This window comes from Archangium sp., from assembly GCF_057119385.1.
The window spans coordinates 1-57,671 of the sequence record NZ_DBNGVP010000187.1 but is presented as its reverse complement, the minus strand read 5'-3'; the positions used below and the strand labels follow the sequence as shown (position 1 = coordinate 57,671).

At 68.5% G+C, this 57,671-nt stretch carries 45 protein-coding genes (1 of these 45 running past the window's edge); 17 read left to right on the top strand and 28 right to left on the bottom strand.

The genetic code is table 11. The features are described 5' to 3' along the window. The 4 genes in view from AC16DP_RS43810 to AC16DP_RS43795 are tightly spaced (at most 44 nt apart) and all read right to left on the bottom strand, a layout consistent with a single transcriptional unit that may run on beyond the window. On the bottom strand, positions 1–288 hold the start of the coding sequence (locus AC16DP_RS43810; RefSeq protein WP_329729768.1) for a FecR family protein. It extends 1,635 nt beyond the left edge of the window; only the first 288 of its 1,923 coding nucleotides appear in the window; its start codon is at positions 286–288; its stop codon lies off the left edge, out of view. A 3-nt stretch (positions 289–291) separates the two neighbouring features. Further along, entirely contained in the window at positions 292–1,119 is an 828-nt protein-coding gene (locus AC16DP_RS43805; RefSeq protein WP_329729769.1) for a carboxypeptidase regulatory-like domain-containing protein, read from the bottom strand. Next, positions 1,116–2,504 (bottom strand): hypothetical protein, encoded by a 1,389-nt coding sequence (locus AC16DP_RS43800; protein WP_329729770.1) that lies wholly within the window; start codon positions 2,502–2,504, stop codon positions 1,116–1,118. The genes AC16DP_RS43805 and AC16DP_RS43800 overlap by 4 nt, the downstream gene beginning before the upstream one ends. A 44-nt stretch (positions 2,505–2,548) precedes the next feature. Next, positions 2,549–4,168 (bottom strand): hypothetical protein, encoded by a 1,620-nt coding sequence (locus AC16DP_RS43795; RefSeq protein WP_329729771.1) that lies wholly within the window; start codon positions 4,166–4,168, stop codon positions 2,549–2,551. A gap of 191 nt (positions 4,169–4,359) precedes the next feature. On the opposite strand from AC16DP_RS43795, the gene AC16DP_RS43790 reads away from it, so the two are divergent. Next, a complete protein-coding gene (locus tag AC16DP_RS43790) occupies positions 4,360–4,989 on the top strand; it encodes a hypothetical protein (protein WP_329729772.1) in 630 nt (209 codons plus the stop codon). Position 4,990: 1 nt separating this feature from the next. On the opposite strand, the gene AC16DP_RS43785 is transcribed toward AC16DP_RS43790, so the two are convergent. From AC16DP_RS43785 to AC16DP_RS43775, 3 genes are all read right to left on the bottom strand, one after another. Next, positions 4,991–6,193: a proline dehydrogenase family protein gene (locus AC16DP_RS43785; RefSeq protein WP_329729773.1), complete on the bottom strand. Its 1,203-nt coding sequence runs from the start codon at positions 6,191–6,193 to the stop codon at positions 4,991–4,993. 249 nt (positions 6,194–6,442) lie between these two features. Next, positions 6,443–7,138, bottom strand: a complete 696-nt coding sequence (locus tag AC16DP_RS43780) for a pirin family protein (protein WP_329729774.1) — start codon at positions 7,136–7,138, stop codon at positions 6,443–6,445. A 123-nt stretch (positions 7,139–7,261) separates the two neighbouring features. Then, the gene (locus AC16DP_RS43775; RefSeq protein WP_329729810.1) at positions 7,262–8,335 is read right to left on the bottom strand and encodes a DMT family transporter; all 1,074 of its coding nucleotides are present in this window, start codon (positions 8,333–8,335) and stop codon (positions 7,262–7,264) included. Between the two features lie 116 nt (positions 8,336–8,451). Here AC16DP_RS43775 and AC16DP_RS43770 point away from each other — a divergent pair, with 116 nt between their 5' ends. The 3 genes from AC16DP_RS43770 to AC16DP_RS43760 all read left to right on the top strand — a co-directional run bounded on the left by AC16DP_RS43770 (position 8,452) and on the right by AC16DP_RS43760 (position 11,469). Then, a complete protein-coding gene (locus AC16DP_RS43770; RefSeq protein ID WP_329729811.1) occupies positions 8,452–8,832 on the top strand; it encodes a VOC family protein in 381 nt (126 codons plus the stop codon). Between the two features lie 194 nt (positions 8,833–9,026). Further along, positions 9,027–9,848: a sigma-70 family RNA polymerase sigma factor gene (locus tag AC16DP_RS43765; protein ID WP_329729775.1), complete on the top strand. Its 822-nt coding sequence runs from the start codon at positions 9,027–9,029 to the stop codon at positions 9,846–9,848. A 151-nt stretch (positions 9,849–9,999) separates the two neighbouring features. After that, positions 10,000–11,469 carry an MDR family MFS transporter gene (locus tag AC16DP_RS43760; RefSeq protein ID WP_329729776.1) on the top strand — a complete coding sequence of 490 codons (1,470 nt, stop codon included), beginning with the start codon at positions 10,000–10,002 and terminating at the stop codon, positions 11,467–11,469. A gap of 18 nt (positions 11,470–11,487) precedes the next feature. Here the strand turns inward: AC16DP_RS43760 and AC16DP_RS43755 are convergent, their stop codons facing one another. From AC16DP_RS43755 to AC16DP_RS43735, 5 genes are all read right to left on the bottom strand, one after another. After that, positions 11,488–12,027: a hypothetical protein gene (locus AC16DP_RS43755; RefSeq protein ID WP_329729777.1), complete on the bottom strand. Its 540-nt coding sequence runs from the start codon at positions 12,025–12,027 to the stop codon at positions 11,488–11,490. 137 nt (positions 12,028–12,164) lie between these two features. Beyond that, positions 12,165–15,131, bottom strand: coding sequence for an HsdM family class I SAM-dependent methyltransferase (locus AC16DP_RS43750; RefSeq protein WP_329729778.1), 2,967 nt, complete (start codon positions 15,129–15,131; stop codon positions 12,165–12,167). Positions 15,132–15,530: 399 nt separating this feature from the next. Beyond that, positions 15,531–18,677 carry an efflux RND transporter permease subunit gene (locus tag AC16DP_RS43745; RefSeq protein WP_329729779.1) on the bottom strand — a complete coding sequence of 1,049 codons (3,147 nt, stop codon included), beginning with the start codon at positions 18,675–18,677 and terminating at the stop codon, positions 15,531–15,533. 2 nt (positions 18,678–18,679) lie between these two features. Then, the gene (locus tag AC16DP_RS43740; RefSeq protein ID WP_329729780.1) at positions 18,680–19,834 is read right to left on the bottom strand and encodes an efflux RND transporter periplasmic adaptor subunit; all 1,155 of its coding nucleotides are present in this window, start codon (positions 19,832–19,834) and stop codon (positions 18,680–18,682) included. Then, positions 19,831–21,219, bottom strand: coding sequence for a TolC family protein (locus AC16DP_RS43735; RefSeq protein WP_329729781.1), 1,389 nt, complete (start codon positions 21,217–21,219; stop codon positions 19,831–19,833). Before AC16DP_RS43735 ends, AC16DP_RS43740 begins: the two co-directional genes overlap by 4 nt. Positions 21,220–21,341: 122 nt before the next feature. Here AC16DP_RS43735 and AC16DP_RS43730 point away from each other — a divergent pair, with 122 nt between their 5' ends. Further along, on the top strand, positions 21,342–21,785 hold the full coding sequence (locus tag AC16DP_RS43730) for a MarR family winged helix-turn-helix transcriptional regulator (protein WP_329729782.1): 444 nt from the start codon (positions 21,342–21,344) through the stop codon (positions 21,783–21,785). Between the two features lie 19 nt (positions 21,786–21,804). On the opposite strand, the gene AC16DP_RS43725 is transcribed toward AC16DP_RS43730, so the two are convergent. Further along, entirely contained in the window at positions 21,805–23,118 is a 1,314-nt protein-coding gene (locus tag AC16DP_RS43725) for a hypothetical protein (protein ID WP_329729783.1), read from the bottom strand. Positions 23,119–23,334: 216 nt separating this feature from the next. Here AC16DP_RS43725 and AC16DP_RS43720 point away from each other — a divergent pair, with 216 nt between their 5' ends. Next, complete coding sequence (locus tag AC16DP_RS43720; RefSeq protein WP_329729784.1) at positions 23,335–24,858, top strand: nitroreductase family protein; 1,524 nt, start codon at positions 23,335–23,337, stop codon at positions 24,856–24,858. A gap of 30 nt (positions 24,859–24,888) precedes the next feature. Here the strand turns inward: AC16DP_RS43720 and AC16DP_RS43715 are convergent, their stop codons facing one another. The 5 genes from AC16DP_RS43715 to AC16DP_RS43695 all read right to left on the bottom strand — a co-directional run bounded on the left by AC16DP_RS43715 (position 24,889) and on the right by AC16DP_RS43695 (position 31,561). Further along, a complete protein-coding gene (locus AC16DP_RS43715) occupies positions 24,889–25,611 on the bottom strand; it encodes a YebC/PmpR family DNA-binding transcriptional regulator (RefSeq protein ID WP_329729785.1) in 723 nt (240 codons plus the stop codon). Positions 25,612–25,707: 96 nt separating this feature from the next. Next, positions 25,708–26,796, bottom strand: coding sequence for a metallophosphoesterase (locus AC16DP_RS43710; RefSeq protein ID WP_329729786.1), 1,089 nt, complete (start codon positions 26,794–26,796; stop codon positions 25,708–25,710). Between the two features lie 217 nt (positions 26,797–27,013). Then, positions 27,014–28,855 (bottom strand): translational GTPase TypA, encoded by a 1,842-nt coding sequence (gene typA, locus AC16DP_RS43705; protein ID WP_329729787.1) that lies wholly within the window; start codon positions 28,853–28,855, stop codon positions 27,014–27,016. 167 nt (positions 28,856–29,022) lie between these two features. After that, positions 29,023–29,973 (bottom strand): alpha/beta fold hydrolase, encoded by a 951-nt coding sequence (locus AC16DP_RS43700; RefSeq protein ID WP_329729788.1) that lies wholly within the window; start codon positions 29,971–29,973, stop codon positions 29,023–29,025. A gap of 4 nt (positions 29,974–29,977) precedes the next feature. After that, positions 29,978–31,561, bottom strand: coding sequence for a sigma 54-interacting transcriptional regulator (locus tag AC16DP_RS43695; protein WP_329729789.1), 1,584 nt, complete (start codon positions 31,559–31,561; stop codon positions 29,978–29,980). A gap of 109 nt (positions 31,562–31,670) precedes the next feature. On the opposite strand from AC16DP_RS43695, the gene AC16DP_RS43690 reads away from it, so the two are divergent. The 8 genes from AC16DP_RS43690 (at position 31,671) to AC16DP_RS43655 (ending at position 39,044) form a co-directional block, all read left to right on the top strand. Continuing rightward, positions 31,671–32,660, top strand: coding sequence for a cation diffusion facilitator family transporter (locus AC16DP_RS43690; protein ID WP_329729790.1), 990 nt, complete (start codon positions 31,671–31,673; stop codon positions 32,658–32,660). Between the two features lie 203 nt (positions 32,661–32,863). Beyond that, complete coding sequence (locus AC16DP_RS43685) at positions 32,864–34,216, top strand: carbohydrate porin (protein WP_329729791.1); 1,353 nt, start codon at positions 32,864–32,866, stop codon at positions 34,214–34,216. A 62-nt stretch (positions 34,217–34,278) separates the two neighbouring features. Then, positions 34,279–35,331, top strand: coding sequence for a hypothetical protein (locus tag AC16DP_RS43680; protein WP_329729792.1), 1,053 nt, complete (start codon positions 34,279–34,281; stop codon positions 35,329–35,331). Continuing rightward, on the top strand, positions 35,331–35,888 hold the full coding sequence (gene rsmD / locus AC16DP_RS43675; RefSeq protein ID WP_329729793.1) for a 16S rRNA (guanine(966)-N(2))-methyltransferase RsmD: 558 nt from the start codon (positions 35,331–35,333) through the stop codon (positions 35,886–35,888). The genes AC16DP_RS43680 and rsmD overlap by 1 nt, the downstream gene beginning before the upstream one ends. Before the next feature lie 33 nt (positions 35,889–35,921). Then, positions 35,922–36,404 (top strand): pantetheine-phosphate adenylyltransferase, encoded by a 483-nt coding sequence (gene coaD, locus AC16DP_RS43670; protein ID WP_329729794.1) that lies wholly within the window; start codon positions 35,922–35,924, stop codon positions 36,402–36,404. Positions 36,405–36,535: 131 nt separating this feature from the next. Then, complete coding sequence (locus AC16DP_RS43665; protein ID WP_329729795.1) at positions 36,536–37,726, top strand: pyridoxal phosphate-dependent aminotransferase; 1,191 nt, start codon at positions 36,536–36,538, stop codon at positions 37,724–37,726. A 41-nt stretch (positions 37,727–37,767) separates the two neighbouring features. After that, a complete protein-coding gene (locus AC16DP_RS43660) occupies positions 37,768–38,445 on the top strand; it encodes a hypothetical protein (RefSeq protein ID WP_329729796.1) in 678 nt (225 codons plus the stop codon). Next, positions 38,442–39,044, top strand: a complete 603-nt coding sequence (locus AC16DP_RS43655) for a head protein (protein WP_329729797.1) — start codon at positions 38,442–38,444, stop codon at positions 39,042–39,044. Before AC16DP_RS43660 ends, AC16DP_RS43655 begins: the two co-directional genes overlap by 4 nt. 60 nt (positions 39,045–39,104) lie before the next feature. Here the strand turns inward: AC16DP_RS43655 and AC16DP_RS43650 are convergent, their stop codons facing one another. From AC16DP_RS43650 to AC16DP_RS43640, 3 genes are all read right to left on the bottom strand, one after another. Beyond that, the gene (locus tag AC16DP_RS43650) at positions 39,105–39,623 is read right to left on the bottom strand and encodes a hypothetical protein (RefSeq protein WP_329729798.1); all 519 of its coding nucleotides are present in this window, start codon (positions 39,621–39,623) and stop codon (positions 39,105–39,107) included. Between the two features lie 36 nt (positions 39,624–39,659). After that, positions 39,660–39,971: a hypothetical protein gene (locus AC16DP_RS43645; RefSeq protein WP_329729799.1), complete on the bottom strand. Its 312-nt coding sequence runs from the start codon at positions 39,969–39,971 to the stop codon at positions 39,660–39,662. Positions 39,972–40,235: 264 nt separating this feature from the next. After that, positions 40,236–40,961 carry a hypothetical protein gene (locus AC16DP_RS43640; protein WP_329729800.1) on the bottom strand — a complete coding sequence of 242 codons (726 nt, stop codon included), beginning with the start codon at positions 40,959–40,961 and terminating at the stop codon, positions 40,236–40,238. Between the two features lie 156 nt (positions 40,962–41,117). On the opposite strand from AC16DP_RS43640, the gene carB reads away from it, so the two are divergent. Next, positions 41,118–44,345 carry a carbamoyl-phosphate synthase large subunit gene (gene carB, locus AC16DP_RS43635; RefSeq protein WP_329729801.1) on the top strand — a complete coding sequence of 1,076 codons (3,228 nt, stop codon included), beginning with the start codon at positions 41,118–41,120 and terminating at the stop codon, positions 44,343–44,345. Between the two features lie 45 nt (positions 44,346–44,390). On the opposite strand, the gene AC16DP_RS43630 is transcribed toward carB, so the two are convergent. Together AC16DP_RS43630 and AC16DP_RS43625 are read right to left on the bottom strand one after the other, a co-directional pair. Beyond that, positions 44,391–46,703, bottom strand: a complete 2,313-nt coding sequence (locus AC16DP_RS43630; RefSeq protein ID WP_329729802.1) for a peptidoglycan-binding domain-containing protein — start codon at positions 46,701–46,703, stop codon at positions 44,391–44,393. A 37-nt stretch (positions 46,704–46,740) separates the two neighbouring features. Further along, entirely contained in the window at positions 46,741–47,916 is a 1,176-nt protein-coding gene (locus AC16DP_RS43625; protein WP_329729803.1) for an SH3 domain-containing protein, read from the bottom strand. 191 nt (positions 47,917–48,107) lie between these two features. Here AC16DP_RS43625 and dacB point away from each other — a divergent pair, with 191 nt between their 5' ends. Beyond that, the gene (gene dacB / locus AC16DP_RS43620) at positions 48,108–49,613 is read left to right on the top strand and encodes a D-alanyl-D-alanine carboxypeptidase/D-alanyl-D-alanine endopeptidase (protein WP_329729804.1); all 1,506 of its coding nucleotides are present in this window, start codon (positions 48,108–48,110) and stop codon (positions 49,611–49,613) included. Between the two features lie 247 nt (positions 49,614–49,860). Continuing rightward, complete coding sequence (locus AC16DP_RS43615) at positions 49,861–52,347, top strand: HEAT repeat domain-containing protein (RefSeq protein ID WP_329729805.1); 2,487 nt, start codon at positions 49,861–49,863, stop codon at positions 52,345–52,347. A gap of 91 nt (positions 52,348–52,438) precedes the next feature. On the opposite strand, the gene AC16DP_RS43610 is transcribed toward AC16DP_RS43615, so the two are convergent. The 5 genes from AC16DP_RS43610 to AC16DP_RS43590 all read right to left on the bottom strand — a co-directional run. Then, entirely contained in the window at positions 52,439–54,001 is a 1,563-nt protein-coding gene (locus AC16DP_RS43610) for an ATP-binding protein (protein WP_329729806.1), read from the bottom strand. Positions 54,002–54,127: 126 nt separating this feature from the next. Next, entirely contained in the window at positions 54,128–54,886 is a 759-nt protein-coding gene (locus AC16DP_RS43605; protein ID WP_329729807.1) for a glutathione S-transferase family protein, read from the bottom strand. A 48-nt stretch (positions 54,887–54,934) separates the two neighbouring features. After that, positions 54,935–55,090 (bottom strand): hypothetical protein, encoded by a 156-nt coding sequence (locus AC16DP_RS43600; protein WP_329729808.1) that lies wholly within the window; start codon positions 55,088–55,090, stop codon positions 54,935–54,937. A 33-nt stretch (positions 55,091–55,123) separates the two neighbouring features. Further along, complete coding sequence (locus AC16DP_RS43595; RefSeq protein WP_329729812.1) at positions 55,124–56,026, bottom strand: DUF2381 family protein; 903 nt, start codon at positions 56,024–56,026, stop codon at positions 55,124–55,126. A 134-nt stretch (positions 56,027–56,160) separates the two neighbouring features. Beyond that, the coding region (locus tag AC16DP_RS43590) for a serine/threonine-protein kinase (protein ID WP_483957067.1) at positions 56,161–57,671 on the bottom strand (1,511 nt) is incomplete at its 5' end.

Sequence of the window (57,671 nt, the reverse complement as noted above, 5' to 3'; positions counted from 1 at the left end):
GTTCACCCGGAAGCGGCTGTTCTCGGCTACCTCCACCTCGGTGCCGTTGATGTAGCGCACGCGCGCGGTGCTCCCGGGACCGGTCACCACGGTCTCGCCCGGGTAGAGCGGCTCGTCCACGCGGCCGGGGCGGGAGGTTCCATCCCGCTGCACCGTGACCTGGCCCTGGAACTGGAGGAGCTTCGCCAACTCCGGCGCGCCGGATCCGGCGGGAGGCTTCTTGTCACACCCCCCGCATCCCCCCAGGAGGAGCAGGAGCAGCGAGAGTGTGAGGGAGAGGACGCGCACGGCTCAATTCTCCAGAGGTGACAGATCCACGTAGAACAGCGCCTGCTCTCCGGCGCCCACGTCCACCACCTTCGTCTGGGGCACGTAGCCGCGTGCCTCGAAGGTGACGTGATAGCGGCCCGCGGGCAGGCGGAACTCGAAGTCTCCCGTCGCGCGGGTGCGGGCGCGGAGCCCGGCCTCCTCGACACGCAGGGTGGCCAGGACGGCGCGCCCCCGGGTGGAGCGCACGCGCCCGCGTATCCAGGCCCGGACCTCCCCGGTCTTCTGCAGGAGGACCTCCACCGAGGCCTCGCCATGGGAGGGCACGACCACCACTTCCTCCTGCGGCCGGACTCCGGTGCCGGCGAGCTTCAAGGTGACGGGGCCCGGGCCCGCCTCGGGCACCACGAAGAAGCCGTCCGCATCGCTCCGGGCGACCACCTGACCGCCGAGCTGCACCTCGATACCGCCCACGGGCACCTTCGTGCCCTCACTGCCCTGTTCCCACAGGAGCCGGCCCTTCACGGTACCGGGACCCGGGATGCGCTCGAGCGGCAGGAACACACTGGCCTGGCCTCCCGGGGGCACGAGCACCTTGCGCTCCACGGGTTGATAGCCCTCGGCCGAGACGTGGATGGCCACCTGGCCCGAGGTGAGCCCCTCCACGCGAAACGCCCCCCCAGCGGCGCGGGCTTCCTTGCCACCGGCCTGGACGCGCGGGCTCTTGAGCGGCAGGGAAGGGTGGGGCCGCAGGGTGATCCACACCGTCCCGGAGGTCTCCGGCGTGGGCGCGGCGGCCAGGGCGCCGGTGCTCAGCAGCGCGAGCACGAGTGTCAGCGCGCACGGTCTCATGGGCGCGGCCCCCCTCCGAGCGGGAGCTGGTAGCCCACTCCCAGAGACACCCCACCCAGGTTGCCGCTCACCTGCTGGCTTCCCGGCGCGTAGCCCCACTGCACCTGTCCGGCCACGCGGCCCGGGCCCAGCCTCCAGGCGAACCCGGCTCCCACCGTCACGTCGAGGCCCGTCGAGCGGAGCTCCTGGGTGACGGTGCCTTTCTGGCTCTTCAGCTCCACGTCGCCCCACATGCGCAGGACGCCCGCGCTCGCGTCCGCGAAGATCAGGCCTCGTGACAGGACCGGGTGGCTCCAGCGGGCCCCGAGCCGGACGGCTCCTCCGCCGAGGGTGAACGTCTTGGTGACCGGGTCCGGTCCGTCCGCCGCGAGGAGGGTGCTCACCGTGTTGTTGCCGCGCCATTCGGCCTGCACCAGTGCCTCCACGGGCAGCGTGGCGAGCCGGAGCGCGCCCTCGAGCCGGAGTCCCGCGCCATGGGCCCGGGCGGCGTTGCTGTGCGCGAACAGGAAGGCGCCCAGCGTGGGCTGCCAGGACGACCCTGGGGAAGACGGGGGCTGCCCGGTGGATGCCACCCGCGAGGGGGAATCCGGCCCGCCGGGTGGCGCCGGACGAGGCTCGACCTGGAGTGTGGACGAGCGCTCGGTCTCGTCGAGCGGTGAAGCGGAGATGCGCACCGGAGCCGTGCTCCCGGTGGAGGCGGTGAAGGGGACCTCGAAGATGCCGCCCTCCTTCGCTTCGATGGGGCCGAGCGTGCCCTGCTCGGCGCTCACGGTGAGGGGCGGGAGCGCGACGGCGGGGTTGCCGCTGTCATCCACGACGAACCCCTGCAGCCGGACGGGCTGCCCCTGGATCGGCGTCTCCATCGCCACGAGGTGGACGCGGGGGAACCCGGGCTCGGGGAGCGGCACGGTCCGCGTGCTGCTCTTGCGCGAGCGCTCGGTGATGGTCACCTGCGCGCTGGTGACTCCGGGAGGAAGCAGGATCGGCACCACGGCCTCTCCGCTGGCGGCCGCGACCACGGGCCCGTAGGTGGCGGCACCTATCGAGACCTGCACCCGCGAGCGAGGTGGCGCCTCGACCCGGAGCGAGTAGGGGCCGTGGACGGGCAGGGCGAGCCACGCCCCGGACTTGTGGGTTCCCCGCTTCACCGTCGCATGGAACAGGGCCACCCCGGGGCCTTGCCGCGAGGGCGGCCGGTAGGTGGCGCGGAACGTGCCGTCCCGCGCGGGAGCGGGCTCGGTGACGGAGCCGGCGTTGACGCTCAGGGAGACCTGCGCGTCACTCAGCGGATGGCCCGCCTCATCGAGCACGCTGAGCTCGAGCTGCGCGCTGCCCTCGGAGGTGACGAAAGGCTTGTCGGAACGCAGCGCGACAGCCTGACCCATCAGGGTCAGAACCAGGAGAGTGAGAGTCGCTGCCGCCATGACGCCTAGGGGTCGTTCCTTTCGCCACGCCGCAGTCTACGCAATCCCCTCCCGGGGCGCGATGCCACCCCGAGCAGGGCCAGCCAGGTGACGAGCTGACCCGGGAGGCCGCCGGTCTGGCAACCGCACCCGACGTCCACACCCACGTCCTTTTGTTGGAAGTCCACGCTTTCCATCTGGGTGAGGAAGGTTCCCTCCGGGTTCACCACCCAGACCTTCGTGCTCACCGTCTGGTTGGGCTGGATGGTCGTCTGGGCGGTGACCTTGACCGTCAGCGGCGAGCCCTTGCGCAACTCCGGGAGCTCGAACCCGTCTCCCTTGGCCGGTAGGGCCTGGCCGTTGATGCTCGCCCCAAGCACCGTCAGGCCCTGGGGTTCCAGCCTCAGCACGCCGCCCGTCACGGCCAGATCACTCTCGGCCGACACCTGCACCTCGAGCTCGACCACCTCGCCGGGCTCGGCCACCAGGCTGTCCGCCGGGGTCAGCACCGAGAGCTTCGCGACGGTCGAGCACTGCGGCTGGACGAGCCGTTTGACCTGCTCGCCGCTCGGCTTCTTCAGCACCTCGTTGCCGATGAGCGGCCAGACGGCCAGGAGCTTCGATGCATCGGTGGGGCACTCGGGCAGGCTGACGGAGGTCTTCCACCGGCCAGGAGAGTCCTCGACGGGCGAGGTGACGGCCAGGGGCGGACTGGCCGCGAAGGAGAGGAGCTTGTCCGCGGGCAGCGCCGCCGGGTCTCCACACTGGTCACGCAGGGTGAGCTGGGCGGTGAGCCGTCCACTGCCGATGAGCAGCAGAGGGGGCTCCCGGGTGCTCTCGCTGAACGAGAAGCTCGAGGTTTGAGGGCTGGGAATCCCCGCCTTGAAGTGGAGGGTGAGCGGTTCCTTGGCGTCGACGCCGGAGACGGTGAACTCGACGTCCTCTGGCTTCGTGTCCTTCCAGATCACCTGCGCGGTGCCCGTGAGGATGCCCGTGGCACAGGGGGGGGAGTACTCCGGCCGCTCGAGAGTGCTTCTGACGAAGGTGACCGAGCTGCCCGAGGCCGCGCAGAGCATCACCGGGGTGGAGGGTGCCTCCGTCACGGGATTGTCCCAGGCGTCCTCGGCCGTGAGCACGAGCGTCGTCTCCGAGCAGGCCGGCGCCGGGTCCGGGGCGGTGGTGGACAGCCTCACGTGAGCGAACGGGCCGGGGCTGACCATGGTGGAGGCGCTCCCCGTGAGGTTCTGGCCCGTCACATCCGTGACGGTGAGGGTCTTGAGGTCCGGAGCGGCGCTCGAGAAGGTGACGGGGAACTGCGGCAGCGGTGTCTCCGTGGGAACGAAGTGGACGTCCGTGTCCGGTGGGAGCAGCGCCCGGAGAACGGTCGTCTCGAAGTGCACCCGGCCGGTGTAGCGGGTGGGGTTGCCGGCCTCGTCCACCGGGAGCACCTGGAGGGTGTAGGAGGTTCCGGCGACCGTCGCCCGGTCGAGAGCGACGATGAAGCGCACGGGCGGACCGGGCACCACGAGGAGGCCCGGGACGTGGGATGGGATGGCGGGATGGGCGGGCAGGGGCGTGCCGGCCACCAGCCATGCAAGCAGCAGCAGACAGTTCGTGCGGAGACGACGGCTCTGTGCCTGGTTCATCGTTCGGTCCGGGGAGCGCCAGGCAGCGCGAGTCTGCTCAGCGGGGGCGAGCACCCATCGTAGAGACGGGTGCATGGATGTTGCAATGAGCCCCTCGGCAGCTCTGTCTCACTCCCCGAGTATTTCGCTTTATTCCAGTTTCATTCCATGTACAATCGGGTTGTATTTATCCAACACCGAGGTTGCAACCCATGTCCAGTGCCCCGCTCCGCCCCTTCGTCCATGTCCTGCTGCCGCTCCTGCTGGTGGTGGGCTGTGGCACCTCCGAGACCCTCCCGCCGGACGCCGAGGAATCCCTGGGCACCCAGGAGGCGGCGGTCTGTTCGGGGCTGACCGTCACCACGCTCACCCTCTCGGGAGCGAGCACCTACCTGGGTGAGATGGCCGCCAGTGGCTCCTGGGCGGTGTCCGCCGGCGCCAACGCGGTGCGGCTGGAGTACTACATCGACAACGTCCTCTACTCCGTCGAGGAGCGCACCGGGACCTCGGGCACCTGGTACTTCAGCAACACCGGGGTGGCCTGTGGCGCGCGCACCCTGCTGGTGAAGGCCTGGCCGATGGTCATCGACAGCGGCGGCAACCGCACCACCTGCTACGGGGCCTTGAAGACGCTCTCGCAGACGGTGACCGAGGCGTGCCCGACCACCTGGAAGTTCATGTACACCGAGTACTGCTACGACCGCTGGACGGTGTCGTGCTACCAGGTCAACCCGCAGCCCGCCTGCCCGACCGACCCCGAGGGCAAGTCCTGCTCGACGAGCGGCGCCATGTGCTGGCGCATCCTGGACCACAGCGAGGCCGAGCGGTACCGCTGCCTGTGAGCTACCGCTCCGGAGGGCGGGCGCCGGGCAATGCCCGGGCCTGCTTGCGCCGTTGCAGCTCGCCGCGGATGAGCCGGACCTCGCGTCCGCCCTGGCCGGCGATGGCGCTGTTCTCCTGCGCGCGGCGGATGAGGTACGGCAGCACGGCGCGCACCGGGCCGTAGGGCAGGTACTTGGCCACGTTGTAGCCCGCCCTCGCCAGGTTGAACGAGATGTTGTCGCTCATCCCGTAGAGCTGGCTGAAGAAGACTCGCGGATCGTTCGGCGCGATGCCCCGCCGGGCGAGCTCCCGCACCAGCAGCAGGCAGCTCTCCTCGTTGTGCGTGCCCGCGCACAGCCCCATCCGCTCCAGGTGGTCCAGGCACACCCGCAGCGCGCTGTCGTAGGCGGCATCCGTGGCGGCCTTGTCCGGCTGGATCGGATCCGCGTAGCCGCGCTCCTTCGCGCGCAGCCGCTCCTTCTCCATGTACGCGCCGCGCACCAGCTTGGCCCCGAGGAAGTACCCCTGCGTCCTCGCCCGCTCCAGCGCCGCGCGCAGGTTGTCCAGGCTCGCCGTCCGGTACATCTGGTAGGTGTTGTAGACGAGCGCCCGCTCCCGGTTGAAGCGGACCATCATCTCCTCGCCCAGCCCGTCGATGACGTCCTGGATCCACGTCTCCTCGCCATCGAGGAAGATGCGCACCCCGAGTGCATGGGCTCGCTCGCAGATGCGCAGCACGCGCTCGCGCACCCGGCTCCACTCGGCCTGCTCGTCCGCGCTCAGGGCCTCACCCGCGCCCAGCTTCTCCAGCAGCCCGAAGCGCGCCAGGCCCGTCACCTTGAAGACGCTGAAGGGGATGTGCGGGTGGCTCGCCGCCCACTCGATGGTGGCGATCGTCTCGCGCGCGGTGGCGTCGAAGCTGGCCTCGGACTTCTCCCCCTCCACGCTGTAGTCGAGGATCGATTGGACTCCCACGCGTCCCAGCGTCTCGATGGCGGCCGCGCACTCCTGGATGCTCTCGCCGCCGCAGAACTGCTCGAAGACGGTGTGCTTCACGGTGAGCCGGACGCCGGGCAGGCCCACTCGCACCAGCCAGGCGGCCAGGGGAATGCCCGCTCGCACCAGCCAGGGGTAGGTCAATGAGGAGAAGAGCAGGTGCGCCTTGCGCATCTGCCAATCGCTCTTGGTGGCGAAGGCAATGGCCGTGTTGTCGAACGAGGTCACGGGAGCGGACTCCACCGGGTGACCGGGAGACGAAGAGGGGGAAGGGGCGGGGGCGAGTGCGGACATCAGGTGCCGGGCTACATGTTTCGGGTGCCGGCATCAAGTGGGGCACCCACCGGAGGTACCTCCGATGGTTTGAGTCCCACGTTTCGAACTCCCCGCCGCCGTGTCGGACCGGACTCCAGGGCTCCCTGGGTTTCTTGGGTTTTTCACCCCTCCCCACGTCTGGCGCTTCCAATCGGCCACGCCTCAGGCGAGGTCGAAGAGCAGGGCCTCGAGCGGCTCGGAGGCCGTGAGGACGAGCCGGGACTCCTCGGACACGGCCACGCCGTCACCGGCCTTCAGCTCCACGCCGTTGAGCGTGCCCTTGCCCCGGGCCAGCTGAACCCAGGCGTGGCGGCCTGGAGCCAGCGTGTACTCGGCCTGCTCGCCCTGGCCCAGCAGCGTGCCGTGCAGCACCACGTCCTGGTGCACCGTGAGGCTGCCGTCCCGGGCGTCGGGGCTGGCCACCACGCGCCAGCGGCCCTTGCGCTCGGCCTCGGAGAACGCCTTCTGCTCATAGCCGGGCTTCAGTCCTCGCCGGTCGGGGAGGATCCAGATCTGCAGGAAGTGCAGCTCCTCGTTGGCGCCGTTCATCTCGCTGTGCATGACGCCGGTGCCCGCCGTCATGCGCTGCACCTCGCCGGTCCGCAGCAGTCCCTCGCCGCCCGTGCTGTCGCGGTGCGCGATGGCGCCGCTGAGCGGGTAGGTGATGATCTCCATGTCCCGGTGCGGATGCGTGTCGAAGCCGTCGCCCGCCGTGACGCGGTCCTCGTTGATGACGCGCAGGGCGCGGAAGCCCATGAAGTCCGGGTCGTAGTAGCCGCCGAACGAGAAGGTGTGGTGGGAGTCCAGCCAGCCGTGGTTGGCATGGCCGCGCGCTTCAGAGGGTCGAACGATCATCATGGTGTGCTCCTTTTCTCTCGGTGAGTTCTCTCGTCGAGACACCACCAAGATGACCGCGAGACTGTTGCTGCACCAGAGGTGAATCCTGGAAGGACTGTTCCACCCATGGGACGAAACGCGGGCTCAGTGCGGCCCGTGCTTGTGCCGATGGTGCAGATCCGACACGTGCGGATGATCGTGGGTGAGGGGCACGTGCCGGTGCGGGTGGCTGTGGGGCTCGGAGATGTCCGTCAGGCCCGGGTGCTCGTGCTGGTGGTGTGCGTCGTGCACGTGCAGGTGCTCGTGCTCCATCGGCTCGTGCGTGTGCACGTGGCCGTGGCGCTCGCGCACGAGGAGGACGACGCCCAGCACCATGGCGGCGCCGCCCAGCAGTTGCGTGAGGGACAGCCGCTCGCCGAGCAGCGGGAGGGCGGCCAGGGCTCCGAGGAAGGGGGCCGTGGCGAAGTAGGCGGCCTCGCGTGCGGCCCCGAGCAGGCGCAGGGCGTACATGTCCAGGACGATGCTCAGGCCGTAGCTGGCCGCCCCGAGCGCGAGCGCCGCGGCGAGGACTCCAGGCCCTGGGAGCGGCTGTTGTCCTGTCACGACAGAGAGGGCGAGCATGCAGGCCCCGGCTCCCAGGGCCTTGATGCGCACCACGGCCACGGGGTCCTTCAGGGAGAGGCGTTGGGTGAGGTTGTTGTCCACCGCCCAGGACAGGCACGCGCCCGCCACGGCCAGGACTCCGGGCCCGTCCGCATGCACCTCGCCCGCCTGGAGCCCGAGCACCGCCGCGCCGCAGAAGATGAACCCGGCGGCGAGGGCTGCCCGGCGGCCCAGGTGCTCGCCGAACAGGAGCACGGCCAGGAGGATGGTGAAGGGCCCCTCCAGGTTGAGCAGCAGGGAGGTGCTCACCCCTGACAGCCGCTCGAGGCCCACCAGCATCAGCACGGGGCCGAGCATTCCCCCGCAGAGGATGACGCCCGCGAGCAGGGGCCCGTCCCTTCGCTCCAGGGGTGCCTCCCGGCGGGGGCTCGCGGTCCGGCGAAGCCGCGTCACGGCGCCCACGAGGGACAGCCCCAGTCCTCCGCCCAGGTAGAGCAGCGAGGCGAGCAGCAGGGGGCCGCTCGTGGGCAGGAGCAGCTTGGACAGCGGCGCGCTCAGGCCGAACAGGGCCGCGGCTCCGAGGCCCATCAGCGCCCCCTTCACCTCCGGCGACATGGACACCGTACGGACCCTCCTCGGGAGTGAGCGCGATGTGGCTCCAGGGACCCGTTTCCTACAGATAATTCCCGGTACCTTCACCTGCTTCCTGCGGGTGAAGTACACCTGTGGAGATGATCGACCACACTGGCATTGGCGTCGCCGACGTCGCCCGCTCCGCTGCCTTCTACGATGCCGCGCTCGGAGCCCTCGGCCTGCGCCGGGTCATGCAGCTTCCCGAAGGCGATGGGTCCGACGGCATCGGCTACGGCATCGACTACCCGATCTTCTGGATCGACCGGTTCCATCCGCACTCCGTCAAGCAGCACACCGCCTTCGCCGCCAGGAGCAGGGCCGAGGTCGACGCCTTCCACGCCGCCGCCGTGAAGGCAGGTGGCACGGACAACGGTCCGCCCGGGCCGCGCACGCCCCAGGGCTACCCGCCGGGCTACTACGCCGCCTTCGTGCTCGATCCCGATGGCAACAACATGGAGGCGGTGTTCCGCGGCGGCTGAGGCCCCCTTCCGCCTGCGGGTGGGCTTTGGCTCGTCTTCGTGCCCGCCATGTTCGCCGGCATGGACCTCGCCCAGCTGTTACAGACGCGGCGGAGCGTGAGCGCGGAATCGGTTGGAGCCGCGCCCTGACACGAGGCATCCTGGCTGCCTGGCGCTCCCCGGCCGCGGAAGGAGCGCGAGGAGGCGACCGGGAGATGGCGACGCGAACCGATGGGCAGCTGTTGGAGGCCGTGCGCTCGGGTGACGGCAAGGCCGTGGACGAGCTGCTCGCCCGTCACGAGAAGCAGGTGTACCGCTTCGGCCTGCGCATGTGCGGCTCGGAGGAGGACGCCAAGGAGGTGCTCCAGGAGACGCTGCTCGCGGCCTTCCGGGGCATCCACGCGTTCCGGGGCGACGCGCAGCTGTCCACGTGGCTGTTCCAGGTGGCCCGCACGCACTGCTTCCGCCTGCGCCGCCGCCGCGCCGGAGCCCCCGAGGAGCTCCAGCCCCTGGATTCTCCCGCGGCGGCCCAGGTGGCCGCGGCGGATGCGGCTCCGGACATGGTCTCCCACGCGCGGCAGATGGGAGAGGTGTTGCAGGCGGCCATCCTCGCGTTGCCCGAGGCACAGCGCGAGGTGCTCATCCTCCGGGACGTGGAGGGCCTCACGGCCGAGGAGGCGGCGCAGGTGGTGGGGATCGAGGTGCGGGCGCTCAAGAGCCGGCTGCACCGCGCGCGTCTCCAACTGCGCGAGCACCTCTCCACGCTGATGGGGGAGGGTGCCCAGGACGAGGCCCGGGGATGTCCGGAGCTGGCGCAGGAGCTCTCGGCGTTCGCCGCGCAGGAGGTGGACCAGGCCACGTGCGTGCGCCTCGAGGACCATCTGTCGCGGTGCCCGCGCTGTGCCGAGGCGTGCGACTCGCTCAAGCGGACGGTGTCCCTGTGCCGGCGCATCCCGGGGGACGAGGTGCCCGCGCCGGTGCGCGCGGCGGTGCGCCAGGCGTTGTCACGGGCGCTCGAGGCCGAAAACCCCCGGTGAGTGTCCGGCACGCGGAGTCCACGCGCGCTGACACCGGGCGAGCGGGCATCCGGACTCGCGGTGGGGACGGGAATACTTGACGATGGCGGCCCTGGGCTCCACCCGTTAAGCAGGGCGCCACCTCTCCGCCCGACAACCCCGCCCCGACAGCATGAGAACCACCCACCGTCCCCTGACCACCGTTGCCCTGGCCTTGAGTCTCTTCATGGCGGCGCTGGAGATGACCGTCGTCTCCACCGCCATGCCCACGGTGGTCAGTGAGCTGGGCGGGTTGCAGAGCTACGCCTGGGTCTTCACCGCGTACATGCTGGCCTCCACCGTGACGGTGCCCATCTTCGGCAAGCTGGCGGACCTCTATGGGCGCAAGCCCGTGCTGCTCTTCGGCATCGTCCTGTTCCTCGCGGGCTCCGTCCTCAGTGGGCTGTCCACGTCGATGAACATGCTGATCGCCTTCCGCACGCTGCAGGGGCTGGGGGCGGGAGCGATGCAGCCCGTCTCGCTCACCATCATCGGGGACATCTACACGCTGCAGCAGCGCGCGAGGGTGCAGGGCGTCTTCAGCGGGGTGTGGGGGATCGCGGGGCTGGTGGGCCCGCTCACCGGTGGCCTCATCGTGAAGTACCTCACCTGGCACTGGGTCTTCTTCATCAACGTGCCGGTGGGGTTGGGAGCGCTCGCGCTGCTGGTGTTCTTCTTCCACGAGCAGGTGCAGCACAAGCCGCAGAAGCTGGACTACGCGGGCGCGGTGTTGCTCTCGGCGGGCGTGGTGGCGTTGCTCTTCGGCGTGCAGGGAATCGGCCGCAACCTGCCGGAGCTGCTGTTGGGCGTCGTGCTGCTCGCCGCCTTCGTGTGGGTGGAGCGCAAGGTGGCCGAGCCCATCATCCCCATGAGCCTCTTCAAGAATCCCGCCATCGCCATCGCCTCGGTGGCGGCGGCGCTCTTCTCGGCGGCGATGTTCGGGGCCACCACCTACGTGCCGCTGTACGTGCAGGGCGTGCTGGGCGGCTCGGCCACGCTGGCGGGAGGGATGATCACCCCGATGATCGTCGGCTGGCCCGTGGCGAGCCTGGTCGCGGGGCGGCTGTTGCTCAAGACGGGCTTCCGTCCGCTCATCGTCGGAGGGCTGGGGCTCACGGTGATCGGCACGGGGGCGATGGCGCTGTTGCTCAAGCCGCAGTCCTCGCTGCTGATTCCGGAGCTGGCGATGGCGCTGTTCGGCATCGGCCTGGGCTTCACGGCCACCTCGCTGCTCATCGCGGTGCAGACCAGCGTGGGCTGGGAGCTACGCGGGGTGGCGACGGCGAGCCACATGTTCTTCCGCACCATCGGAGGGGCGCTCGGGGTGGGGTTGATGGGCGGCGTGGTGGTCTCCCAGCTCATGAAGGATCCGAGTGTCCCCCTGGCCGCCGCCAACGAGCTGCTCGGCCCCGAGCATGGCCGTGGCCTGTCTCCGGCCTTGTTCCAGTCGTTGAGCGGAGCGCTCGGCACGGGGCTGACGATCAACTTCTGGATCATCTGCGCCGCCACCGTGGCCGCCTTCGCCGCGGGGCTCTTCTTCCCCAAGGTGCAGCGCGGCGAGGGCGTGGCGCTCTCCTCCACCGACGTGGCGGCGCCTCACTGACGCGCCCGCAGTGAAAAGTCAATCTGGGCGCGCGTCTAGCCAGAGATGGGTGAGCTCGATAGCAACACAGGGGGGCGTGAGCGTTGTTCGCTCATGGTAAGAAGTGAGAAGGTTCGTGTCCGTCTCATGCGGGAAAATAGACGCAGTTTTGAATGCATCTTTGAGCAGAGGGAGCAGCGTCGAGTGCGGCTTTCGTCCATCCCGGACGTACGCCACCATGAGTCCCGAAGACATCTTTGGTGCGTATCGTCCGTCCGCGAACTTCGCGACACCTTGTTCGCAGTACCACACATCGACTGCATGATTCCGTTTGGGGCTTACCACCTTGCATTCAGCGAATAGGCCCCATGCACTCAGATCGGTGACATCACGCGGCTCTTTTTTCGGTTGGAACATAAGATCCGGTGACTGGCGGAAAGACTTGCCCGATGCCCGATGCTGGCCACTCCGCTCCACTCTTCCAAACAAGCGAAGCATGGACGCTCTTCGTTTGCCGCCGCGCTTCTCATTGAGAAGCGCTTCGATCTTGTTGGTGAGTTGTTCCTCATCAACTGTCATCAGTTCTATTTGCCGGTCGGACCGCAACTGGGCCCAAGCCCACCGGATGGATGCGATGACTGCATTACGTAGATCGCTTGAGATGGGTGGTTGTGCGTCAGACACGCGCACTGATGTTGAGAGGTGCGTGCGAGAACTCACGAGCTTTTCCCCTCAAGGATGGACAGCGCCAGCATCCGCGCACGTGTAGGTGTCCAGTATCGGTAGTGATGAAGGATGGCAGCGAGCGTTGTTACCGCATCAATGCTCACCGTCACAAGCGTCGCTCCCGATGCATCTGCTTCCTGAAGAACCTTGGCCCATGGGATGGCGATGTCGCCAGGAGTCCTGGTCTTGTGCGTAAGTCGATCGACCTGTAGCACGCTCCATGGCCCTGTGTTCACTTCGGTTCGGAGTCGTACGCAAGCACGCTCATTCGACGTTGCTAGTACGTGGGAAAGCTCTTCTTGGAGCACTTCCGTGAATCGCTTGATTTCATGAGGCTTCGGAGGAGTCAACGCGCGGCGCCGATTCTTCGCGTACGGTAGTGCCGTATCGAGCGTGTCACAAACGTTGTCTCGGTCGATGTCATCGAGGTCGTATGTGTCAAATACGAGCTTGTCGATGCGTTTTTCAAGCGCCTCTGACCAGCCGGATGTCCAAAGCGTCTTGGAGAGTTCCAGGGCTACCCGCCGCTGTGGTTTCGCTAGTCGCTTGAGGGGGATGACTGGGAACGCCTTCAACGTCTCAAGAACGTACCTGTCGCGCTCGACCCCGAATGCGCCGTCGGTAAGAAGCGCAAAGTAGAGAAAAACTTTCGATTGCAATAGCAGTTGTAGCCAACGAGCTTCATCAAGACCGTCATCTACTTGCGCGAATGACGCCCCGTGCCACGATTGTGAGAATGCAACCTCAGATTTGGATTCTGCTCCGGCTACGACGGCTCGTGGCTCTGAGGGATTCGCCGGGGGCGACTGCCGTACGAGAAGGAGAGGAGCAGTGTAGGCATTGCGTGGGCGGGAAGCTTCAACCTGTGCCTCTCCGCACGGAAGTAGTGAACTGGGATCGACCCAGAATCCGATTGGAGGTTCAAGTTGATTTTCTGGGGATTTCTTGAGCCGCGGTGTGATGCACGGCATATCACGCAGCCATTTGGTGGAATTCTTGCGATTACCGACGCGGTATCCGTTTCGTATCGTTGTGCCGAGCGTCTTTTCGACGTAGTCCACCAACGACGGGTGAGCGGCCATGAGTCGGTTTACGATCTGCTCGTCGAACCCCGTGCCACGAAATCGCGTCTTCAGAAGCCACGGTTTGGTGACTGCATTATCGACGCTGACGACTTTTGCGTCGTTCCAATCAATGCGAAGAAGACGCTGCGCTTTCTGGTCCTTGTCACTGACCAGCGGACTGACGAACTGGAATGCACTTCCGTGCTCCGGTCTGGCGTTGCATGCAAAGAGGATAGCGAAAGGTGCTCGGCTATTCGGCCAAACCGACGTTTCTCGCAGGGCTGTTCCGTTGAGGAGTCCTGTTACTTGGACGCTCTGGAGCAAGTCACGTCGCGCTTCATCCGCCTTTCCAGGAAATAACCAGCGAGCATGCGTCACAAGCGCGATTTGCGCACGAGGACGAGCCCACTCCATGGCACGGTAGACAAACGGAATGTCCGGGAAGGCATCTGGAAAGGTAAACGTCTTGGATCGTGCATCTCCCAGCCGGGACTTCACGAGTTCCCGAGAGTCGTTGGCCCAGCGCTGTTTGTCTTCAATGCTGGCATCGGCCGTCCACGGTGGATTTCCGATGACGAGGTCGAACTGCTCCTTGTGCTCCGGATCTACGGGGCCGAGGCTCCCACGAGAATGACCCCCTCCGCGCAGGTGGAGCGCCATACCGCGAAGCGGCTTCTCGAACTTGAGTAGGGAGAGCGGTTGTGGGTTGGGCTGCGGATCGAGTTCGATAGCGGTAAGGTAGAGCGCGAGTTCAGCAAGCCTCAGTGCCTCATCGTTAATGTCAAATCCAGCGAGTTGATTGTAAAGAATTCGCCGAATGACCCTTCGCGATGGTTGACGTTTCGTACGTGCCCACTCGCGTGCGACAAGTGCGCGGAATACGGCGACGAGAAACACGCCCGCGCCAGCGGCGGGGTCAAGCACGCGTGGAGCTTCGACGTGATCGAGCGAGGCGAACGACTCCTCTACCATGAATTCAGCGATATGGCGTGGTGTGTAGAAGATGCTCTCGCCTTCCGCAGCATCTGTGTCTTCCTGGTGGGCGTACGCCTCATAAACCTCGCTGAGTAGACCGACAGGAACGTGGGCAAAGTTCACGTGACGCCACTCGGAAGGCAGTTCGAGCTGTCCTTCGGCTGTAGCTGCATGCGAGATATTTCCGACTACTTGATTGTAGATAATCTCTGGCAGTTCTGACGCGCGCTCCTTGGTGCGGAATTGAAGAAAACTGCCGTTAAAGGTTTGATCGAGCCAATCAAAGGTTTTGAGCGAGCGCGCTCGCGTCACGAGGCAATCCGCGAAGGCTTGTGCTTTGCTATCCCCGCATATCTCACTGGGATTGAGACCCTGAAGGAGTTGCCGATCGATGAGGAAGCGCCAGAATAGAGCGCGTCCAACGAGGGAAATAGCATCGTGCGCATTGACGCTCGCCGCATGGCCTAGCCTCCGTGCATTCTCGATCGACTGGCGCAGTAGGTTCCTCAACTGCGTGCGAATTCCGATCGCTTCGCCTGCTTGCGGCTTTTGAAGCAGTGTCGGGAACCGCAAAGGACCTTCCGGTAGGTCCTTCAGAGATGCCGGTGGTGAATTCCCTCCAAGCACGACTGGGTAGACGTCGAGTCGGCCAGGTCGGAGAACTGCAATGTAGTCCGCATCGCCGCGAAACGCGATGCGTCGCACCCATGCTCCAAGATTGAACGCCGATTGGCGCGCATCGAAGACATAGGCGCGCGGCTGGCGCTGCGATTCCAACGCCAACACTGGACGATCTTCATCCCGTGCGCGGACGAGATCGAGGTAGCGCAGAGTGCGTGGTTCCTCTTGCGTCAGATCGACGAGCTGGTCGCGCGTCGCGCCGTAGCTCTCTATCTGCTGAACGAGTTCGTCAGACACGGCGGCATCTTCTTCGAAGCTCTACGCACGAAGCAATCTCCACTTCTGTTCCCCGCTCTAAGTCCCCGGACGTGGTTTCTGTCCACACCGGGTTGTGTCCACACCGGACTGGTGGAGTGTTCACTTGGTTCCTCGACACCGTCGCGGAGCTAGTACTACGAGGTCACTTATCCTCCGGGCGAAGCACGTCTCCGAAGGGAATTCTCCCTTGGAGAACGGTTGAAGTGACCGGATAGTACCTCGAATGGCTGGTCCAATGGTCGGACCAGTTAGAACGGTTCGGGGCTGGAAGGTGTAGTGCGCCAACGCTCCGCCTCGTCCATCTGCAGTGACCTTATGAGCGAGTGGGGGAGAGTTCGGCCCGGGCCCTCGACGAGTGGCCCAGGCCCCGGGCTCACGTCACGGCGCGGGGGCGGGAGCGATGGTCTCCGGCTCCACGCCGCCGCGCTTCGCCGCTCCCCGGAGCTGCTGCATCAGCACGTACAGGCCGGGGATGAAGACGAAGTTGACGACGGTGGACACGAGCATTCCGCCGAACACGGCCGTGCCCAGCGAGTTGCGCGCGGCGGCACCGGCGCCCTTGGCCATCATGAGCGGCACCACGCCCAGCAGGAAGGCGATGGACGTCATGAGGATGGGGCGCAGACGTACCTCGGCGGCCTCGACCACGGCGTCGATGGCGCTCTTGCCGCTCTCGCGCAGCTGCTCGGCGAACTCCACGATGAGGATGGCGTTCTTGCTGGCCAGACCCACCAGCATCACCAGTCCGACCTGGCAGAAGACGTCATTGGCGTAGCCACGCGCCAGCTGCAGTCCCAGCGCGCCCATGATGGCCAGCGGCACCGAGAGGATGATGACGAAGGGCAGGGTGAAGCTCTCGTACTGGGCCGCGAGCACCAGGAACACGAACAGCAGGCCGAGGGCGAAGATGATCAGCGTCTGACCGCCGCTCTCCTTCTGCTCGAGGCTGATGCCCGTCCACTCCGAGCTCATGCCCTGGGGCAGTTGCTGCGCGGCGAGCTGGTCCATGGCGTCCAGCGCCTGGCCGGAGGAGGCGCCCGGAGCGGCCTGTCCGTTGATCTCCACGGCGCGGAACAGGTTGTGGTGCCGGATGACCTGGGCGGAGGCCGTGGGCGTCACCTTCACCAGCGACTCCAGGGGAATCATCGCGCCGGTGTCGGTGCGCGTGTAGAAGGCGCCGATGTCCGAGGGGTTGTCGCGGAACTGCTGCTCGGCCTGGACGTAGACGCGGTAGGTGCGGTTCGCGTAGTTGAAGTCGTTGACGTACTGGCTGCCCATGTAGAGCTGCATGGTGCCGAAGATCTGCTCGATGGGAACGCCGAGCGCCTTGGCCTTCTGGCGATCCACCTCCACGTCCAGCAGCGGCGTGTCGGCGTTGAAGGAGGTGAAGACGCCGCGCAGGCGGCTGTCCTGGTTGCCGTTGGCCACCAGCTCCTGGGCGGTCGAGGCCAGCTGATCCAACGAGATGCTGCCTCCGACGTCCTCGATGATGAACTGGAAGCCGCCCACGCTGCCCACGCCGCGGATGGCGGGGGGCTGCAGGGGCATGACGCGGGCTCCACCGATGGAGGCGAGCGGCCCGCGCAGCCGCTCCACCAGCGCGGCCACGGACTGGTTCGGGTGGGGCCGCTTCTCCCAGGGCAGCAGGGGAATGAAGATGGTGGCGTAGTTGGGGCCGGTGCCCTGGAAGGAGAACCCGCCGATGGCGAAGATGGTGACCACCTCGGGCTGGGCCTCGAGGATCTGCTCCGCCTCGGCCAGCACCTTCTCCGTCTGGGCGAGCGACATGCCCTCGGGCCCCTGCACGGAGATGATGAGGTAGCCCTGGTCCTCGTCGGGGATGAAGCCGGTGGGCGCCGTGCGGAACAGCAGCACCGTGCCCGCGATGCACAGGAGGAACGCCACGAGGATGATGACGGGGTGCGCGAGCAGCGAGCGCAGGCCCCGGCCGTAGACGGCCTTCGTCCAGTCGAGCGCCTTGTCCATCCAGCGGAAGAAGATCCACTTCTCGCCGTGGTGGTGCTGGAGCAGGCGGGCGCTCAGGGCGGGCGTCAGGGTGAGGGCGCAGAAGGTGGACAGGGCCACCGACGCGGCGATGGTGAGAGCGAACTGGCGGTAGATGGCGCCCGTGGTGCCGGGGAAGAGCGCCACGGGGATGAACACCGCCACCAGCACGATGGAGATGGCCACCACCGCGCCGGCCACCTCCTTCATGCCCTCGCGAGCCGCCTGCATGGCCGTCAGGTGCTTCTCCACCATCAACCGCTCGATGTTCTCGATGACGACGATGGCGTCGTCCACCACGAGGCCCGTGGCCAATGTGAGGCCGAACAGGGTGAGCGTGTTGATGGAGAAGCCCATCAGGTAGACGAAGGCGAAGGTGCCCACCAGCGAGACGGGGAGGGTGAGGGCGGTGATGAGCACGCTGCGCCAGCCGTGCAGGAACAGGAAGATGACGAGGATGACGAGCGCGATGGCCTCGATCAGGGTGTGCACCACCTCGTTGACGGAGGCGCGCACCGCGAGCGTGGTGTCGTTGCCCGGCCTGTACTCGAGCCCCGGGGGGAACTGCTGGGCGAGCCGGTCCATCTCCTTGATGACGCCGTCACGCACGTCGAGCGCGTTGGCGGTGGGGAGCTGGAAGATGGCGAGGCCCACGCCGGTGCGCCCGTTGAAGCGCAGCAGCGTGCCGTAGTTCTCCGCGCCGAGCTCCACGCGGGCCACGTCCTTGACGCGCACGAGCTTGCCGTCGGTGGTGTTGCGCTGGAGGACGATCTCCCCGAACTCCTCGGGCTCGACGAGCCGGCCGCGCGCGCGCACGGCGATCTGATAGGGCTGCTCGTCGGTGGAGGGCGGCTGGCCCACCTGGCCCGCGGCCACCTGGAGGTTCTGCTCCTGGAGGGCGCGCACCACGTCCTGGGGGGTGAGGTTGCGGCGCGCCAGCTGGGTGGGATCCAACCACAGGCGCATGGAGAACTTGCGCTCGCCGAAGATGCGCACCTCGCCCACGCCGCGCACGCGCTTGATGGCGTCCTTGAGGTTCACGTCGGCGTAGTTGCTGAGGAACCTGGCGTCGTAGCGGTTGTCCGGGCTGGACAGGCCGATCGTCAGCAGCATCTGGCTGGAGGCCTTGTTGACGACGATGCCCGTCTGGTTCACCTGGGCGGGCAGACGCGAGGCGGCGCGGCTCACGCGGTTCTGCACGTCCACGGCCGCCACCTCGATGTCGCGCGTGGGCTCGAAGGTGACGGTGATCTGACTGGTGCCGTCGTTGCTGCTGGTGGAGGTGATGTAGCGCATGCCCTCCACGCCGTTGAGCTCCTGCTCGATCGGAATGGTGACGGCGCTCTCCACGACCTCGGCGCTCGCGCCCACGTAGGTGCTGGTGACGGTCACCTGGGGCGGGGCGAGATCCGGGTACTGGGCGATGGGAAGGGTGGGAATGGCGATCGCCCCCACCAACGTCAGCAGGATGGAGCAGACCGCGGCGAAGACGGGCCTGCGGATGAAGAAATCGACGAACATGGTTAGCGGCTGCCCCCGGCGGCTCCACCACCGCCCTCGGAGCCCTGCGTGACGGCCCGGGCGGGCGAGGGCTTCACCTTCACCGGCGCGCCGTGACGCAGCGCCTGCAGCGAGGTGACGGCCACCTGCTCACCCTCCTTCAATCCGCCCTCCACCACGTAGGCCATCTCCCCGAGCGCCCCGAGCTTCACCGGGCGGCGCTCCACCACCGTCTGGCCGTCCTTCTCCACCACGACGAGGGCGAAGGGCTGGCCGCTCTGGCGCACCACCGCGAGCGCGGGCAGTTGCAGCGCCTGGCGGGTGGAGTAGACGAGCCGCGCGCGCACCAGCTCGCTGGGACGCAGGCCCACGGTGTTGCGGAAGGCCGCCTTCACCTCGACCAGCTGGGTGCGCGGGTCGGCCTGGGGGGCCACGAAGAAGATGGGGCTGGAGATGAGCACCTTGCCCTGGGAGTCGAGCACCTCGAGCGGCGTCTCGGGACGCAGCGAGCGGGCTCGCTCGGAGGGCACGGCCACGCTCACCTCGAGCACATCCGCCTGGGCGATGCTCGTCAGCGGCGTGGTGGCGCTCACGAAGTCACCCACGCGGGCGAGCACGTCGCCCACGGTGCCGGCGAAGGGGGCGCGCACGGTGTTGAACTGCAGCTGCACCTCGCGCTGGGACTCCGTGGCGGCGGCGGCGCGCGTATTGGCCTCCAGCGCCGCCACCTGGGCCCGGGCCTGCTCCAGCTCCTGGGCGCTCGCCAGCCCCTCCTTGTAGAGGGACTCGATGCGGGCACTCGTGCGGCGGGCCTGCTCCAGGTTCACCTCGGAGGAGGTACGCTGGGCGCGGGCCGTCTCGAGCGCCGCTGTCTCCTCGCGGGCGTCCACGTCGAGCAGCGGGGCGCCGGCCTCCACCTTCTGGCCCGGGCGCACGTGGATGCGGCGCACGTAGCCGGCCACCTGCGGCAGCACGTTGACGCTCTGCCGCGACATCAGGCTGCCGAGGTACTCGCTCGTGTCGCGCACCTCGCTCGGCGACAGCTGCACCACCTCGATCTCACGGGGTGGAGGAGCGGCCTTGGCCGGCGGCTTGCCACCGCAGCCAGACACTCCCGCCGCGACAGCGGCACCCCACAGTCCCACCACCAGCGCCTTCAGGGGGCGTACCCTTCTCACCAGTCGCACCGGGCCTCCGTCAGAAATGCGTCCAGGCGCGCCTGGACAAGCTCGAATTCACGCAGGGCCAGCGCCAGCTCCGCCTGCCGCAGGGCCGCCCCGCTCTGTACCAGTTCCAGACTGCTGCCGCGGCCCACCTCGAACGCTCGCCGGGTGAGCTGATCCGTCTTCGCGGACAGCTCGAGTGCCGCGGCCGCCGTCTTCACCAGCGACTCGGACACCTCCACGCTCCGCCGGGCGCGCGCCACCTCCACCTCCACGTCGCGCCGGGTGCGCTCGAGCGTCTCGGCCGCCTGCTGCTCCAAACCCGCGCGCTCGCGGACGATTCCCGCCCGTCCGCCCCCTTCCCAGAGAGGCACCGACAGGACGGCGGCGATGCTCCAGGTGGCCACCCGTGCGGGGCCGGGATCCGTGGTGAAGGCGTTGACGTTGCTGTTGATGCCGAGCGTGGGCAGGTAGCCGGCGGACGCCTGCCGCGTGCTCTCGTGGGCCGACTCCACCTGGGCGCGGGCGGCCTCGAGATCCGGCCGCTCACCCAGGGCCTTCAGCGGGGTGCAGGTGGCCCGGGTCTGCTCCACCAGGCCCTGCAGCTGGAAGGACGGATTCACCCCCACCTCCTGGGGCAGGCCCAGGGACAGGCCGAGCGCCTCGCGGGCGCGGCGCAGCTGCTCGTCACCGGAGATGAGCGACTGCCGGGCCACCTCCACGTCCTGGCGCACGCGCACCACGTCCAGCTGCGTGCCCGCGCCCAGCTCCAGCGAGCGCTGGGCGAGCGCGGCGCGCTCCAGGGCCCGGCGCAGGCCCACTCGGTTGATCTCCGCGGCGCGCTCGGCGGCCACGGTGGCCACCAGGGTGCGCGCCAGGCCCAGGGTGAGGCGGCGCTGCACGTCCTGGAGGTTCGCCTGGGCGCCGTCCTCGGCCGCCGAGGCCGACGACAGCCCGCGCCAGGCGCTGATGTCCACCACCGACTGCGTCAGGGACACCGCGCCACTCGCGAGCGGCACGGTGGGCCGGAACTCCGCGTCGGCCGGGGTGATGAGCGGCGCGCCCGTGGGGCCCACGGCGAGGCTGGGGTGGAGCAGATCCAGTCCCACCCCCGCCGACACGCGGCCGTTGGGCAGGAGCGAGGCCAGGGCCTGGCGCCAGCGGCCCTCGGCGCGCTGGACGTTGGCCTCGGCGATCCGGAGGTCCGTGGAGCGCTCGCGCACCAGCCCGAGCGCCTCCTCCCAGGTGCCCACCTGTTTGGAGGCGGGCCGCGCGGGGGTGAGCATCGGATCGTCCACGTGTGGCTGGAAGGGGGGCGGGGTGGGCAGGAGCGGATCCTGGTCGGCCAGGGCGGGGCCCGCGGCGAGCGCCAGGAAGAGGAGGGCGATACGGGAAGTCATGCCGGGGGGAAGCCAGGGAAGATCGGGTGTCGCGCGTGCTGTCCGGCTGCCCCTATAACGGCCGGAACTTTTGGTGTCATTGACAATCGTTGTATACAACAATCATTGTGGTTCTAGGTGAAATGACCCTCGCGGAGCAAATAGGAGCCCTTCGGCGCACCCTCTACCGGCTGCTGACCCGCCGGTTGAGCGGGAAGACGCGCCGCTCCCTCACGCACCTGCTGGCGGTGAAATACGTCGCCGTGCGGGGGGTGCGGACCCAGGCGGAGCTGGCCGAGCTGTTGTTGGTGGATGCGCCGGCGGTGAGCCGGCTGGTGGATCGGCTGGAAGAGGACGGGCTGATGAAGCGCTGTGCCGGGGAGGATCGCCGGTGCGTGAAGCTTCAGGCCACCGACGCGGGCCGGGAGGCGATGGGGGCGTTGGAAGAGGCGACGCTGTCGATCGATGAGGATGCGGCCCGTTGTCTGACGGAGGCGGAGCTGACGGAGCTCAAGCGTCTGCTGGACAAGCTGCAGGCGGGGCTGACCCAGGTCGTTGCCCAGCCCGAGGACGAGCCCCAGAGCTGATGTCCGCGGCCCCCCGCGCTCAGTCTGGCCGCAGCGTCGTGCTCGCGCCCTCCAGGCGCAGCGGCGCGAAGGCCGCCGTGGGCGCGAAGGCCCTCACGAGCAGCAGCGTGTCGTTCGTCCTGTAGAGCGAGACCTCGAACAGGTACGGCCTGCCGTTGCGCACCGCGCTCCCGGTGAGGGTGGCGATGCTCGGGTCCTCGAGGGGCGTGCCGTTGTCGGAGGTCTCGCCCAGCTCGAAGTCGGGGTACTGCACCCGCAGGTCGCGCAGCTCCACGTCCCTCGCCTCGCGCAGGTCCTCCGCCTCCGCGTCATTCCAGTCGCGCACGGACACCATCAGGCTGCCGGCGTACTCCGGGTGGGTCACCCACACGTCGATGCTGGCGTCCGCGCTCCGCGACACCTCGCTCTTGCGGCGGTACCAGCCATCCGACGGGATGCGCAGCTTGTAGGGGTGGCGCTCGCCGACGATGGATTCGCCCTCGCCGAGCTGGCGGCCCTCGAGGTCCGGCCGCAGGGCGATCCGGGCCCGGTCACTCAGGGGCTGGACGGCGGAGAGCTTCTGGAAGCCGATCAGCTCCACGCCCACGGCGATCAGCACGGCGGTGAGGCCCACGCCGGCCAGGAAGGACGAGGGCTTGCCCCAGATGAGCACCAGCGTGCCGCAGGAGAAGGCGAACACGACGAGGGTGAAGAGGTACTGCGCCTGGTAGAGGCTCATGCCTCCGAACAGGAACATGCCCACCACGAGCCGGATGAAGCCGAGGGTGCGCAGCTGGGTCTTTGCGCGCAGGAAGCTGATGCCGAGCAGCACGTCCAGGCCCACGCCGACGAGCGTGCCCGCGAGCTGGGCCGCCCGGAGCGAGGGATCGGTGGAGACCGAGGGCAGGAAGAGGAACTCGAAGAGGTGGAGGACCGCGTTCACCAGCAGGACGGCACCGCCGACGGGGAGCGCGACGGTCACATCGGAGGCGGCTTCCGCCTGGGGTGCTGGCTCGGAGGCGGGGGCCTTCCTCTCCCAGGCGGGAGTGGCGTCCAGGGAGGGGATGTACTCCACGTTGGGGACGTGCTCCGGCTGACGGGCGGGGGCCGGGGCCACGGGGATGCTGACAGGAGCGGCCCGGGCAACGGGAGTGCTGGCCACGGGGGTGACGGTGCGCTCCGCGACGCTCGGCATGGCCACGGAAGGCCGGGGCAGGGCGGCGACGCTGGGGATGGCCGTGGTGGAGGGCCGTGCGCCCGTCGAGCCCCGGCCACAGCGGGGACAGAGGCTCTGGGCCCTCGGCCGGTGCTTGAGGCCGCAGTGGGGGCAGTTGATCCAGTGACTGTCGTCCACGGTATCCCCTTCCGACGCTCGTCTTCTAACAGAGTGGGACTGCCGGGAGATAGATGGCCCCCCGAGCACCTGTGCGCGGATGTCCGCCAGGTGAGACGTTCGTCCCGGCCGGGGACGGGCGTGGAAGCGCCGCCCGTGTGATTTCCGAGGGAAGCGGGACTGGAGCTGCCCTTGCAGTGGGGGTCGCGAGCACCCATCGCTCTCGGAGGCGGAAACATGAGTACGGTATCGCGGCGCGAGTCCCACACCCCGGCATCCACGGACCCGTTGGCCCCGGACGCGGAGTCCCACGCAACAGCATCCCGGGTGTCGGCGAGCGGGCCGGCGCGGACGGGCAGGAGCACGGGGAAGCAGGAGGCCCCGGCCGGTGCGGTCCCGGGCAACCAGGTGGAGACGTACCGGGGTCCCGTGGAGAGGCCGCGCTCGCGGGGGCCGGGCGGAGCGTCCACGGGGACGGAGGGAGGGGGAGGGCTGACGGCGGGCCAGCTCGCGCTGGGCGGGAGGGCGGCGGACGCGGCCCGGGCGGATGCGGCCTACGCGGACATCCAGGCCACCCTGCACACGGATTGGAAGGACTGGGCCGTCACGGACGCGGACGTGCGCCGGGTACATGAGCAGCTGGAGAAGCTGCCTCCGGCCGACTACCGCCGGATGCTGGAGCGGATGGAGCAGGGCGGGCTGCTCGGGAAGTACGTGAAGCAGATGAGCCCCGAGGCGCGCGAGGCGTTCCTGTCCCAGGCGGTGAGCAAGGGCTCCGTGACGAGCGAACCCGGCAAGAAGGCCGAGCCGGCGCCGTGCGATCCGCCCGATGGCCCGGCATTCCATCGCAACGACGCGAACCTGCCCGAGAGCCTCCGGGAGCTGATCCATCATGGAAACCGGGTAGCCAGGAAGGCATACGCGGATGCGTACGACGCGTACATCCATCGTTACAAAGAGCGAGTCGCCCAGGCTGGTGATTTGCTCGCACTTCGTGAGTTGGGCAGACCCGTTGATCCCATCGGGAGCCAGTTCGAACTGGGCGTCGTCTCCGGGCATCCGGACTATCAACGCTTCACGAGCGAGTGGTGGAAGACGCCCAGTGCGCTCCCCAGCAATGCCGCGTATGTGGCGGTGGATCAGCGCATCAAGGATCTCACCGATGCGCAGCGGGCCGGAACGCTCAAGCTCAAGCAGGAGACGGAGCTCAGCGTGGAGAGCGAGGGCATGGCGCTGAAGGTGTCCCGGGAGACGAGTGTCACCCAATACGGGAAGACGGACAGCTCATTGAAAGCCGGAGCGGAGGGCTCTCTGGGGCACCGGAAGACAGCCATCGAGATCGAGTCCTCGGGTGCGGCCAAGACGTCGAAGGGGGTCGACTTCGAGGTGGGCAAGGCGAGCATCGATTCCGAGGGCACCGTTCGCATGGAGCTGTCCATCCCCGGTACCCATTACGGCGCCTACTCCGAGTTCAACCACGAGAAGGGGACGTTCGGAGGCGGCGTGAGCGTCGAGAAGAAGGTCTCGAAGGACGCCAAGGTCAAGCGGGAGTACGGCGTCACCATGCAGGGCGCGCGGCTCGAGCGCGCACAGGACGTCGCCTCGATGACGCCCGGTACGCTCTTCGGACCGTTGCCCGAACTGGAGCAGGGGCTCGCCTGGAAGGACATCCCCGCCGGTCGCCGTGCGCGCATGGAGCGGGATGGGTGGAGCGCCGGGAGCTGGGCCTCGGAGCTCCAGAAGCAGTCCGCCCGCCGCTGAGCGGCCCGGGCGTGGTGAGCGTCGGCTCCATCACGCCAGGTTGTGGAACACGCGCTGGACGTCCTCGTCCTGCTCCAATGCGTCCACCAACTCGAGCACTTCCTTCGCCTTGTCCTCGGGCAGCTCCAGGAGGTTCTGGGCGATGTACTCGGACTCCGAGGACAGGGGGTGGATGCCCCGCGCCTCGATGGCGGACTGGAGCTGACCGAAGTCGTTGAAGGCGCAGCGGATGATGATCTGCTTCTCCCCCTTCTCGCCGGTGCCCTCGCCCATCTCCTGCAACCCGTGGTCGATCAGGTCCAGCTCGAGCGCCTCCAGATCCAACCCCTCGGGGGCGAGCCGGAAGACGCCCATGCGCTGGAACATGTAGGCCACGCTGCCGCTGTTGCCCATGTTGCCGCCCCAATCCTTGAAGTGCATGCGGATGTTGGCGACGGTGCGCACCACGTTGTCGGTCGCGGTCTCCACCATGACGGCGATGCCGTGCGGCGCGTAGCCCTCGTAGAGGACGACCTCGTAGTCCTTGGCGTCCTGGCCGCTGGCGCGCTTGATGGCGGCCTCGACCTTGTCCTTGGGCATGTTCGCGGCGCGGGCGTTCTGAAACGCCCGGCGGAGGGCCGGGTTGTTGTCCGGGCTCGGGCCTCCCGCCTTCACCGCGATGGCGATGTCCTTGCTGATCCGCGTGAAGATCTTCGCCATCTTGTTCCAGCGGGCGAACATCGTGGTCTTGCGGGTCTCGAAAATGCGTCCCATGGGCCGGAGAATGGCCGAGCCCCCGGGCCTTCTTCAAGGCAATCGGTGCCGCTTGTCACCCCGCGGGCAGGTGCCCGTCCGGCCTGGGAGCACGCTTCACGCCCGGCGAAGGATGATGACCGCCAGCTCCGGCGGAGCGCCCAGCCGCGCCGGCGGCCCCGTGGTGCCCACGCCCCGGTTCACGTACAGCCACGAGCGGCCCCGCCGGTACAGTCCCGCCGTCCAGACGGTGATGAACCGCGCCAGCGAGAGCCGGCGCACCCCCGGGACGGCCAGCTGGCCCCCATGGGTGTGGCCCGAGAGGGTCAGCTCGACCGCCCGGGCCTCGGCCTCCGGAAACAGGTCGGGGTCGTGCGCGAGCAGCACCGTCGGGGCCCCCTCCGGCCGTGCTCCGAGGGCCCGGGCCAGGTCGTGCCGGGACGTCCAGGTGTCGTCCACGCCCGCCACGTAGAGCGAGGCTCCGTTCCGCTCGATGACCGTCCCCTCGTTGCGCAGCACCGTGAGGCCGTGATGCTCCAGTTGCCGCACCAGGTACTCGCCGTCGGTGAAGTAGTCGTGGTTGCCCATGCACGCGAAGGCGCCATCCTTCGCTCGCAGGCCTCCGAGCGCCCGCGCCACCGCCTCGACGTGCGATGAGCCGTGGGTGATCAGGTCCCCGGTGACGGTCACCAGGTCCAGCTCCAGTGAGTTGAGGCGCGAGACCCAGGCGGCCACCCGCTCCTCGGGCACGTGCGGGCCACAGTGGACGTCGGAGATCTGCCCGATGCGGTAGCCGTCCAGCTCCGGGGGCAGGCCCTCCACGCGCACCACCCGCCGCCGCAGCCTCGGACGGCCGAGGACCGAGTCCGCCCCCAGCCCGAGCGCGAGGGCTCCGGTCAGGCCCCAGGCGGCCCCGGCCGGCATGCCCGCCCGGACGGCCAGCGCGGTGGGCACCATGAGCAGGCCGAACACCAGGCAGGCCGACCACCAGCCCAGCGCCAGGTAGGTGGAGAGGCTGCGATCCGTGGTGTGCCACGGGCTCTGCAACTGGCGCAGGTAGGGCCAGGAGAGCAGCACCGCCACGAGCACCGGTATCGGCGTCCGGGTCAGCCAGCAGAGCCACAGCACGGCCGGAAGCTGGACCAGGGTGGTGACGGCGGCCGCGACCAGATGGAAGCGGTTTCGGAGACGGGCTCGGCTGGACATCGGACTGGATGTGTAACCGGCTCGGGGTGGCTCTGCTTCTGCTTCAAATGGCAAAGGGCCACGGTGTGGGTCCAGTTGACCCTCACCCCAGCCCTCTCCCAGAGGGAGAGGGTGATCGGAACTCGATTGCTTCCGATACCCTCACCCCGTCCCTCTCCCGAGGGGAGAGGGGATGTTTCCACGGAGGGGTTCTGTGTCTCCGTGGTTCCGCTCCGCTCTACGCCTCGCCGCGCTCCTCGCGCTTGCGATCACGCTCGGCCCGGTAACGCTCGCCCGAGCTCAGTGCCTTCTTGCGCATGCGCACCGACTTCGGCGTCACCTCCACCAGCTCGTCGTCGGCGATCCACTCCAGCGCCTTCTCCAGCCCCATCTCGCGCGGAGGCGTCAGGATCACGTTCTCGTCGCGGCCCGCCGCGCGGATGTTCGTCAGCTTCTTCTCGCGGCACGCGTTCACGTTCAGCTCGGACGGGTGCACGTGCTCGCCGATGATCATCCCCTCGTAGATCGTCACGCCCGCACCCACGAACAGGTGGCCACGCTCCTGGATGCTGAAGAGCGCGTACGGCACCGTCTCGCCCAGGCGGTCCGACACGATGGCGCCGTTGGCCCGCTTCGGGATGTAGCCGAACCACGGCTCGTACCCGTCGAACTGGCTGCTCATGATGCCCTCGCCACGGGTAATCGTGAGGAACTCCGAGCGGAAGCCGATGAGGCCACGCGCCGGAATGCGGAACACCAGGCGCGTCCGCCCGCCGCCCAGCTGCGACATGTCCGTCATGCGGCCCTTGCGGGGCCCCAGGCGCTCCGTCACCGCGCCCACGCTGCCCTCGGGCACGTCGCAGAACATCAGCTCCATCGGCTCGTGCAGCACGCCGTCGATCGTCTTCGTCACCGGCTCGGGGTTCGACGCCGTCAGCTCGTAACCCTCGCGGCGCATCGTCTCGATGATGACCGCCAGCTGGAGCTCGCCACGGCCCACCACGCGGAACGCGTCCGGCGTCTCCGTGTCCTCCACGCGGATGGACACGTTGCGGTAGGCCTCGCGGTACAGGCGCTCGCGCAGGTTGCGGCTGGTGACGTACTTGCCCTCCTTGCCCGCCAGCGGCCCGTCGTTCACCTTGAAGATCATCATCATCGTGGGCTCGTCCACGGTGATGCGCGGCAGGGCCACCGGCTTCTCCGCGTCGGCGATGGTGTCGCCGATGGAGATGGCCTCGATGCCCGCGATGGAGACGATCTCCCCGGGGCCCGCGTCCGGAATCTCCGTGCGCTTGAGGCCCTGGAAGCCGTAGAGCTTCACGATCTTCCCCTGCTCGATCTTGCCGCCGTCCCGCATCACGGCCACGGGCATGTTGGGCGCCAGCCGGCCGGCCTGGACGCGGCCCACCGCGAGGCGGCCCACGTAGTCGTCGTAGTCCAGGTTGGCCACCAGCAGCTGCAGCGGCTCCTGCGTCGGCGCCGGAGGCGGCGAGATGTGCGAGAGGATGGCCTCGAACAGCGGCTCCAGGCTCTTGCCCGGCTGCTCCAGCGAGGGCGAGCTCTGGCCCTGGCGGGCGATCGTGTACAGCACCGGGAACTCGAGCTGGTGCTCGTCCGCGCCCAGGTCGATGTAGAGCGAGTAGACCTGATCCAGGATCTCCTTGGGACGGGCGTCCTGGCGGTCGATCTTGTTGATGACGAGCACCGTCTTCAGGCCCATGCCCAGCGCCTTGCTGAGCACGAAACGCGTCTGGGGCAGGGGGCCTTCGGCCGCGTCCACCAGGAGGATCACTCCATCCACCAGGCGCAGGCCGCGCTCCACCTCACCGCCGAAGTCCGCGTGGCCCGGGGTGTCGATGATGTTGATCTGCTTGCCCTTGTACGTAACGGCCGTGTTCTTCGCGAGAATGGTGATGCCTTTCTCGCGCTCGAGGTCGTTGGAGTCCATGACCCGCTCGGTCACGGCTTCGTTGCTGCGGAAGATGCCCGCCTGGCGGAGCATGTGGTCGACGAGGGTGGTCTTGCCATGGTCGACGTGGGCGACGATGGCGACGTTACGGATGTTCTCTCGGGCAATCATGTCGAAGCGAGCCGGAGCTGCGTCCTCCGGCTGAGAAAATCGTGGATGGGCAAGACGCCCAGGCCCCGCGCGCGGGACCCTGTGTGAACTCCACAGGAACGCGGAGGGCGGGCGCTTATATGCCGCGAGTGTCCACACTGCAACGTGGCTGGACGAAAGATGGGCGGTCAGGTAGGCGACGCGGCCACATCCAGCAGCAGATCTCCCTCGCTCTCCCGGTGAGCGGGGAGGGGGGCGGGCGGCGAGGCGGGCAGGTGCTCGCGCAGGAAGCGCTCCACCCGGAGCTCGACCAGCTCGCGGTGCTCCAGGGGGGCGGCATGGGTGCCCTGGGGCACCATCATGAACTCGGCGTCCGGGATGTGGGCGGCCATGCGCCGCGACAGCCACGCCGGGGTGAACTTGTCGTGCTCGCCCGCGACGATGAGGGTGGGCACGTCCACGTGGGGCAGGTGATCCCACGCGCTGTGGTGGGCAGCGGACTCCAGGGTCCGCACGAAGACCACCGGATCCATGTTGGCCAGGTGGGTGAAGTAGGGGACGAGGTCGCTCCTGGCCAGCAGCGAGCGGTTGAGCTCCACGGAGAGGGCCACCTGCATGGCCAGCTCGGTGCTCAGCAGGGTCCGGGTGAGCCGGGCCGCGGGCTGGGGGAAGCGCTCCACGGTGAAGCGGATGAGCGGGAAGAGCCGCTTGAGCCAGTCGCCGTCGTGGAAGGTGTCCAGCGGGGTGCCGTAGCTGCCGCAGAGGAGGACGAGCCCCTTCACCCGGTGGGCGTAGCGGCGGTGGAACTCGAGCGCCACCTGCACGCCCATGGAGTGGGCGAAGAGCACCGCCTGATCGATCCCCGCCGCGTCCATGACGCGGTTGAGGTCATCGCAGGTGTAGAGCATGCCAATCCGCTGCCGGTCGCGGGGCAGCCCCGAGCGCCCATGGCCCCGGTAGTGCCAGCGCAGCACCCGGTAGCTCTGCCCCAGGTAGGGCGCGAGGTACTTCCACACGAAGCCGTCGCAGCCCAGGCCGTCGCACAACACCATTCCCGGCTCGCCCTCACCCTGCACCTGGTAGTACAGCGAGGCCCCGTCGGGCACGGTGAGGAAGTCCTGCCGGAAATAGTGGCTCATGTGCTCACGCGTCTGCCTCGGCGCCGGGCGGGAGACCCTTGTCGAGGCCGTACTTGGCGATCTTCAAGATAAGGTTGGAGCGGCTGATGCCAAGCTCCCTCGCCAGCCGGCTCTTGTTGTTGCCAGTGCGCAACAGTCCCTGGTGGATCATGTCGCGCTCCAACGTCTCCACGGCCTCGTGCAGCTTGCCGGCGGCGCGGGCGGTGAGCATGGAGAGGCTGCCGGGCGTCACCGCGTCCCGGATGCGGCTGGAGATGAGCTCGGCGGGCAGCAGATCCAGGTCTCCGCCGAGCACCAGCAGGCGCTCCATCTCGTTCTCCAGCTCGCGCACGTTGCCGGGCCAGGCGTAGGTGGAGAGCAGGGCCATGGCCTCGGGGGACAGGCCGCGGGCGCGCTGGCCCTCGCGGTGGTGCTTGCGCAGGAAGTGGTCCACCAGCAGCGGCAGATCGTCCCGGCGCTCGCGCAGCGGGGGCAGGTGCACCCGGATGACGTTGATGCGGTAGAAGAGGTCCTCGCGGAACTCGCCCCGCTTCACCATCTCCCCCAGATCCTTGTGCGTGGCGGCGATGACGCGCACGTCCACCTCGCGCGGCTCGGTGCCTCCCACGGGCAGGAAGGTGCCCTCCTGGAGCACGCGCAGGAGCTTCACCTGCAGGGCGGGGGACATGTCGCCCACCTCGTCCAGGAAGAAGGTGCCGGTGTCGGCCACCTCGAAGAGGCCCTTCTTGTCGCGCATGGCGCCGGTGAAGGCGCCGCGCATGTGGCCGAAGAGGGCGCTCTCCAGCAGGTTGTCGTTGAAGGCCGAGCAGTTCTGCACCACGAAGGGGCCGTGCCGCCGCGGGCCGTTGAAGTGGATGGCGCGCGCCACCAGCTCCTTGCCCGTGCCCGACTCCCCGTTGATGAGGATGGTGGCCTCCGAGTTGGACACCTTCTGCAGCAGCTTGAAGATCTCCTGCATGGGCCCGGAGCGGCCGATGATGTCCTCGAAGCGGTAGTGGTCACCGTTGCCCGGGGTGGCTCCCGGCGGACCGATCTCCTCGCGGCGGGCCTTGTCCGCCTCGAAGGCGGCGATCTCGCTGGCGCCGTACTCGAGCAGATCCGCCAGCTTCGTCAGCCCGTCGTCGCCGAGCACCGGCAGGCGATCCACCACGCGCTCCACGTCCGCGCTCACCGCGCCCAGCTCGCGCAGGCGCGTCTTGAGCACCTCCACGTCCCGGCTCGAGGGCGGCTCGCGCAGGAAGCCCTCCACGAAGAAGCAGCCCTCGTACTCGTCCTGCACGTAGAGCGGCGCGCCCACCAGGCTGAACTGCAGGTGGCATGGCTGCACGGTGGCGCGGCGCAGCCGCCGGTTGGCCCGGAACTGCTCGTGCAACTGACGCACGGACTGGTTGCAGCGCCGCAGTCCCTCCCGCGAGCTGAGCGACAAGCGGCAGCACCCGTTGGGCGTCGGGGGAATATCTCCGCCCTTCTGCCACTCCATCACCAGCCCGTTGCGGTCCGCGAAGTGGAGCTCCGCTCTCCACCACTTGCGTATGATTTCCCGCAGCATGATGATGGTGTGCAGGTTCTGGTGCCTCTCGAAGTCCATCTGCCGTGCCTTGGGATGTTCAACAGGGGAAAAACCTTGAACCCACGATGTTCCGGACTCTAGCCGTTTGGTGCTTCTCCGTGGATCTGCGTTCGCACATCATCCGCTCGTGACTACCTCTCCCCACATCCATGGCGCATCGGGTCATGACCACGAGCACGCTCACGGCGAGGCGTGCGAGGGGCACGGTCACGGTCAACCGACGAAGCGGCTGCCTCCTTCCATGAAGGAGGAGCGGAGGAAGGACCGGACGCGGCTGCTCTTCGCCCTGGTGCTGACGGGGACGATCGCGGTGGCGGAGGCGGTGGGGGGCTACCTCACCAACTCGCTGGCGTTGATGTCCGACGCGGGCCACATGCTCACGGACGTGAGCGCGCTGGGGCTGAGCCTGCTGGCGCTGTGGTTCTCGGGCAAGCCGGCGGACCTGAAGAAGACGTACGGCTACTACCGCATGGAGATCCTCAGCGCGCTGCTCAACGGCGTGCTGCTGCTGGGCATCACCGTCTTCATCCTGGTGGAGGCCTGGGATCGGTTGCGCGCTCCAGCCGAGGTGAAGCTGGGCCCCATGGCGCTGGTGGCCACGGTGGGTCTGGTGGCGAACCTGGGAGCGCTCGGCTTCCTGCACCGTTCGCACTCGATGAACGTGCGCGGGGCCTTCCTGCACGTGCTGGGGGATGCGCTCTCCAGCGTGGGCGTGCTGATTGGCGCCGGGGTGATGTACCTGACGGGCTGGTACATGGTGGACCCCATCATCTCCGTGCTCATCTCGGTGGTGATCGTCGTGGGCGCGCTGCGGCTGGTGCGCGACGCGGTGGACGTGCTGCTGGAGGCGGTACCGTCGCACGTGGACCTGTCGGTGGTGAAGGGCCTGCTGTTGAAGGTGGAGGGCGTGCGCGACGTGCACGACCTGCACGTGTGGACCATCGCCAGCGGGATGCACGCGCTGTCGGCGCACCTGGTGGTCCAGGATCCGATGGTCTGCAACAACGACGACATCCTCACCGCGGCCAAGCACGAGCTCTTCGAGCGGTTCGGGATCGATCACACCACGATCCAGATCGAGAGCGAGACCTACGCCCACCAGGGCGAGGTGCACTGAGCCGCTCCCGCCGTCCGCCGCCGTGAGGCCGCCAACACGAGCGGGCCTCCGCGCGGCTTTCACGCTCCCCGGACGTTGAAGGCCACACAGAGCCTCGTTCGAGGGGGTGATGACGCCCCTGTCCATATACAGCATGCCGGAAACGACGGATGCGGTGGCCCAGGGCCGGAGCGCCGGGGGGCCGCCGCACACAGGAGGCCTCCGTGACGGTGCTCCGAAGGCGCGGGTCCGGGCTCGTGGGAGGGTTGGCGGTGGCGCTGGTGCTGGCCGCGCCGCTGGCTCGGGCGGACCTGCTGGCGGACCGGCTGCGGCTGTCCATGTACGGCCGCATGGGGCTGGCCTGGACGCCCCAGGGCGACTTCATCCAGGGGCGGAGGCTCAACCTGACGGGGAGTGCCATCGGCGGCCGCCTGGAGGAGGGGGACTACCTGGAGCCGACCATCGCGCTCCACCTGATTCCTCCGCCCCAGGATCTGGATGATGCCTTCGTCCGCCTGGTGATGACGCCGGCCCTGCTCTCCAACAACGGTCTGATCCTCAGCGCCTTCAGCACCGACTTCGCCCGGACGCTGCGCATCGAGCTGTTCCAGGCCTACGTGGAGGCCGGCAACTTCTGGCTGCCGGAGCTGAAGGTGTGGGCGGGTGCCCGCTTCTACCGCGGCACCGACGTGCACATCTCCGACTTCTACTACTTCAACAACCTGACCGGGCAGGGCGTGGGCGTGCAGTACCGCCGGCTGGACGTGGCCGTGCTGCTGCGCACCTCGGAGACGAACGCGCTGTACAACGTGGACCTGGACGGGGATGGCAAGGGCGAGACGCGCCGCCAGCGCACCGTCTTCGTGGGCCAGTACGTGCACGAGCTCCACGAGCGTTTCGAGGCGCACCTGCTGACGGAGTTGCACCTGCTCCCGGCCTCCTCGGCCCGGCTCGCGGACGGCTCGCCCGCGCGGCTCTCGGACTTCGGCTGGGTGCTGGGCATCAAGGGACGCCTGGATCTGGGCGCCCGGGGCTTCAACGAGCTCTCGGTGCGCTACGGCCGAGGCCTCGCCAATGGCGGGGCCGGGGGCGGGCAGACGTGGAACACCTTTGGCGCGCCCGATGCCGACGGCCGGTATGCCGGCGCCGTGGGCGTCGAGGTGGTGGAGCATCTGCTCATCGACCTCGGGCCCCGCTACAGCTTCAACGGCTATGGCATCTTCCACTACGGCCAGGGCGGGAGCGGGAAGCCCGAGGACGAGACCGTGGACTTCGCGGTGGGCGCCCGTGGCACCTGGTACCTGAGCAAGATGTTCCACCTCATCCAGGAGGCGAGCTTCCAGGGGCTGACGGTGGGCCCGGGCCCGTTGTCCACGGCGGTGAAGATGACGCTCATGCCCGCCATCGTCCCCACCGGGGAGCTCAGCGTCTTCGCCCGGCCCCACTTCCGGCTCTTCTACACGGTCGCCTTCTATGACCGGGATGCCGTGCGGGGGCTCGTCTCGCCCTTCCTGCAGACCGTGGGTCCCACGCGTATCGGACACTACCTGGGCGCCCAGGTGGAGTGGTGGTTCTGAGCGCCGGGTGAGGGGCTGAACGAAATTCCCCATATCGCGCTTGCGGCCCCCCTCGGGAGCGGATGATTCTCGTTCTCCGGATGAACGTGCTCGACAAGGTGCTGACGCTGAGGCCGACGAGCGTGGTGGCGCGGCTGGGGACCCGCTCGCGGCTGCCCGCGCTCAACCCGCGCGATCTGCTCGCGGCGTTGGAGGGGGTACCGGCGGCGCTGCCATGTGTGCCCGTGCCCGCGCGGCCCATGTTGCCGGGGCTGCTGGCGGCGGCGCGGGGCGAGGACGCGGTGCTGGGGCTGATGTGCCCGCATCCCTTGGCGGACCGGGGCGCCGCCGAGCGCTTCATGGCCGCGGTGCAGGAGGTGTCGGAGGCGGATGGTCACACGCGTCCCGTCTTCCTTCAGGCGGGGCCGGTGCGGGTGCCGAGGGCGGAGCCGGAGACGCTGGGGCAGCTCGAGGAGGGCATCTTCCGCCTGGTGGACGCGGGCTTCTCGCTGGTGTCGCTGGACGTGACGCGGCTGGATGCGGGCGCGGCGGCGGATGCGGTGCGGCGGCTGTCCGGGCCGGTGCTGGAGCGGGAGCTGGCGCTGGAGGTGACGCTGCCCGCGGGCGACGAGGGCAGTGAGCTGGAGGGCGCCCGGGATCTGTTGGAGGGCCTGCGGCGGCGGGGCGTGGCGGTGTGCTTCCTGCGCCTGACCGCGGCCCTGCTGGGCGAGGAGGAGCAGGACGTGCAGTTCCTGCGGAGCCTCGTGGAGCTGGCGGGGCAGTACGGGGTGGGGGTGACGGTGGGGGAGGCGGGGCGGCGCTCGGCGCGGGTGCTGCCCACGTACGTGGCGGCGGGGGTGAAGAAGGTGGAGTGCACGGCGCCCTTCGAGCGGCTGGCACTGGCCGCGTACCCGGAGCCGGTGCGCACCAGCCTGGAGCAGAAGGCGGAGAAGGCCGGACTGGGGGCGGGGGAGCTGCTCGGGGTGATGGGCGCGCAGCTTCCGGCGTTGGATGCGCAGGAGGCGTCGCGGCTGGAGGCGCTGACGTTCGCCGAGGCCTGCGAGGTGCTGGCGGCGCTGGGTGCGTCGCGGACGGGGTGGAAGTCGATGGTGTTCCTGGCGGAGCGGGGCGACTGATGCGGATTGTCGCGGGCAGTGCGAAGGGAAGGGCGCTGGCGGGCCCCAAGGCCACGTCGAAGCACATCCGTCCCACGGCGGACCGGGTGCGCGAGACGATCTTCAACGTGCTCGGCCAGTGGCTGGAGGGGCAGAAGGTGTTGGATCTCTACGCGGGCACGGGGGCGCTGGGCCTCGAGTCCATCTCGCGAGGGGCTCCCAGGGCCGTGCTGGTGGACTCGGATCGCGAGGCGTTGTCGCTGTGCCGGGCGAACACGGACACGCTGGGCTTCGGCGCCCGGGTGGAGATCCTCGCGCAGCCAGTGGAGCGGGCGCTCGAGGTGCTCGGCCGCCGGGGGGACAGGTTCGAGCTCATCTTCGCGGACCCGCCGTACGCGGCCCGGGTGGTGGAGACGGTGCTGGAGGGCATCGCCCGGAGCAAGGTGCTGGCCCCCGGGGGCACGGTGGTCGTCGAGCACGACAAGCGGGAGGCGGCCCCCGAGTCCCATGAGGGCTTCGAGCGGGTGGATCAGCGGCGGTTCGGTGACACGTTGGTCAGTCTGTTCCGCATTCCTTGACCGGTTGTCTCGGTGCGTCGAGACTGTGAGCGCATGCGCACCGCCATCTATCCGGGCTCGTTCGATCCGCTCACCAACGGTCACCTCAGCATCATCCAGCGCGCACTCCAGATGTTCGATCGGGTGATCGTCGCGGTGGCGGTGAACCCCAAGAAGGTCCCGCTCTTCTCCGAGGAGGAGCGCAAGCAGCTCATCCTCGATGCGTGCCAGGATCCGCGGGTGGAGGTGGATGCCTTCCACGGACTGCTGGTGGAGTACGCGAACCGGCGCGGCGTGAACGTGATTCTGCGCGGACTGCGGGCCGTCTCGGACTTCGAGTACGAGTTCCAGCTGGCCAACATGAACCGCAAGCTGGCCCCCGGCATCGAGACCGTCTTCATGATGACGGGCGAGGACTACTTCTACGTGTCGTCGCAGCTCGTCCGGGAGGTGGCCTCGTTCGGCGGCAACGTGGAGGGGCTGGTGCCGCCCAACGTGCTGAAGGTGCTGCGCGCGAAGTACGCGAAGCAGGGCTGAGCGGCGCCAGAAGCGCGGCTCGATGACGCGGTGAGCCGAGGGCGTCATCTCCTCGAGGGAGCGCCCGGATCTGTTCACTGGTGACTCCGGGCTTCTTGTCCGCCCGGGGGGCGCGCTGCTAGGCACCAGCCATGAATCTTGCGAACCGGCTCAAGAGCATCAAGCCGTCACCCACGCTCGCGCTCAACGCGAAGGCGAAGGCGCTGGCGGCCCAGGGCGTGGACGTGGTGGGCCTCGTGGCGGGCGAGCCCGATTTCGACACGCCGGAGCACATCAAGCAGGCGGCCATCGAGGCCCTGCGGCAGGGCTTCACGAAGTACACGCCCACGGCGGGCATCCTGGAGTTGCGCGAGGCCATCTGCGGCAAGCTGGAGCGGGACAACCGCCTCACGTACGCGCCGGATCAGGTGGTGGTGTCGGTGGGGGCCAAGCAGGCCATCTACAACACCTTCCAGGCGCTGCTGAACGAGGGCGACGAGGTCATCATCCTGGCGCCGTACTGGGTGAGCTACCCGGAGATGGTGCAGCTGGCGGGCGGCAAGCCCGTCTTCGTGCAGACGCGCGAGGAGGACGGCTTCGCGCCGGATCCGGACGCCATCCGCCGGGCGCTCTCGCCGCGCACGAAGGCGATCGTGCTCAACAGCCCGAGCAATCCGTCCGGGGCGGTGTTCTCGCGGGCCGCGCTGGAGGGGATCGCGCAGGCGGTGCGCGGGCACGAGTGCCTGGTGATGAGCGATGACATCTACGAGAAGCTGCTCTACCAGGGCGAGTTCCTGAACATCGGCAACGTGGCGCCGGACCTGGTGCCGCGGCTGGTGGTGATCAACGGGATGAGCAAGGCGTTCTCGATGACGGGCTGGCGCCTGGGGTACGCGGCGGGGCCCAAGTGGCTCATCGCGGGCATGCAGATGGTGCAGGATCAGTCCACGTCGAACGCGGCGTCCTTCGTGCAGAAGGCGGCGCTGGCGGCGCTCGAGGGTCCGCAGGACATCTTCGCGCCCATGGTGGAGGAGTACCGGGTGCGGCGGGACATGGTGGTGGACGCGCTCAACTCGATGGAGGGCGTGCGCTGCCGGCGTCCCGAGGGCGCCTTCTACGTGCTGCCCAACGTGAGTGGACTGCTGGGGCGCACGTACAAGGGCGAGCCTGTGACGGGCTCGATGCAGATCTCGGAGATCCTGCTCAACGACTTCCGGTTGGGCGCGATGCCGGGCGCTCCGTTCGGCGTGGAGGGCTACCTCCGGATGAGCTTCGCGACCTCGCGCGAGCAGCTGCGCAAGGGCCTGGATCGCTTCCGCGAGTTCGTGGGCTCCACGCGCTGAGACGCTTGTACCGCCCACATCACCCGCATAGGTTCGGCCAGATGAGAATCGTGAACCTGGGCGCGGTGGTGGTCCTCTTGGGAGTGCTCATATCGGGCTGTGCATCCGGGCCGGCAGGTCAGGGGCCGGCCCATGACGTGAGCACCCGTGGGTCCATGGGGATGGCGGGTGGCGGTTCGTCACCAGCCGTTGAGGAACTCGACCAGTACGTGCTCGTCATCCAGGAGACCCCTGGCGGTCACCTCACCCACAGCTGGCGCCCCATCGCGGAATTCGACCTTTCGCAATTCAGGTTCCAACCGCGTGCGGAGCGGTCATATGGGCGCATCGTACTCGCGGCTGCGCATGCGCGAGATTGTCATGCGGAGTTGGACGCGTGCATTGATAATTGCCTGAGTCAGCCTCTGTCCGAGGACTATTCGCACATCACTTCGTATCGCGCCAAGTCGGCTCATTGCAGGAAGGGCTGCTGGCAGCCGTACCGCGATTGCGAGGAGTTGCAGAGGCGCCGCCCTCAAGAGTTCTCGGCCACGAATCAAGCGATTGACTGGTTGAAGCGCAACCGCGACGGATTGTTGGTGGGAAGTACGGTTGTCATTGCAGGAGTTGCCTTCGTCGTGGCCTTCCCCCCTGGAGTGCTCATCGTGTTGATTCCGGCGGCTGCATTGGCGTCCTCGGAGTTCGATGGCGAGCCCCGATTCACGGCGGTGGCGCAGTGAAGATCTTCGACCGCATGCTCGAAGCACAGGAGTTGCTCGGAAAGAGCCGGGAACATGCCCGGTCTCCCGAGGAGAAGGAGTTGTTTCTCCTCGCCATCGATGCGCTCTGGTTCGTCTGGCGCAATGGGCAGTCTTATGAGTTCGAGCGTTACCGCCGTGATGATGAATCCAATGCTCCCCCGTGGGTCATCGCTTCCTTCAACACCCGCGACGAAGCAGAAGTCTGGGTCAGGGAAAGACCCACGTCGCCCGATCTGGCCCTCGTGTTGATCGCGGACGAGTACCACGTCGTCCTTTCGTCTCGCGACGAACAACGCCGTGCGCTCGTTCCGGATCTGGCGATCGCGATCCATATCGAGGAGATGACGCGAAACGGGCTCCCCCCGGTGGTGGCCACGTTCAACACGCGTGACGAGGCGAAGGCCTGGTGGAGCGGTCAGGCCGAACCCCCACCTCAGGCCGTCATCCAGATTGGGAGCGAGCGCTATCTCGCGGCGTTCTACGAGAACATCCACCACCGGGCCCTTTTCCCCTTCTCCGCCGTGGAGAGACTCCATGCGGTGCGGAGGAGGCGAGAACAAAAGGAGGCGGGCGAGTAGCGGTGGCGGGCCCTGGCGCATCGGGCCTTTTGATGGGTGTCTGATTCCAGGTGAAGGTCATCACTCTTCCCTGGCTGCGAGGATGCCTTGCTGCACGGCGTAACGCCTTGCGTCCGCGACGTAGTAGAGGATGCGCTCGGACTCGGGGAAGACCTTCAGCGCCTTTTCCCCGAGTTGGAGAGCCTGTGTCAGCGACTCACGGGTTCGCTTGTCGGTCCAGTACCGGATCATCCCCGCCCACGCGTACTCGAGCGTCTCCAACGACTTCTCTGCCCCCTCCTGGTAGAGCGCGAACGCGTCCTCCGGGGCGTTGCGGAGATCGTCCAGGAAGTAACCGAGCTCCACCAGCGAGGGAGCACTTCGCTCCGAGCTCTGTACCGCCTGCTCCAGCAGCCGCTGGGCTTCCGAGAACGACTCCGGGGCATCCACGTCGGGCTGATCGATGAGTTGGAGTAGCCGCGCGAGGCGCAGGAGGTTGGGAGTGAACGCGGGACAGGCCGCGAGGAGTTCGCGGTGGAGCCGGAGCTGCTCGGGATTGTCCTTGTCGGCCTCTCCCTCCTTCCGGGCTGCCTGAAACATGGCTGTCAGCTCATCGAGGCTGAGATGCGCCACGGCCTACCTCACCTTGTCCATCAAGCGATCCGGGTTCTCGAGCAGCTTCTTGGCCATTCTCAGTTGGGCTTCCGTGGCGAGGCTGTAGTCGCCCCTCTCCAGCATCTGCTTGATCTGAAACAGCGTGTAGTCCTTGAGCTGCGAGGGGAAGTCCGGAGCGCGCTGGAGCCTCGCGGAGATCTCGCCCAGTTTCATGTTCAGTTGGGCGATGCGCTCCAGCAACCGGGTGGCATGGGGCTGGGAGATGAGTCCCGACGCCACGCCCTCGGCGATCAGGGCCTCTGCCTCGGCGAACTGCCCGTTGGCGATGAGCACCGAGACACGGGAAGAAACAGTGCTCCCCTTGGCTCGTACGCCTTCGTCTTCGACCTCGGACCCGCCACGCTCCTGCCGGACAGGAGCGGAGGGCTCTCGGATGGAGCCCGAGCGCTCATGACCACACCCTGAGCCGAGCAGGATGGAGCCAACGAGCAATAGTACCCCGACCCTCATGAGTGCCCCTCTCTCGAGTACACCCCGATTATACGAGGGGCTCTGCTTCTTCGATGGCCGTCAGCCCCGAAGTTCCGGAATCCGCACTCAGTCCGTGTAGGCGAACGCCTTCCAGCCCTCGCCGTCCTGCCGGTACAGCAGAACCGCCGCGTGGCCCGAGAGGTTGGCCACCGCGGCGTACACCTCGGTGCCGCGCGGGATGTTGATGCCGAGCCGCGCGGGCGGCTTGCCGTACTTCTTCTCCATCTCCGCGTACGGCAGCACCTCGACGTCGTAGAGCGTCACCAGGTCCGTCCGCTTGTTGCGCAGCTCCTTCACCCAGGTGACCACCAGCGGCTCGGGCGCGTCGAACCTCCGCTCCTCCAGCTGGAAGGGGAAGGAGAGCATCGGCACGGTGCTGCGCACGTCCCCGGTGAGCAGGTAGCCCACCAGGTAGCGGGCCTCGTCGCGCACCTGCTCCTGGACGCTGCCGGGCTCGGGAGGGGCAGCCGGGGCCGCGGGAGCCGGAGCCTGGGCGGTGGGAGCCGCGACCGGTGCAGGCGCCGGGGCCGCCGGAGCGGGGGCCGCGGAGGGCTGGGCGGCGGGGGCGGCTGCCTCGGCGGCGGCCTCCTGCCTGCGGCGGCGGCGCGGCCTCTCGGCGGGAGCCTGCTCCCCAGCCGGAGCTGCCTGCTCCCCAGCGGGTGCCGCCTGCTCGGCGGCCGGAGCGGGCGCCGGAGCCGGCTCGGCCGCCGGGGCGGCGGGAGCTTCCTGGGCCTCCTGGGCGAGGACAGGTGACGCGAGGGTAACGAGCAGGGCCAGAGACCAGCGACGCATGAAACCTCCGGAAAACGGAGCACAGCCTAGCAGAGCGCACGGCCGCCTGGGATCGACCTCCCTGCCGCCGGGCAGGCCTCCCCCCTTCCTCCCCCCGCTACCCGTTTCACACGGTTGGTGCAAGCGGGGGCGAAGGTTGCTATTGGCCCCCCCTCGATGCCCAAGCGTAACGATATCCGGAAGGTTCTCGTCATTGGCTCTGGCCCGATCGTCATCGGCCAGGCGGTCGAGTTCGACTACTCAGGAACCCAGGCCACCAAGGCGCTGCGGGAGGAAGGCGTCGAGGTCGTCCTCTTGAACAGCAACCCGGCGACGGTCATGACCGATCCGGAGTTTGCTCACCGCACGTACATCGAGCCCATCACCGTCGAGGTCGCCGAGCGGATCATCGCCCAGGAGCGCCCCGACTCCGTCCTCCCCACCATGGGCGGTCAGACGGCGCTCAACCTCGCCAAGGCGCTCGCCGAGCAGGGCATCCTCGAGAAGTACGGGGTGAAGCTCATCGGCGCCTCGCTCGAGGCCATCAACAAGGCCGAGGACCGGCTCCTCTTCAAGCAGGCCATGGAGCGCATCGGCGTGGCCCTGCCCAAGAGCGGCTACGCCACCACCATCGACCAGGCCCTCGCCCTGGCGGACGAGATCGGCTTCCCCGCCATCATCCGCCCCTCCTTCACCCTGGGGGGCACCGGCGGCGGCATCGCCTACAACCGCGAGGAGTACGAGGCCATCTGCCGCTCCGGCCTCAAGGCCAGCCCCACCAGCACCATCCTCATCGAGGAGAGCGTGCTCGGCTGGAAGGAGTACGAGCTGGAGGTGGTCCGCGACTCGGCGGACAACGTCATCATCGTCTGCTCCATCGAGAACCTGGATCCCATGGGCGTGCACACCGGTGACTCCATCACCGTGGCCCCGGCCCAGACGCTCACGGATCGCGAGTACCAGCGGCTGCGCGAAGCCTCCATGCGCATCATCCGGGAGATCGGCGTCGACACGGGGGGCTCCAACATCCAGTTCGGCGTCAACCCGCGCGACGGCCGCATCGTCGTCATCGAGATGAACCCGCGCGTGTCGCGCTCCAGCGCGCTGGCCTCGAAGGCCACGGGCTACCCCATCGCCAAGGTGGCGGCGAAGCTGGCGCTCGGCTACACGCTGGACGAGCTGCGCAACGACATCACCCGCGACACCCCGGCCTCCTTCGAGCCCACGCTGGACTACGTGGTGGTGAAGGTGCCGCGCTTCAACTTCGAGAAGTTCCCCCACGCCAACCGCACCCTCACCACCAGCATGCGCGCGGTGGGCGAGGTGATGGCCATTGGCCGCACCTTCCGCGAGGCCTACCTCAAGGCCATGCGCTCCATGGAGTCCGGCCGCACCGGCCTGGAGGCTCCCGAACTCCCCGAGAACAAGGAGGAGCGGCGCAAGGTGCTGCGCGATTACGTGCGCGTACCCCGTCCCGAGCGGCCCGGCTACGTGGTGCAGGCCTTCCGCGAGGGCATGACGGTGGAGGAGGTGCACGAGCTCTCCGCCATCGATCCGTGGTTCCTGCGCCACATCCAGGCGCTGGTGCACGAGGCGAAGCACATCCAGGAGTTCGGCAAGCTGGAGAAGGTGCCGGACGAGGTGCTGCGCGCGGCGAAGTCGGACGGCTTCGCGGACAAGTACCTGGCGCAGCTGCTGGGCTGCACCGAGGCCGATGTCCGGGCGCGCCGGCACGCGAAGGGCATCCGGCCCGTATACAAGCGGGTGGACACCTGCGCCGCCGAGTTCGAGGCGTACACGCCCTACCTCTACTCCACGTACGAGGAGGAGGACGAGGCGCCGCCCACCCCGCGCCAGAAGGTGCTCATCCTGGGCAGCGGCCCCATCCGGATCGGCCAGGGCATCGAGTTCGACTACTGCTGCGTGCACGCGGCCTTCGCGCTGCGCGAGGCCGGGTACGAGACGGTGATGGTCAACTGCAACCCGGAGACGGTGTCCACGGACTACGACACGTCGGACCGTCTGTACTTCGAGCCGCTCACCATCGAGGACGTGCTCGAGGTGTCGCAGCGCGAGAAGCCGGTGGGCGCCATCGTGCAGTTCGGCGGGCAGACGCCGCTGCGCCTGTCCGTGCCGCTGGAGAAGGCGGGGCTGCCCATTCTCGGCACGCCGCCGGACGCCATCGACCGGGCCGAGGACCGCGAGCGCTTCGCGCAGCTGATTGAAAAGCTGGGGCTGATGCAGCCGGAGAACGGCGTGGCGCGCAGCCACGAGGAGGCCTACCGCGTGGCCGAGCGCATCGGCTACCCGGTGATGGTGCGGCCCTCGTACGTGCTGGGCGGCCGGGCGATGGAGGTCGTGTACGACCAGCAGAGCCTGGAGCGGTACATGCGCGAGGCGGTGAGCGCGTCGCCGGAGCACCCGGTGCTGATCGACCGCTTCCTCAAGGACGCCACCGAGGTGGATCTGGATCTGGTGGCGGACAAGACGGGCGCGGTGCTGGTGGGCGGCGTGCTGGAGCACGTGGAGGAGGCGGGCGTGCACTCGGGTGACGCGGCGTGCACGCTGCCGCCGCACTCGCTGTCGCCGGACCTGGTGGAGCGGATGAAGGATCAGGCCATGGCCCTGGCGAAGGAGCTGGGCGTGGTGGGTCTGATGAACGTGCAGTTCGCCATCCAGGGCAAGACGATCTTCGTGCTGGAGGTGAACCCGCGGGCGAGCCGCACGGTGCCATTCATCTCGAAGGCCACGGGCGTGGCGCTGGCGAAGATCGCCTCGCTGTGCATGGTGGGCAAGACGCTGGAGGAGTTGGGCGCCACGCAGGAGCCCGAGTTCCGGCACGTGGCGGTGAAGGAGTCGGTGTTCCCGTTCGCGCGCTTCGCGGGAGTGGACGTCATCCTCGGGCCCGAGATGAAGTCCACGGGCGAGGTGATGGGCATCGCGGACGACTACGCGTCGGCCTTCGCCAAGAGCCAGCAGGCGGCGGGCGTGAAGCTGCCGAGGAGCGGCAAGGTCTTCATCTCGGTGAAGAACGACGACAAGCCGGCGGTGGTGGATCTGGCCAGGCGGTTGCGCTCGCTGGGGTTCCAGATCGTGACCACGGGTGGCACGCACCAGTACCTGGCGACGAAGGGCATCGAGACGCAGAAGGTGCTGAAGGTGCAGGAGGGCCGGCCGCACATCGTGGACAAGATCGTGGACGGGCAGATCGTCCTGGTGATCAACACGACGTTCGGCAAGCAGGAGATCGCCGACAGCTTCTCCATCCGGCGCGAGGCGCTGATGCACAGCGTGCCGTACTACACGACGGTGCAGGCGGCTCGGATGGCGGTGGGGGCGCTGGAGGCGCTGCTGCGCAAGGAGCAGACGGTGCGTCCGCTCCAGGACTACCTGGCCAGGAAGTAGCTTCGGCCCGGGGTGGGGCAGGCCGTGGGGCCTGCCCCCTCTCCGTCAGCCGCCGTTGGCCTCGCGCCAGGCGTCACGGTAGGCCGGGAGCGCCTCGCGCCAGGCGCCGTCCGCGTGGCCGTCGCGCGGGACGAAGATGCTGCGATCCCAGTTGTTGCTGCCCGTGACGGACTCCCACTCCATCCACAGGCAGCCGGTGAGGCGCGGGTTGTCGCGGAGCTGCTCCAGCGTGGTGTCCAGCTCGCGCGCCACCTGGGCCGTGTTGTCGACGCGGAAGGAGTCCGGTGAGGCGCCGCCCTCGGTGGACAGCGACTTCGGCGCGTAGCCGAGCGCCTCCCGGGCCCACTTCTCGTACCAGGGGCCCGTCTCCGGTCCCCATCCCATCTGACCCCGGGCGCCGCCACTGCCGGGGCTGGTGCCCGTGTTGACTCCGTCCTCCCAGACATAGGTGTGCGTGGCGATCCAATCCACCAGCCGGCGCGGTGGCGAGGAGGTCCGTTCGTGCTCGGCGATGCCCTGCACCAGCGCCTTGAAGTAGGTGTCCGGGGCGAAGGCGAAGGGCGCCTCGTCGCTGGCTCCGGCGGCCATGGGCGGGATGCCCACCTTCACCTGGCCGGACAGGCCCTCGCGGGCGAGCGCGTCCTGGATGGCGGCGAGCGCGTCCACCTGCCTCGCCACCGAGTCTTGCAGGTACTGCTCCTTGCTCACCTGGCCCTGGCGCCCCTCGAGGCCCGTCTCGATGTTGGGCTCGTTGCCGAGCTGGATGAGCCGCACGCCCATGTTCCCCAGCGCGACCGCCGTGTCCGACATCCGCGTCATCGTCTCCGCGTTCCACTGGTCCGGCGGGGAGGGCTCGTAGATACGGACCGTGGGGGTGATGCCGGCCGCCTGGAGCTTGTCGAAGACCTGCTGGATCTGCTCCTTGCGCTTCGGATCGTCGAGCTCGGAGGGCGCGAGGTTCATCGTCGTGTAGCCCACGCCGAGCTCCTTCATCTTCGCGATGGCGGCGTCCACCTGGGCGGTGTTGCCCGGATCGTAGGCGACGGGCCAGTGCGCGCCCAGCCGCCCATTGACCTGGATGCCGGGGACGACCTCGTAGGGCGCGTACACCGAGCCGGGTGCCCCCACCGGAGCGGGGCCCACGGGAGGCGTGACGGGCGTGGGGTTCCGCACCTGGCCCGGGCCGCGGTCGCGGTACTCGTCGCTCTGGCGGAACATGGCCACCAGGGTGTCGCGGATCTCCGCGTCCGTCTTGCCCTGGGCGCGCTGCCGCCCGGCGAAGTCCATCCAGGTCTGCTTGCCGGCCGGATCACTGGCCCGCCCGAGCTCGGAGCGGTAGACGCCCTCCACCAGCTCACCCAGATCGGCGCGCGTGGGCTGGCCCTGGGTGGGGGCCGCGGCGAGCGCCTGCCTCGTGGCCGCGTCGTAGGCGCCGGTGACGGGCAGGCCCTGGTCCCGCTGGAAGGAGGACAGCGCCGCCTCGGTCGCCGGGCCGAAGGTGCCTGGACCCGTCGCCATCTGCGCCTGCGTGAGGTAGCCCGTCCGGACGAGCTCCTGCTGCATCGCCAGCACCTCGGGGCCCTCGGCACCTCGCCGCGGCTCGGAGGGGCCGGGCTGTACCGGTGGAGGCTGCATGGGCGGGGGCTGCACGGGCGGAGGCTGTTGCTGCGCGCCGGCCGGCACTGCCTGGAAGGAGACGAGGAAGTTGACGTGGTGGTTGGCGGGCATGGTGAAGGGGCCCACCTGCTGGCTGCCGAAGCCCGCGTAGGGGTTGCCCGGCACGTCCCTGGGCGTCACCCACACCTGCATGGCGTTGCCGCCCCACATGGGGATGTCGAAATACCCCTGCGTCGGCCCACCGGTGTTCTCGCTCGTCGTCCAGGCGTCCTGCTTCACCCCGTAGGCGTCGTTGAGCTTGGGGCTCGCCGAGGTGACGGGTTGGCCCGGCCCATGGGTGAACTGGACGTCGAAGTAGCGGGTGAGATCCTCCGGGGGAATCTCCTTTCCGCTCGCATCGAGGATGCGCACGTAGACGTTGTGGTTGCCTCCCGACTGCTGATCGTTCTGGTAGGCCACCGTCCTCACGTCCATCGAGCCGTTGGGGCCCTGGCTCCGCTGGGGGGTCTGCACCTGGAGCCGCGCCTCCGTGGCGATGCGTGGATCGATGAGCGCGGAGGCGCGCGTGGCCGCCAGCTGGACCGGAGCCGGGCGGGGAGGGGCCTCGAAGGTGTCCACGGCGGTATTGCGCGGCGGGGCCTGGGTCTTCTGCGTCTCCTTCTCGGGAGAGGACTTCGTGGGCGTGGAGACCTTGGGCGTCTCGGTGCGCGGGGTGCTCGAGTCTGAGCGTCGGACGGTCATGGGGGACTCTCCGGAGGAGTGGAGGGGTGTGGCGGGACTAGGGCGTGCCGTCCACGGACATGGCGCCCGCGTTGCCGCGCATGAAGGCGTCCAGCTCCGCGGGCGTCACCTCGATGGGGCCCTTGTCCGGGTGCGCCGGGTCGCAGACGATGAAGTTGCCCTCGGACGTCACGCCCGTCACCGTCACCAGGTGCTCCTCGGCGCCGCCGCCGCGCGCCCACGTGTCCGTCTTCTCCCGCGCCGGGCCTCCCTCGGGTGGCACCTCCACGAAGTTGCCGGAGATGACCACCGCCTTGCCCTCGCTCACGGCCTGGGCCACGCTCGCCGAGTCGGCGGAGATGGACTCGGCGACGCCTCCGGCGGCCTCCACCGCGCGCTGCACACCCCCGAACTCCGTATAGGTGCTGTTCTCGTTGCCCTCGCCGCTCATCGGCGCGTACTGGTAGCCGGCGTCGGGGTTGTTCGGATCCACCGGCACCACGCCGTCCCGGGCGCTGTCGGCGCCGTTGTACATGTGGAAGCGCGCGGCCTGCACGTCCGCCCCATCGGTGCCGTTGTTCGGTACCCCGGGGATGTCCGGCAGCGTCAGCCCCTGATCGCGCAGCGCCATCACCACCGAGGTGGGGCCGCAGTTGGCGTTGCGCCCGTCCCCGCTCACCTGTGTCTCGGCGGTGAACTGGTTGACGTACAGCCCCTGTGCCCGCTCCATGGCCTGTGCGTCCGTCTCCGTCCGGGGCCGGGGCGCCGAGGAGGCCCGCGTGTACTGCTCCGAGACCCAGCCGCCGCGCTGCGTCGTGCCGTCATTCCACGACACGTGGACGAAGCCGTCCTTGCGCGTGGCGCCCGTCTCGTCCGGCGTCACCTGCAGCTCCGCACCGGGGGGGATGATGGCGGTGGGCGTGTTGCCCACGGTGGTGGGCGCCGTGCGCAGGTTGAGGAAGTCGGTGGAGACCCGCCGCTCGGGAGTCGAGCCGCCCGTCGCGGAGGCGTCCGCCGGGGCGGTGTTCTTCAGGGCGAGCACCTCGGGCGAAGCCGGAGTCCGCAGGGCCACGGGCGAGGTGCGCGCCGAAGTGAAGCTGCTCACGCCGGAGGCGAGGCCCCGAGCCTCGTTGGTGGGCTTCGTGGCGGTGGTGCCGGTGGCGGGCTTCGACTCGGAAGTCCTCGTGTTGGACACGGAGGGGGCCGACTGAGGGGTCTTGCGAATGGTCGTCATCGAGGGCTCCGCCACGGAAGAGGAGGGGTTGAGTTCGTTATCGGACGAATGCTTCCCGGGGTTGCGTCCGGGAATTCTTCCGTGGGTGGCGGAGGCCCCCTTGCCCCCTCTGTGAACGTGCGCACGGCGGCGGCGGGAACCACCCCGCCCGAGCGTCGACACCTCGGAGAGGGGACGGTAGCTTGAGCTCCATGCGCCGTTCCCCCCTCGCGACGCTCCTGCTGGCGGCCCTCGTGTTGCCGGCCTGTCTTCCCCGCGCGACGACGAACCGTCCGCCGCCGCCGTCTCTGATCTCGGTGGCGGATTCGCTCTTCGAGTCCGTCGAGAGCGAGGGCACGCTCGCCAGTGTCTTCATGGTGGACGCCGCCACGGGGACGCCCCTCTACGCGCGCCACCCGCACGTGCGCCTGCTGCCCGCGTCGACGATGAAGGTGGTGTCCACCTCGGCGGCGCTGTCCGCGTTCGGCCCGGACTACCGCTTCCGCACGCCGGTGCGGCTCGAGGGCACGCAGCTGGGCAACCTCTTCCTCGGGGATCTCGTGGTGGAGGCCTCGGGAGATCCGTCGTTGGGCTCGTGGCGCTTCCCCGAGACGGCCGTGGCCTGCGAGCAGCTCGCCGAGGCCATTCACACCCGGGGCATCCGGCAGTGGCTCGGCGCGGTGCGGGTGGACAACGCGGACGAGGGGCCCCATGGCCTCTTCGGCCCGGGCTGGGCCTGGGATGACGCGGCCTATGCCTACAGCGCGGCTCCGTCCCTCTTCGTCTTCCGCGAGAACGTGGTGGACCTGTCGCTGGAGCGCCCCGAGGGCCAGGAGTGCACCGAGCAACCCCGCCGGCCCATCACGGTGCGCTACAGCCCGGCCTTCGAGGCGCCTCCCACCGTCGTGTACCTCGAGCCGAACGCCCAGCGCGCCGGGCTTGGCTGCGTGCGTGAGCGGGGCAGCGGGCGCATCCGCTGCGTGTGGCGCTCGACGGCGGAGCAGTGCCCGCGCAAGGCGAACATGCGTGTCGCCATCGACGATCCGCAGGCCCTGTTCACCTCGTGCCTGGAGGAGTCCCTGGCCGTGCGGGGCATCTGGCGCGCGCCGGTCGCGCCGCGGATGGCCGCCGTGCCCTCGGCCACCACGAGCGAGCCGCTCCTGGAGTTCGTCAGCCCGTCCCTGGCCGAGCTGGTGAAGGTGACGAACAAGGAGTCCCTCAACCTGTACGCCGAGCGGCTCGGCCTGCGCTTCACCCGCGAGCGCACGGGCACCGAGAGCTACACCGCGCTGCGCGACGCCATGACGCAGGAGCTCACGCGCCGGGGCATCTCTCCCCGCCTGCTGAGGGCGGCGGATGGCAGCGGGCTGTCGCGCTACAACGTGGCCACCGCGCAGGGGCTGGTGGGGGTCATCTACACCAGCCTGAAGGAGCCGTACGGCCCCGCGCTGCTGGAGAGCCTGCCCATCGCGGGCGTGGACGGCACGCTGGCGAACACCGCGGCCTCCAACGGGGCGAAGGGGCTCATCCGCGCCAAGACGGGGACGCTCTCGGGGCAGAAGGCCTTCGTGGGCGTCGCCGAGCGCCCCAACGATCCGGAGCACCCCCGCGTCGTCTTCGCGCTGATGCTGGGCAACATCGACGAGCAGCCCACGCTCACCGCGAACCAGGTGTTCGAGCACTTCGCCGAGGCGATGGTGTCCCTGCCCCTGCGCTGAGGGCCGGGCACCTTCACTCCGGGGGTGTTGCCTCCGAGGCAACAGCCACCTCCCCGGCGTGTTGCCTGTCAAGACACACGTGGTTTGGATTGCCTCGGAAGGCATGCGCCGGGGTGTTGTTTTCGCGTCCACATGTTTTTTTTCAGTGTTGATGTCTTGTCAGAACCGGTCTGACTGGAATAAAAGAGAATTGCTTCAAAACGCGAGGGGCAAGCCAATCAGGCTTCCCACGTTCAGGGGGCAATTCATGAAAATCATGTCCATCCGTATCCAGTCTCTCCGCCCCGTGCTGATGCTGGGCACGCTGTTGCTGTCGGCGGCCGCGCCGCTGACGGTGCACGCCGGGCAGGCGCCGTCGAGCCAGATGGCGGCGGCCTCGGCGCTCCCGCTCCGGTATGAGAAGGGCCTCTCGTATACCTATCAGTGGTCCGCCAAGGTGCAGGGCCGGACGTTCAACCAGGACGAGAAGCAGGTGGGGCAGAGCGAGAACGCCACCCAGTTCGACGCCCTGGCGCGGGTGACTCTGGTCGAGCAGCTCGATGCGGAGACGTACCTGCTGGCGCTGTCGCTCGAGGAGCCGCGGATCTCCCGCTACAACGAGGACGGGGCGATGGTGGAGGAGGAGCGGGATCCGGAGCTGATGGCGGAGCTGGCCCGGCCCGTCTACTTCAAGCAGAACGCCTACGGCCAGGTCAGCGAGCTGCTCCACTCCGCGAAGGAGAGCCCGGGCACCATCAACCTCAAGCGCGGCATCATCTCGGCGCTCCAGTCCTCGGTGAAGGATGTGGGGGCCTTCGAGGCGCAGGAGCAGGACGTCTCCGGTATCTACCGCGCGAAGTACGAGGCGTTCCGGGAGGGCGAGCAGCTCTTCGTGAGGAAGCAGCGCACGGACAAGGACTACCTCGCGTTCGCGGACCGGACGATCGAGGCGCGGGACTTCAACCTCGAGAGCAGCAGCGAGTCCGTGGTGAGTGACAAGTACGGCGTCGTCGAGTCGTTCAGCTCGCGCGAAGTCGCCAACTCGGTGTCCAAGGAGGCCAGCCCCTACGCGGGCGAGGGCGCCGGGATGTGGTCGGAGCTGGTGAGCGAAGGGCGGATGGACCTGGTGGACGTGAGCTACCGGGGCGAGGTGGAGCCCCCGGGTGCGGAGTATGTCGCCGGTGGCCTCATGGCCGCTCCGTACGACGACGGCGCCGGGAGCGAGGTGCCCACGGATCCGAAGCAGGTCCAGGCGCTGCTCTCCGAGGACCTCTCCCTGCTGCGGATGGATCCGCGCAGCCCGGAGGCCTTCAACCGGCTGCTCGCCACGCTGCGGGCCAGCCCCGTGGCGGTGCGTGAGCTGGGCCAGTCCCTGCGCCGGGGCGTCCTCGCTCCCGAGCTCCTGCCGGCCGCCATCGGCGCGCTGGGCTCGCTCGGCACCGACGAGGCGCAGTCCCTCCTGCTCGACGGCGTCGTCCTGTCCCCGAGGGCCTCGCTCGAGTCGAAGGATCAGGCCCTCGTGGCGCTCTCGCTCGCCGAGCGGCCCCTGCCCGCGGCCGTCCAGAGCGTGGAGCGGCTCAGCGCGGACGCGTCCTCGCCGCTGCGCACCCAGGCCACCCTGGTCCTGGGCGCCATGACGGAGAAGCTGCTGAGCGTGCGCCCGCTGGAGGCGTCCCGCATCGTGGAGCGCCTGGAGCGCGAGCTCACCTCCGCGCGTGACACCACGGAGCAGGATCACCTGCTGAGCGCCCTCGGCAACGCCGGCCACCCGGCGTCGGTGAGCGTCATCGCCCCCTTCCTGCAGCACGCCTCGCCGCTGCTGCGTGGCTCGGCGGTGGAGGCCCTGCGCAAGATGCAGTCGCCGCTCGTGGACTCGCTGCTGCTGGTGCGCTACAGCCAGGAGCCGGAGGCCTGGCTGCGCTCGCTCATCGCCTCGGTGCAGGAGCGCCGTGGCCGCGAGGCTCCCAGCAGCTCCATCCAGTCCCTGACGTACTACTGGTCCTGGCAGCGCGACATTGGCGGCAGTGACATCAAGGCCCGCCTCTTCGCCGAGCTGGACGTGCGCGACACCCCGGACCTCTACGTGCGCGCGCTGGGCCAGGCCACCGCCCACGCCTGGTCGTGGCAGTACACGCTGCTGAAGGCCTACGCCCTCACCGACGTGGTGAACGATAACGGCACCCTCAAGCGCCGCTTCGGGGCCTACCTGGATCTGCTCAACAACCGCTACTTCACCGCCGAGTACTTCCTCACCTGCGGCCAGACGCGCTCCGGCTCCCTGGGCAGCTTCACGATGCAGTTCTTCAACCTGTCCAAGAGCTTCTACCCGTGGGGCATCCGGGTGACCTTCAGCATCGGCGCCAGCGGCACGGTGGATGGCACCTACTCGTACACGTACACGGCGTGCAACGCGCCGGTGCTGCTCTCGGCCGCGGTCACCGTCACCCCGGGGGCGCGCATCAGCGCCGTGGGTGGGGCCACCGTCTCCATCTACATCGCCCGGGCGGGCGCGGAGATCCGCGCGGACATCCTGAAGACGACGCTGCCGGCCACCGCCACGGGTGAGCTCCGCTACGGCGCGCTGCGCACCTGCCAGAACCTCTCCGTCACCATGCAGCCCATCAGCGGCAACCTGAGCCTCTGGTACCAGCTGCGCCGCTGGAACGGCAGCTGGGGCTCGCGCAACTCGTGGAACGTGTGGAGCTTCTCCAGCAACTCCTACACCCAGTCGCTCATCAACCGCTGCCTGCCGTGATGGGCTGACGCGGCCAGGACGTGGTTCCCACGCCCCGGCTCCCTCTCTCGGGGGGGCCGGGGTGTTCGCTCGTACAGGGATGTGCCTGGTTTCAGGCCGAGGGGATGGGGGACGCGTAGGCGCCCGCGGACTCCGGGGCGTCCGTGAAGGACTCGGCCGCGGTGGGCAGGAGGACGCGGAAGGTGGTCCCCTCGCCCACGGTGCTCTCCACGGACAGCTCGCCTCCCAGTGCGCGGATGATCTCGTGGCTGATGGGCAGTCCCAGGCCCGTGCCTTCCCCCGCGGACTTGGTGGTGAAGAAGGGCTCGAAGATGCGCTCGAGGTTCTCGGGAGGGATGCCGCAGCCGGTGTCCCGCACCTCCACCACCACCCGTGAGCCGTCCTGGACGCGTGTCTTCAACCGGATCTCCCCACCTGTCTGGGGCATGGCCTGCGCGGCGTTGACCAGCAGGTTCACGAAGACCTGGGCCAGCTGCACGGCATTGCCCTGCACCTGGGGCAGCTGGCCATAGTCGCGCACCAGCCGGGCCCGGCTGCACACCTTGCCCTTGACCAGATGGAGGGATGTCTCCAGCACCTCGTGGAGCTCCAGCGGCTGCGAGGAGACCGGATCTCCTCGCGAGAGCGATTGCAGGCTCTGGACGATGAGGCGCATGCGCTCGGCCCCCTCGCGCGCCTCGGCGACCGCCTCCAGCAGATCGCTCTTCACCTCCTCCGGCTGCTCCAACTGGCGCAGCTCGCTCTGGATGAAGCCGAGGTTGCTGGAGACGAACGCGAGCGGGTTGTTGATCTCATGCGCCACGCCCGCCGCGAGCATCCCGATGGAGGCCATCCGCTCGTTGAGCCGCAGGCGTGCCTCGCTCTCGCGCTGCTCGGTGATGTCCCGGACCGTGACGGCCAGACAGTCACCCACGGCCCGCAGCTCGCGGCGGAACCAGCGGCGCCCGCTCCCGGAGGTCTCCTGGAGCACTTCCTCGGTCTGGGGCTTGCCCGTCCGCCAGAAGGCCTCGCACGCCGCGGGGGTCGCGATGAAGGCCGCATGCGGGAACTCGGAGAGGAAGTGCCCCTCGGCCTCGCGCGCGCGGCAGCCCAGCAGCGACTCGGCATGGGTGTTGAGGTGCAGGACGCGCATCCCCTCGGTCTCGCCCCGCAGGATGAAGAAGGCGTCGAAGCTGCCGCCCACCGCCAGGCGGAAGAGGGCCTCGTTGCGGCGCCGGGCCTCATCTCCGCGCAGCTGGGTGGACAGATCCCGGGCAATGCCGAACAGCCCGATCACCTGCCCATCCTCACTCCGGATCACGCCCTTGGTGGAGAACCACTCGCGCTGCGACCCCGCCATGCGCTCGCTCATCTCCGAGTGCAGCACCCGCCCGGCCAGCAGCACCTGCCGGTCGAACTCCATGGTGGCCTCCGCTTCCCCTGGGGGCACCAGCTCGTCGTCCTTGTGGCCGAGGATGTCTTCCACCGCATGCCCGAGGAAGCACGCCCCGGCGCCGTTGATGAAGGTGTAGCGGCCCTGGAGATCCTTGGTGAAGACCGCATCCGGCGAATGCTCGGCCAGGTGCAGGAAGAGCTCCCGGTAGGGCAGCCCGGGTGGTGGGACCGAATGCCCCGTATTCAGGACGGCCTCACCTGAAACGCGATGCTCGCTCATGGAGATCCCCCCGGGGTTGCTGCATCTCCATGTAATTAATGTGTTGCTGGAAATCCTTGCGGAAGCCGCGACCCGACTTCCGTTGAGAACTCCACCTTGCACATGCCGTCTGGCGAACAGCTGGCTTCAGGGCTTCTCGTGGGGGCCGACCGGAACAGGCCGATGCTCGGTGTAGAGCTGATCCCTCCAGCGCACCAGGTCCGCGAACCGCTCCGCGAGCGCCGGGTGCGTCCAGGCCTTCCTCCGGCCCGGCCCCAGCGGGATGAAGAGCTCGTCCACGGGCTGGATGAACTGGAGCGTCAGCGCCATGGTGATGTCCGCGTACGAGAACGTGCCGGTGAGGTATTTGCGGCCCTGGAGTCCCGCGCGCAGCTGCTCGAGCCCGGGCACGACCGTGGCCAGCAGGGCCTCCTCGGGATCCTTCGCCGCCTCGTGCTTGTTCGCGAGGAAGAGGGCCGCCATCCGCGCCATGGGTTTCAGCGGCCCCCGGGCGAGCCCGGGGATGAACGAGGGCAGGGCTTCCACCTGGGCCTCGGGGAACTGCATGAGCCGCTGCACCATGTACGCGCGCCCCACGCGCAGCATCGCGTCACCGCGCTGCTCCCATTGCTCGAGCTCCGGGAGCGAGGCCGCGGGGAATAGGGGAGACCCCTTACCGTGACGCTCGGCCCACTGGGCGATCGCGTAGGAGCCCATCGTGGCCTTGGAGCCCTCCAGCAGCAGGGGGACGGTGCCGCGTTGCCCGGAAGGCGCATGCAGCCGCAGACGCACCTCGCCCAGCAGCGGAATGTGTTCGCGGTACTGGTATGCCACGCGATGGTGATCCAGCGCCCAGCGCGCCTTCTCGGTCCAACCGGAGTAGCCCAATCCCACCAGGGTTTTCATGAATGGTGACTCTGTCCGGAGTCCGGTCCCATGGCAACAAGTCAGGCGTCAGGGCGCTGCTTCGGCTCCGGCGGGGAGGCGCTTCACCAGATCCCTCCAGTAGCAGCGCCGCACCTCGGAGGCGCCGCGCGGGCTGGGCTCGATCGTGGAGGTGAACCACGAGGCCTCGCCCCCGAGGAAGTGCGCGTGCAGATCGATGAGCATGTTCCCGCGTCGACACACGCGGGAGGGCTCGCATCAAAGCCCCGGCCCTTCGGCCAGAGCTGGGAAGGACACGTTGCCGATGACGAGGGTTCGTTGGCCGTCAGCCTCCCAAAGCTTCAGGGTGAAGGGGCCCACGGTCTGCACGTCCTCGGCCTGCACTTCGATGTAGAGAGTGAGCGGTTGATCTGGAAGAAGGGGCCTTGGCTGCCAGATGGACCCCTTCAGTTCTTTGCTCTTGGGGCCCGTGAGCATGGCACCTTGAGCCGTCCAGGGCGCCGCATCATCCGGAGCCTTCAAGTCCACCAGCACCAGCATCCTCCCAGGAGCCCGGCAGGTGATGACCCGTCCCGCTGACAGCGCCGCTTTGGGGCGGAGGATGAAATCGATTTTCGAGCAGGGGATGCCCTTCTCGTCCATCATGCCGGAATCGAACAGGCCCGAGAGTCCATCCGGTCTGTCCCGCTCCGCGCGCAGCCGATCGTTTTCCGCGCGCAGTCTCGCGTTCTCCTCGTAGGACTTCTTCAAATCGGCTTGGACGGACTCCACTGGACGCGGATTGCGGAAGATCCTCACCTGCCGCTCCCCTATCGCGGGATGAACGATCAGCCGGAAGGTTGCGCAAGCAGGAGCCGCGTCATCCGCGAAGCACACCCTCAATTTGCTGGGCTTCTCACCGCGTATCTCTTCGGAGGGAACGAGCGTCAGGGTGCGCTTCCCAGGGTCCGCGACCTCGAAGCGCTCGCGGCCTTCCAGCGTCAGCCCGTCCGCTCGTAAGTCCGAGTCGAAAACAAAGGTGGAGGGCTGTCCCGGGCTGATCTGTACCTCGGAGACCTCGTTGGTACCGTCCGCCGTCAACTCGATGCAGCGGTCTTCCGTCTCCCCTGGCGGAGGGCACGTCTTCGCGGTGGCCGAACTCCCCGCGACAAGCAGCAGCATCAGCAACGCGGCAGGCGATGAAGCAAACACGGGACACCCACTCCAGGGCAGGAACGGTGCCCGTCTGTATCATGTCTCCGGACCCGCTTGTGTCCGGGCCCGGTCCTTCCACTTCCCGTCCGATTCCCCGACTCTCAATCGGAGCTGCGGACGGCCCACACGTCCACCGTGGAGTAGATCCGCGCAGAACCCGGACCTCCACCTCCCTCTCGGATGATGGCGCCTCTGCCGCCCTTAAGACCGTCCGACATCTCGAAGCACACCGGGAACGGCTGCCCATCCCCCAACAGGTCGCGCGCTTCGGTGAACCGACCGTACACGCGCTCCTCGCCAATGGTGAGTGTGCCGGAGAGGTAGATGCGGCCTCCTGACTCACCCGCTCGGCGGGGCCCCAACTGGGCGGAGGCGGAGCCTTCGTGAACAGTGATGACCTGGGCGCTACCTTCCGGATTGAGGTAGGCGCTGACACTTTGCCCGACGCGGACGCCCAGCTTATCCGCCATGGCCTCGACCGCACCGGCCGGACACGGAGCAGGTTCCGGAGTCGGCCGCACGTGTTGGGGGGTCGGACATCCCGCCAGCGCATTGCAAACCAAGCCCGTACCGATGACCTTGGCGGCGCGTCCGAGAACCTTCGTCTTCTTCTGTTGGGGCTTCTCGCTGCTGTCGTCCATGCGAAGCATCGTCATCATCACAGGCGCGGAAATGGAGCCCATCGCGGGCTCGGCGCCTTCTCCGCTTGGAGGATCCAGCGGCTTCGCGGATTGCGCCACTTCACGACCGGACTCGGCTTGTCGAGTGGGAGTGGCCTCGGACGACGCATCGAGTGGCACCGTCCCAGGGGGAGAGCGCAACGAAGTGGCGAACAGGAGCGCGCCGAGCACCATGGCCGCGCCCCCCGCTGCCGCGGCGAAACGAGAGCGACGACGCGACACCGGAGGGATCGGAGCTGCTGCCGCTCGTGGCGCTTCGAAAAGGGCCGGGGCTTGGGATGCAGGAGGCGCAACCGGCTCCGGGACAGGAGCAACGGCAACAGCGGGCGCCTTCTCTTCCGGGATGGCGGCGAGAACTTCGGCCTCGGGAACAGGAGCCGGAGCCTTCTTCGGTGGCTTCCGGCCTCTCCGCCGCTCTTTCTTCAGCCAACGTCGGAGCCAGCGCTTCGAGTCGGCCACATCCACCAGCGCGGGATCTTCCTCGGTCGTCCTGTTGTGGGGCGTGTCCGGTTCGAACAGCGGGAGGTCCCAGCTTGCATCAACCTCGGCGTTGGCCATGGCCGCATCGAGTGCCGCGCAGAAATCGACCACGCGCTCGTAGCGTGCTGCCGGGTCCTTCTCCAGCATCCGCATGCACACGTCCGAGAGCGCTCGCGGCACGCGGGGATTGATGACGTGCGGAGCAACAGGCGTCTGGTGGAGGATGCGTTCCGCGAGTCCTCCCTCTTCTTCGTCCTCCCGGTCCCCGAACGGAAGGATGTCCGTCAGCAGCCAATAGAACGACACCCCGAGGGCCCAAAGCTCGTCCGCTGGGCTGTAGTCGTAGCTCCCGGAATCGTTCTCTCTGCTGAAACGCCATGCCTCCGGCGCGCGAAACTCGATGGTTCCCGGCGGAAGGCGCGAGCTGGTCGGGGCTGGGAGCCCCGTGAGCG

Excerpts from the sequence above, each read along its gene's own strand:
- AC16DP_RS43650 (WP_329729798.1), bottom strand. The coding sequence starts at position 39,623 with ATGTTTCAGGCAGCCCGGAAGGAGGGAGAGGCCGACAAGGACAATCCC.
- AC16DP_RS43695 (WP_329729789.1), bottom strand. The coding sequence starts at position 31,561 with ATGGACTTCGAGAGGCACCAGAACCTGCACACCATCATCATGCTGCGG.
- AC16DP_RS43735 (WP_329729781.1), bottom strand. The coding sequence starts at position 21,219 with ATGACTTCCCGTATCGCCCTCCTCTTCCTGGCGCTCGCCGCGGGCCCC.
- AC16DP_RS43710 (WP_329729786.1), bottom strand. The coding sequence starts at position 26,796 with ATGTCCAGCCGAGCCCGTCTCCGAAACCGCTTCCATCTGGTCGCGGCC.
- AC16DP_RS43770 (WP_329729811.1), top strand. The coding sequence starts at position 8,452 with ATGATCGACCACACTGGCATTGGCGTCGCCGACGTCGCCCGCTCCGCT.
- AC16DP_RS43640 (WP_329729800.1), bottom strand. The coding sequence starts at position 40,961 with ATGCGTCGCTGGTCTCTGGCCCTGCTCGTTACCCTCGCGTCACCTGTC.
- AC16DP_RS43615 (WP_329729805.1), top strand. The coding sequence starts at position 49,861 with ATGAAAATCATGTCCATCCGTATCCAGTCTCTCCGCCCCGTGCTGATG.
- AC16DP_RS43610 (WP_329729806.1), bottom strand. The coding sequence starts at position 54,001 with ATGAGCGAGCATCGCGTTTCAGGTGAGGCCGTCCTGAATACGGGGCAT.
- AC16DP_RS43600 (WP_329729808.1), bottom strand. The coding sequence starts at position 55,090 with ATGCTCATCGATCTGCACGCGCACTTCCTCGGGGGCGAGGCCTCGTGG.
- AC16DP_RS43775 (WP_329729810.1), bottom strand. The coding sequence starts at position 8,335 with ATGTCGCCGGAGGTGAAGGGGGCGCTGATGGGCCTCGGAGCCGCGGCC.
- AC16DP_RS43805 (WP_329729769.1), bottom strand. The coding sequence starts at position 1,119 with ATGAGACCGTGCGCGCTGACACTCGTGCTCGCGCTGCTGAGCACCGGC.
- AC16DP_RS43720 (WP_329729784.1), top strand. The coding sequence starts at position 23,335 with ATGAGTACGGTATCGCGGCGCGAGTCCCACACCCCGGCATCCACGGAC.
- AC16DP_RS43790 (WP_329729772.1), top strand. The coding sequence starts at position 4,360 with ATGTCCAGTGCCCCGCTCCGCCCCTTCGTCCATGTCCTGCTGCCGCTC.
- AC16DP_RS43730 (WP_329729782.1), top strand. The coding sequence starts at position 21,342 with ATGACCCTCGCGGAGCAAATAGGAGCCCTTCGGCGCACCCTCTACCGG.
- AC16DP_RS43595 (WP_329729812.1), bottom strand. The coding sequence starts at position 56,026 with ATGCTGCTGCTTGTCGCGGGGAGTTCGGCCACCGCGAAGACGTGCCCT.
- AC16DP_RS43755 (WP_329729777.1), bottom strand. The coding sequence starts at position 12,027 with ATGACAGTTGATGAGGAACAACTCACCAACAAGATCGAAGCGCTTCTC.
- AC16DP_RS43700 (WP_329729788.1), bottom strand. The coding sequence starts at position 29,973 with ATGAGCCACTATTTCCGGCAGGACTTCCTCACCGTGCCCGACGGGGCC.
- AC16DP_RS43780 (WP_329729774.1), bottom strand. The coding sequence starts at position 7,138 with ATGATGATCGTTCGACCCTCTGAAGCGCGCGGCCATGCCAACCACGGC.
- dacB (WP_329729804.1), top strand. The coding sequence starts at position 48,108 with ATGCGCCGTTCCCCCCTCGCGACGCTCCTGCTGGCGGCCCTCGTGTTG.
- AC16DP_RS43605 (WP_329729807.1), bottom strand. The coding sequence starts at position 54,886 with ATGAAAACCCTGGTGGGATTGGGCTACTCCGGTTGGACCGAGAAGGCG.
- AC16DP_RS43625 (WP_329729803.1), bottom strand. The coding sequence starts at position 47,916 with ATGACGACCATTCGCAAGACCCCTCAGTCGGCCCCCTCCGTGTCCAAC.
- AC16DP_RS43630 (WP_329729802.1), bottom strand. The coding sequence starts at position 46,703 with ATGACCGTCCGACGCTCAGACTCGAGCACCCCGCGCACCGAGACGCCC.
- AC16DP_RS43680 (WP_329729792.1), top strand. The coding sequence starts at position 34,279 with ATGATTCTCGTTCTCCGGATGAACGTGCTCGACAAGGTGCTGACGCTG.
- AC16DP_RS43765 (WP_329729775.1), top strand. The coding sequence starts at position 9,027 with ATGGCGACGCGAACCGATGGGCAGCTGTTGGAGGCCGTGCGCTCGGGT.
- AC16DP_RS43665 (WP_329729795.1), top strand. The coding sequence starts at position 36,536 with ATGAATCTTGCGAACCGGCTCAAGAGCATCAAGCCGTCACCCACGCTC.
- rsmD (WP_329729793.1), top strand. The coding sequence starts at position 35,331 with ATGCGGATTGTCGCGGGCAGTGCGAAGGGAAGGGCGCTGGCGGGCCCC.
- AC16DP_RS43795 (WP_329729771.1), bottom strand. The coding sequence starts at position 4,168 with ATGAACCAGGCACAGAGCCGTCGTCTCCGCACGAACTGTCTGCTGCTG.
- AC16DP_RS43760 (WP_329729776.1), top strand. The coding sequence starts at position 10,000 with ATGAGAACCACCCACCGTCCCCTGACCACCGTTGCCCTGGCCTTGAGT.
- AC16DP_RS43745 (WP_329729779.1), bottom strand. The coding sequence starts at position 18,677 with ATGTTCGTCGATTTCTTCATCCGCAGGCCCGTCTTCGCCGCGGTCTGC.
- carB (WP_329729801.1), top strand. The coding sequence starts at position 41,118 with ATGCCCAAGCGTAACGATATCCGGAAGGTTCTCGTCATTGGCTCTGGC.
- AC16DP_RS43800 (WP_329729770.1), bottom strand. The coding sequence starts at position 2,504 with ATGGGTCAGGCTGTCGCGCTGCGTTCCGACAAGCCTTTCGTCACCTCC.
- coaD (WP_329729794.1), top strand. The coding sequence starts at position 35,922 with ATGCGCACCGCCATCTATCCGGGCTCGTTCGATCCGCTCACCAACGGT.
- AC16DP_RS43660 (WP_329729796.1), top strand. The coding sequence starts at position 37,768 with ATGAGAATCGTGAACCTGGGCGCGGTGGTGGTCCTCTTGGGAGTGCTC.
- AC16DP_RS43715 (WP_329729785.1), bottom strand. The coding sequence starts at position 25,611 with ATGGGACGCATTTTCGAGACCCGCAAGACCACGATGTTCGCCCGCTGG.
- typA (WP_329729787.1), bottom strand. The coding sequence starts at position 28,855 with ATGATTGCCCGAGAGAACATCCGTAACGTCGCCATCGTCGCCCACGTC.